The 57,671-nt window shown below is 64.4% G+C and carries 47 protein-coding genes and 1 pseudogene (1 of these 48 running past the window's edge); 36 read left to right on the top strand and 12 right to left on the bottom strand.

Features of this window, described 5'->3' with window-relative positions:
• Positions 1–188 precede the first annotated feature (188 nt).
• Together N7590_RS05415 and N7590_RS05420 are read left to right on the top strand one after the other, a co-directional pair.
• The gene (locus N7590_RS05415; RefSeq protein WP_005411492.1) at positions 189–1,613 is read left to right on the top strand and encodes a TIGR00366 family protein; all 1,425 of its coding nucleotides are present in this window, start codon (positions 189–191) and stop codon (positions 1,611–1,613) included.
• Positions 1,614–1,885: 272 nt separating this feature from the next.
• Entirely contained in the window at positions 1,886–2,044 is a 159-nt protein-coding gene (locus tag N7590_RS05420; RefSeq protein WP_204275110.1) for a hypothetical protein, read from the top strand.
• A gap of 54 nt (positions 2,045–2,098) precedes the next feature.
• On the opposite strand, the gene N7590_RS05425 is transcribed toward N7590_RS05420, so the two are convergent.
• On the bottom strand, positions 2,099–2,725 hold the full coding sequence (locus tag N7590_RS05425) for a YiiX/YebB-like N1pC/P60 family cysteine hydrolase (RefSeq protein WP_164241620.1): 627 nt from the start codon (positions 2,723–2,725) through the stop codon (positions 2,099–2,101).
• An 81-nt stretch (positions 2,726–2,806) separates the two neighbouring features.
• Between N7590_RS05425 and N7590_RS05430 the strand changes: the two genes are divergently transcribed.
• The 3 genes from N7590_RS05430 to N7590_RS05440 all read left to right on the top strand — a co-directional run bounded on the left by N7590_RS05430 (position 2,807) and on the right by N7590_RS05440 (position 6,632).
• Positions 2,807–3,319, top strand: a complete 513-nt coding sequence (locus tag N7590_RS05430) for a hypothetical protein (RefSeq protein WP_164241619.1) — start codon at positions 2,807–2,809, stop codon at positions 3,317–3,319.
• 77 nt (positions 3,320–3,396) lie between these two features.
• Positions 3,397–5,232: a M3 family metallopeptidase gene (locus N7590_RS05435; RefSeq protein WP_164241618.1), complete on the top strand. Its 1,836-nt coding sequence runs from the start codon at positions 3,397–3,399 to the stop codon at positions 5,230–5,232.
• Positions 5,229–6,632 carry a TPM domain-containing protein gene (locus N7590_RS05440; protein ID WP_164241617.1) on the top strand — a complete coding sequence of 468 codons (1,404 nt, stop codon included), beginning with the start codon at positions 5,229–5,231 and terminating at the stop codon, positions 6,630–6,632. Before N7590_RS05435 ends, N7590_RS05440 begins: the two co-directional genes overlap by 4 nt.
• 1 nt (position 6,633) lies before the next feature.
• On the opposite strand, the gene N7590_RS05445 is transcribed toward N7590_RS05440, so the two are convergent.
• The 3 genes from N7590_RS05445 to N7590_RS05455 are packed head-to-tail and all read right to left on the bottom strand — an operon-like array spanning position 6,634 to position 9,317.
• A complete protein-coding gene (locus N7590_RS05445; RefSeq protein ID WP_053451053.1) occupies positions 6,634–7,305 on the bottom strand; it encodes a VOC family protein in 672 nt (223 codons plus the stop codon).
• Between the two features lie 58 nt (positions 7,306–7,363).
• The gene (locus N7590_RS05450; protein WP_164241616.1) at positions 7,364–8,476 is read right to left on the bottom strand and encodes an alpha/beta fold hydrolase; all 1,113 of its coding nucleotides are present in this window, start codon (positions 8,474–8,476) and stop codon (positions 7,364–7,366) included.
• Positions 8,477–8,489: 13 nt separating this feature from the next.
• Positions 8,490–9,317, bottom strand: a complete 828-nt coding sequence (locus N7590_RS05455) for an AraC family transcriptional regulator (RefSeq protein ID WP_164241615.1) — start codon at positions 9,315–9,317, stop codon at positions 8,490–8,492.
• Between the two features lie 187 nt (positions 9,318–9,504).
• Here N7590_RS05455 and N7590_RS05460 point away from each other — a divergent pair, with 187 nt between their 5' ends.
• From N7590_RS05460 to N7590_RS05470, 3 genes are all read left to right on the top strand, one after another.
• Complete coding sequence (locus N7590_RS05460) at positions 9,505–9,912, top strand: hypothetical protein (RefSeq protein ID WP_164241614.1); 408 nt, start codon at positions 9,505–9,507, stop codon at positions 9,910–9,912.
• Positions 9,913–10,100: 188 nt separating this feature from the next.
• Positions 10,101–12,503: a TonB-dependent receptor gene (locus N7590_RS05465; protein WP_164241613.1), complete on the top strand. Its 2,403-nt coding sequence runs from the start codon at positions 10,101–10,103 to the stop codon at positions 12,501–12,503.
• A complete protein-coding gene (locus tag N7590_RS05470; protein WP_164241612.1) occupies positions 12,503–13,804 on the top strand; it encodes an aminotransferase class V-fold PLP-dependent enzyme in 1,302 nt (433 codons plus the stop codon). The genes N7590_RS05465 and N7590_RS05470 overlap by 1 nt, the downstream gene beginning before the upstream one ends.
• A 70-nt stretch (positions 13,805–13,874) precedes the next feature.
• Here the strand turns inward: N7590_RS05470 and N7590_RS05475 are convergent, their stop codons facing one another.
• The 4 genes from N7590_RS05475 to N7590_RS05490 are packed head-to-tail and all read right to left on the bottom strand — an operon-like array spanning position 13,875 to position 17,750.
• Entirely contained in the window at positions 13,875–15,389 is a 1,515-nt protein-coding gene (locus N7590_RS05475) for a PLP-dependent aminotransferase family protein (RefSeq protein ID WP_164241611.1), read from the bottom strand.
• 9 nt (positions 15,390–15,398) lie between these two features.
• Positions 15,399–16,001 carry a DUF6436 domain-containing protein gene (locus N7590_RS05480; protein WP_164241610.1) on the bottom strand — a complete coding sequence of 201 codons (603 nt, stop codon included), beginning with the start codon at positions 15,999–16,001 and terminating at the stop codon, positions 15,399–15,401.
• A complete protein-coding gene (locus tag N7590_RS05485; protein WP_232281358.1) occupies positions 16,001–16,279 on the bottom strand; it encodes a hypothetical protein in 279 nt (92 codons plus the stop codon). The genes N7590_RS05480 and N7590_RS05485 overlap by 1 nt, the downstream gene beginning before the upstream one ends.
• A gap of 55 nt (positions 16,280–16,334) precedes the next feature.
• Entirely contained in the window at positions 16,335–17,750 is a 1,416-nt protein-coding gene (locus N7590_RS05490; protein WP_053510756.1) for a PLP-dependent aminotransferase family protein, read from the bottom strand.
• A gap of 183 nt (positions 17,751–17,933) precedes the next feature.
• On the opposite strand from N7590_RS05490, the gene cyoA reads away from it, so the two are divergent.
• The 5 genes from cyoA to N7590_RS05515 are packed head-to-tail and all read left to right on the top strand — an operon-like array spanning position 17,934 to position 22,479.
• Positions 17,934–18,839 (top strand): ubiquinol oxidase subunit II, encoded by a 906-nt coding sequence (gene cyoA / locus N7590_RS05495; RefSeq protein ID WP_053510757.1) that lies wholly within the window; start codon positions 17,934–17,936, stop codon positions 18,837–18,839.
• A 5-nt stretch (positions 18,840–18,844) separates the two neighbouring features.
• The gene (gene cyoB / locus N7590_RS05500) at positions 18,845–20,821 is read left to right on the top strand and encodes a cytochrome o ubiquinol oxidase subunit I (RefSeq protein ID WP_164241609.1); all 1,977 of its coding nucleotides are present in this window, start codon (positions 18,845–18,847) and stop codon (positions 20,819–20,821) included.
• Positions 20,818–21,453, top strand: a complete 636-nt coding sequence (gene cyoC / locus N7590_RS05505; protein ID WP_164241608.1) for a cytochrome o ubiquinol oxidase subunit III — start codon at positions 20,818–20,820, stop codon at positions 21,451–21,453. The genes cyoB and cyoC overlap by 4 nt, the downstream gene beginning before the upstream one ends.
• Before the next feature lies 1 nt (position 21,454).
• Positions 21,455–21,787, top strand: a complete 333-nt coding sequence (cyoD, locus tag N7590_RS05510) for a cytochrome o ubiquinol oxidase subunit IV (protein WP_164241607.1) — start codon at positions 21,455–21,457, stop codon at positions 21,785–21,787.
• An 11-nt stretch (positions 21,788–21,798) separates the two neighbouring features.
• Complete coding sequence (locus tag N7590_RS05515; RefSeq protein ID WP_164241606.1) at positions 21,799–22,479, top strand: SCO family protein; 681 nt, start codon at positions 21,799–21,801, stop codon at positions 22,477–22,479.
• Positions 22,480–22,567: 88 nt separating this feature from the next.
• Here the strand turns inward: N7590_RS05515 and N7590_RS05520 are convergent, their stop codons facing one another.
• The gene (locus N7590_RS05520) at positions 22,568–23,143 is read right to left on the bottom strand and encodes a hypothetical protein (protein WP_053451042.1); all 576 of its coding nucleotides are present in this window, start codon (positions 23,141–23,143) and stop codon (positions 22,568–22,570) included.
• Complete coding sequence (locus tag N7590_RS05525) at positions 23,143–24,921, bottom strand: S8 family serine peptidase (protein WP_164241605.1); 1,779 nt, start codon at positions 24,919–24,921, stop codon at positions 23,143–23,145. The genes N7590_RS05520 and N7590_RS05525 overlap by 1 nt, the downstream gene beginning before the upstream one ends.
• 309 nt (positions 24,922–25,230) lie before the next feature.
• On the opposite strand from N7590_RS05525, the gene N7590_RS05530 reads away from it, so the two are divergent.
• Both N7590_RS05530 and N7590_RS05535 read left to right on the top strand, forming a co-directional pair.
• The gene (locus N7590_RS05530) at positions 25,231–25,671 is read left to right on the top strand and encodes a DUF2231 domain-containing protein (RefSeq protein ID WP_164241604.1); all 441 of its coding nucleotides are present in this window, start codon (positions 25,231–25,233) and stop codon (positions 25,669–25,671) included.
• Entirely contained in the window at positions 25,664–26,974 is a 1,311-nt protein-coding gene (locus N7590_RS05535; protein WP_053451039.1) for a sorbosone dehydrogenase family protein, read from the top strand. Before N7590_RS05530 ends, N7590_RS05535 begins: the two co-directional genes overlap by 8 nt.
• Before the next feature lie 139 nt (positions 26,975–27,113).
• Here the strand turns inward: N7590_RS05535 and N7590_RS05540 are convergent, their stop codons facing one another.
• Entirely contained in the window at positions 27,114–27,776 is a 663-nt protein-coding gene (locus N7590_RS05540) for an exopolysaccharide biosynthesis protein (RefSeq protein WP_053510773.1), read from the bottom strand.
• 149 nt (positions 27,777–27,925) lie between these two features.
• Here N7590_RS05540 and yidA point away from each other — a divergent pair, with 149 nt between their 5' ends.
• Complete coding sequence (yidA, locus tag N7590_RS05545) at positions 27,926–28,759, top strand: sugar-phosphatase (RefSeq protein WP_053510775.1); 834 nt, start codon at positions 27,926–27,928, stop codon at positions 28,757–28,759.
• A 336-nt stretch (positions 28,760–29,095) separates the two neighbouring features.
• Positions 29,096–31,414 carry a TonB-dependent receptor gene (locus N7590_RS05550; protein WP_164241603.1) on the top strand — a complete coding sequence of 773 codons (2,319 nt, stop codon included), beginning with the start codon at positions 29,096–29,098 and terminating at the stop codon, positions 31,412–31,414.
• Between the two features lie 268 nt (positions 31,415–31,682).
• Here N7590_RS05550 and N7590_RS05555 read toward each other — a convergent pair.
• A pseudogene (locus N7590_RS05555) lies at positions 31,683–32,156 on the bottom strand (ATP-binding protein); the annotation flags it as partial.
• An 84-nt stretch (positions 32,157–32,240) separates the two neighbouring features.
• On the opposite strand from N7590_RS05555, the gene N7590_RS05560 reads away from it, so the two are divergent.
• From N7590_RS05560 to N7590_RS05650, 19 genes are all read left to right on the top strand, one after another.
• Positions 32,241–34,325, top strand: coding sequence for a hypothetical protein (locus N7590_RS05560; protein WP_152906641.1), 2,085 nt, complete (start codon positions 32,241–32,243; stop codon positions 34,323–34,325).
• 881 nt (positions 34,326–35,206) lie between these two features.
• Positions 35,207–36,247 (top strand): tyrosine-type recombinase/integrase, encoded by a 1,041-nt coding sequence (locus N7590_RS05565; RefSeq protein WP_160314167.1) that lies wholly within the window; start codon positions 35,207–35,209, stop codon positions 36,245–36,247.
• Positions 36,247–36,729 carry a hypothetical protein gene (locus N7590_RS05570; protein ID WP_152906995.1) on the top strand — a complete coding sequence of 161 codons (483 nt, stop codon included), beginning with the start codon at positions 36,247–36,249 and terminating at the stop codon, positions 36,727–36,729. Before N7590_RS05565 ends, N7590_RS05570 begins: the two co-directional genes overlap by 1 nt.
• 98 nt (positions 36,730–36,827) lie before the next feature.
• The gene (locus N7590_RS05575; protein ID WP_279935225.1) at positions 36,828–38,081 is read left to right on the top strand and encodes a site-specific integrase; all 1,254 of its coding nucleotides are present in this window, start codon (positions 36,828–36,830) and stop codon (positions 38,079–38,081) included.
• A 1,008-nt stretch (positions 38,082–39,089) separates the two neighbouring features.
• Positions 39,090–41,042, top strand: coding sequence for an ATP-binding protein (locus tag N7590_RS05580; RefSeq protein WP_046984209.1), 1,953 nt, complete (start codon positions 39,090–39,092; stop codon positions 41,040–41,042).
• 178 nt (positions 41,043–41,220) lie between these two features.
• Positions 41,221–41,505, top strand: a complete 285-nt coding sequence (locus N7590_RS05585; RefSeq protein ID WP_046984168.1) for a CnrY/NccY family anti-sigma factor — start codon at positions 41,221–41,223, stop codon at positions 41,503–41,505.
• Positions 41,505–41,951: a periplasmic heavy metal sensor gene (locus tag N7590_RS05590; protein WP_046984169.1), complete on the top strand. Its 447-nt coding sequence runs from the start codon at positions 41,505–41,507 to the stop codon at positions 41,949–41,951. The genes N7590_RS05585 and N7590_RS05590 overlap by 1 nt, the downstream gene beginning before the upstream one ends.
• 15 nt (positions 41,952–41,966) lie before the next feature.
• Positions 41,967–42,524, top strand: coding sequence for a sigma-70 family RNA polymerase sigma factor (locus N7590_RS05595; protein ID WP_049441978.1), 558 nt, complete (start codon positions 41,967–41,969; stop codon positions 42,522–42,524).
• A gap of 92 nt (positions 42,525–42,616) precedes the next feature.
• Positions 42,617–43,840, top strand: coding sequence for a TolC family protein (locus N7590_RS05600; protein ID WP_065428117.1), 1,224 nt, complete (start codon positions 42,617–42,619; stop codon positions 43,838–43,840).
• On the top strand, positions 43,841–45,007 hold the full coding sequence (locus N7590_RS05605; RefSeq protein WP_046984172.1) for an efflux RND transporter periplasmic adaptor subunit: 1,167 nt from the start codon (positions 43,841–43,843) through the stop codon (positions 45,005–45,007). It abuts the gene before it with no gap.
• Positions 45,007–48,252 carry a CusA/CzcA family heavy metal efflux RND transporter gene (locus tag N7590_RS05610; protein ID WP_046984173.1) on the top strand — a complete coding sequence of 1,082 codons (3,246 nt, stop codon included), beginning with the start codon at positions 45,007–45,009 and terminating at the stop codon, positions 48,250–48,252. The genes N7590_RS05605 and N7590_RS05610 overlap by 1 nt, the downstream gene beginning before the upstream one ends.
• A 97-nt stretch (positions 48,253–48,349) precedes the next feature.
• Positions 48,350–49,684 (top strand): MFS transporter, encoded by a 1,335-nt coding sequence (locus N7590_RS05615; RefSeq protein ID WP_046984174.1) that lies wholly within the window; start codon positions 48,350–48,352, stop codon positions 49,682–49,684.
• Positions 49,685–49,807: 123 nt separating this feature from the next.
• Positions 49,808–50,158 (top strand): hypothetical protein, encoded by a 351-nt coding sequence (locus N7590_RS05620; protein ID WP_049444365.1) that lies wholly within the window; start codon positions 49,808–49,810, stop codon positions 50,156–50,158.
• 328 nt (positions 50,159–50,486) lie between these two features.
• On the top strand, positions 50,487–51,143 hold the full coding sequence (locus N7590_RS05625) for a HupE/UreJ family protein (protein WP_229301257.1): 657 nt from the start codon (positions 50,487–50,489) through the stop codon (positions 51,141–51,143).
• A gap of 23 nt (positions 51,144–51,166) precedes the next feature.
• Positions 51,167–51,817: a hypothetical protein gene (locus N7590_RS05630; RefSeq protein ID WP_046984177.1), complete on the top strand. Its 651-nt coding sequence runs from the start codon at positions 51,167–51,169 to the stop codon at positions 51,815–51,817.
• 103 nt (positions 51,818–51,920) lie between these two features.
• Entirely contained in the window at positions 51,921–52,286 is a 366-nt protein-coding gene (locus tag N7590_RS05635; protein WP_046984178.1) for a hypothetical protein, read from the top strand.
• Positions 52,287–52,373: 87 nt separating this feature from the next.
• Complete coding sequence (locus tag N7590_RS05640; protein ID WP_176422360.1) at positions 52,374–53,624, top strand: TolC family protein; 1,251 nt, start codon at positions 52,374–52,376, stop codon at positions 53,622–53,624.
• Positions 53,621–54,853, top strand: a complete 1,233-nt coding sequence (locus N7590_RS05645) for an efflux RND transporter periplasmic adaptor subunit (RefSeq protein WP_279935227.1) — start codon at positions 53,621–53,623, stop codon at positions 54,851–54,853. The genes N7590_RS05640 and N7590_RS05645 overlap by 4 nt, the downstream gene beginning before the upstream one ends.
• A gap of 10 nt (positions 54,854–54,863) precedes the next feature.
• On the top strand, positions 54,864–57,671 hold the 5' portion of the coding sequence (locus N7590_RS05650) for a CusA/CzcA family heavy metal efflux RND transporter (RefSeq protein ID WP_046984180.1). The gene runs 330 nt beyond the window's last position; only the first 2,808 of its 3,138 coding nucleotides appear in the window; it begins with the start codon at positions 54,864–54,866; its stop codon lies off the right edge, out of view.

The raw sequence follows: 57,671 nt of genomic DNA on the forward strand, positions 1-57,671 counted from the left end.
CAGCCTCCGCCACCTACGACAATTCCTGGGTTTGGTAGAGCCGGCCGCTGGCCGGCTGCACACGTGTGCGATCGCGAGGTTGCCGGCCGGCGGCCGGCACGACCATCCTCCCACCTACGACCAATAGGTGGCTGACAGCCCGCACCCCACCGCCCAGAATCGGTCCATCGAACCTGGGAGGGTAGGCGATGGCCTCGACGGCAGCAGTACAGGACGGCTGGATGGCGCGCGCTGCATTGCGCTCGGCCGCCTGGGCGGAAAAGTGGTTCCCCGATGCGTATGTGTTCGCGGTGCTGGGCGTGGTCATCGTTGCGCTGGCCGCGATGGGCTTCGGCTCGACCCCGCAGGCTACCGCCAGCGCCTTCGGTGACGGCTTCTGGAGCCTGATTCCCTTCACCATGCAGATGGCCTTCGTGGTCATCGGTGGCTATGCCGTGGCCACTGCGCCGGTGGTCGCGCGCTTCATCGACTTCCTCGCCCGGGTGCCACGCACCGGCCGTGGCGCGGTGGTGTACGTGGGCCTGGTCAGCATGCTGGCCTCGCTGCTCAGCTGGGGCTTCTCGCTGGTGTTCGGCGGCCTGCTGGTGCGGGCGCTGGCGCGCCGTACCGAGCTGCGCATGGACTACCGCGCGGCCGGTGCGTCGGCCTATCTCGGCCTGGGGGCGGTGTGGGCGATGGGGTTGAGTTCGTCGGCCGCGCAGCTGCAGGCCAACCCGGCCAGCATGCCGCCGGGGCTGGTGGAGATCACCGGCGTATTGCCGTTCACCGAAACCATCTTCCTGTGGCAGTCGATTGCGCTGACCGCGGTACTGATCCTGGTCTCGCTGCTGATCGCCTGGTTGACCGCGCCGGCCGCCGGCAGCGCCCGCACCGCCGAGGATTTCCCCGGTGCCGCGCAGGCCGAGCCGGAACCGCTGCAGCGACGCACGCGTCCTGGCGAATGGCTGGAGTACAGCCCGCTGCTGACCGTGCTGCTCTCGCTGCTGGCGTTCGGCTGGCTGTTCAACGAGTTCGCCAACAAGCCGGTGGTCACCGCCATCGCCAACCTCAACACCTACAACTTCCTGTTCATCTCGTTGGGCCTGCTGCTGCACTGGCGGCCGCGCAGTTTCCTCAACGCGGTGGCCAAGGCGGTACCGAGCACCACCGGCGTGCTGATCCAGTTCCCGCTGTACGGCGGCATCGCCATGATCCTGACCCACGCTGCCGGCGGTGACGGGCAGACGCTGGCGCACCGGTTGTCGAGCCTCTTCGTGCACGTGGCCAGCACCGATACCTTCGCGCTGGTGATGGGCGTCTATTCGGCGGTGCTGGGCTTCTTCGTGCCGTCCGGCGGTGGCAAGTGGATCATCGAGGCGCCGTACGTGATGCAGGCCGCCAACGAACTGAAGGCGCACCTGGGCTGGGCGGTACAGGTCTACAACGCGGCCGAAGCGCTGCCGAACCTGATCAATCCGTTCTGGATGCTGCCGCTGCTGGGCGTGCTCGGCCTGAAAGCACGCGACATCGTCGGCTTCACCTTCATCCAGCTGCTGGTGCACATCCCGCTGGTGCTGGGCCTGCTGTGGCTGCTGGGCATGACCCTGGCGTATGTGCCGCCGGTGATGCCTTGAATCCGGCGCGGGTGTCCCTGCAGCAGGGCACACCCGCCACGTTCAGCGCGCGTTCCGGGCCGCGGCAGCCATGAATGCGCGCTGCCCCGACGCTGGCATGAGCACATGCCGAACCCGCATGAATCCTTCATGGGCTTGTGCTGCAAGGGCCTTGGCGTGTTCATTCACGCGCGTACACACAGGTGTAGCCGCCCACGCACGCGTGATTAACCAATCGCTGCAGACGATGGCCCTGTCCACCGCATTTCGCGCGTGGCTTTCGGAGAACGGACATGGCACAGCAGAACCAGAACCCGAACCAGAAGCAGCCGGGCCAGCAGAACCAGCAGGATCGGCAGCAGGGTCGTCGTGACCAGCAGCAACAGCAGCAACAGGATCAGCAGCGCAAAGAACGCAACCAGCAGCAGGGCGGCCACGACGAAGAAGAATGACCACGCGCGGTACGCGGCGTGACCGGTGAAGCCCCGCCTCGTGCGGGGCTTCGCTTATTCCAGCACGCCGATACGCTGCAGCACCGGCGCGGCCGACATGTCGTTGGGGTTGGTGCCGGGCTGGTCCTGCGGAACCTGCATGCCCATGCCGTGGTACAGGTCCACCCAGTGCTGGGCGATCTTCCCGGTCTGCGGATTGCGGAAGTTCATCGGCTGCAGCGCGAACACGTGATGCGCGCGGAAGGCGCGTTCGATGAAGTCCGAGCAGTAGTAGCTGTCCTCATTCAACACGTATGACGTGTTGTACGGCTTGCCGAGCATGGTGCGTGCGGTGGCGACCGCATCCTTGATGGCCGCCTGCTGCGGCGCACGCAGTCGATAGACCACGATCTGCCGATGCTTGGCCCGAGCGTCCTGGCGGAACGCGGACAGCGACTGCCGGCGCGATCCCTTCTCGTCGGCGTGCAGTACCTCCCACCCCTTCGGCGCGGAAGCGACCAGCGCGACGTGATCGAAGCTGGGCGCGCCCTGCTTGCCGGTGGCATCGTCGATGGCCGCGCTGAGGCCGCTGCGGCCGGCGGTCACGAACAGCAGGTCGCCTTCGCGGACATCGACGGCCATTGCCACGGCCGGCCATAGGGCGGGCAGCAGCAGGCCGATCAGGAACAGGAAGCGATGCATGGAATTCCCGGACAGGCAGAATGCAGCGATTGTAGGGGGCGCGGTAGCATGGGGCGACCCAACCGGATTCAGGATGAGCCCATGCGTCGATACCGTTCTGCCGCAGTGCTGACGCTGGCCTGTGGCGTGGCGCTGGTTGCCTGCACGCCCGAGCCGCCGCCAACGCCCACGGAAACCGCACCGGCCGCGCCCGCGCCGACATCCACGGCCGCAGCGGTTCAACCTGCGCCGGCGCCGGCCAGTGCTGAATGCCCTTATCCGCAGTTCGATGCGTTCCTGAAGCACTTCGGCCACGAGATCGCGCTGCAGGAAAAGGCCACCGCCGACCCATTGCTGGACAGCTACATCGATGCCGAGGCCGAGCCGGAACCGCGCAAGGTCGAAAGCCGCCTGGCACTGGCCGACGTCGAGTGGCCGGTGATGCCTGATCCCGCCGCGCTGGCCGGGCAGGGGCGCGAGATGCAGGTCAGTGCGCTGGCCGATGGCCAGCGCCAGGTGCAGATCCGCACGCCGGACAGCAGCGACCAGCAGACCTACACCTTCGCGCAGGCGCCGTGCTGGACGCTGGTCAAGCGCGAGGACGAGTCGATCTGAAGGACGCCTGATCCGGCACAGGCGCGGGGCGGCAGCGGCTGCTAGGCTCAAGGCCTGGTCCAGGCAGGGAGACGCCGATGCAGGCTCGCAGGATGCGCACTACCGCAGTCGTTGCCGTGATTCTGGCGATGGCCCCTCTTGCCGGTATCCGGGCGGAATCGCTGCAGGCCGATGATCGTGCCTGCTTCGCCGATGCGGCGGCCGAGCAGCGCGCGCGTGATGCGCTGGAGAAGCAGCTGGAGGCCCTGCAGCATGCGGCCGGCATTGCGCCCGCGCAACGTTTCCAGCAGGCCGAGGCCATGCAGGCACAGTGCCTGCGCCATCATGCCTACCTGCACCTGCAGGCCGCCCGCAACGCGCGCGACCGCCGACCGGCACAGGCGCTGGACCAGGTGATGGGGCTGTGCAGCCGCATCGCCCGAACTGCTCGCGCTGCACTGCGTGAGGTGCCCGTTGACGCCGAGTGGACAGCACCGTATGCGTTCCTGCGCGCGCGTGCACTGAAGGAAGCCGCCGTCCCGGCCGATGCCGCGCTGGATGAGGCGGTGGACGCCCTGGCTGATCCGGCGCTGGACAGCTTCGCGCGCCTGCGTGGGCAGATCCTGCGCAGCGCCGAGTACCCGCAGATCGAGCGCGATGGACGGCACTGGGATACCGGGCACGACAAGCAGGCGCTGGCCCGGCATCCGGACCGCGCGCTGCGCGAGGCCGGTTGGAAGGGCTACTGGCAAGGTCTTCAATCACGCCGGGAGCCGATGGCCTCGGTACTGCTGGGGCTGGTGCAGGTGAACGATGCCGCCGCACGCCTGCAGGGCGATGGCTCGGCCCCGGCGCGTGGTTACCAGCGCATGGGCCTGGATACATCGGCGGTGGATGCGACGTTGCTGGCAATCGAACATCATGCTGGCGATCGGCGTGGCTACCAGAACATGCTGCTGCGCCACGCCGCGCGCTCGGGCATCGATGCGCCGCAGCTCTGGGATACCACGGTGCCCGATGCCGGATACACCCCGCCGGTGCTGGCGCTGCCGCAGCTGCGCGACACCGCCGCCAATGCCATGCAGCACCTGGGCCCGGCGTATGTTGGCGAGCTGCGCGCGCTGCTCGATCCGGCCAACCGGCGCATGGACCTGGCCACCGAGCGCGGTGACCGCAGCCTGGATGCCTTCCCGGTGAGCGCACCTGGCGTACCGGCAATGCTGTTCGTCGGCGTGCGCAGCGGCGAGCTGGAGAGCGATGTCGAGATCGCGCACGAAGCCGGTCACGCGCTGCATGGCGAGTGGATGCAGCGTGGCCATGCGTCGCCGCTGCAGCGCAATGGCAGCCAATGGCTGACCGAGGCGTTCGCCATCTACAACGAACTGCGCTTCCGCGACCAGCTGTACCAGCAGGCGCAGGACCCGCGGGCCAAGGCCTACTACCTGAAGTCGCTGCTGGACGACATGGTGCTGCAGCTGTTCACCTCGTCCGAGGAGGCGCAGCTGGAGCAGTCGATCTACCGCGGCGTGGCCGACAACACGCTGGGTACCGCCGATGACCTAGATGCGCTGACCGGCCAGGTGCTGGCGCGCTTCGGCCAGGATCCGGAGCACTATCCGCAGCTGCGCAACAGCTGGATCGGCAAGCGCCTGATGTATGACGACCCGAACTATCTGGTGAACTACCTGTATGCAGGGCTGTTGGCCGTGCAGCTCTACGTGCAGGACCAGCGCGACCCTGAGCGGTTCGGCCAGCGCTATCTGGCCGTGCTGGGCGAAGGCTTTGATCGCGCGCCGAACGAGCAGGTGGCACAGCTGCTGGGGCAGGCGCCGGATTGGCCGGCCCTGGTGGATGCCGATCTGCAGGTGTTCAACCAGTTGGCCGCACAGCTGCGGGCATTGCATGCGCGGATCGAGCAGGGGCAGGGCGCATGAGCGGGCTGCGCGCGGTCAGGCGGACCTGGGCCACGGTAGGGCTGTTGCTGCTGTGCCTGTTGCCGATGATGGCGATGGCCGCCGTGGCGGTGCCGGCGCTGGATGATCCGGTGGTGGACACCGCCCATGCGCTGTCGGCAGACACCCGCAACGCGCTGCGCACGCAGGCGCTACAGCTGCAGGCGCGTACCGGCGCGCAGTTGCAGGTGCTGGTGGTCGACCAGGTTGGCGACGAGGGCATCGAAGCCTATGCACAGCGGGTGTTCGAGCAATGGCAGCTGGGCCGCGCCGGTGTCGATGATGGCGTGCTGCTGCTGGTGGCCGTGCAGGACCGCCGCGTGCGCCTCCAGACCGGCTATGGCCTGGAAGGTGCGATTCCCGATGCCTATGCCGCACGCATCATCGACAAGGCGATCGTGCCGCGCTTCCGCGAGGGCGACCTCGACCAGGGGCTGCTGGATGGAACGAAGGTCGTGGTCGCGCTGATTGATGGCGAGGCGTTGCCGGGCTGGGAAGACCCGTCGGCACGCAACGTGCTGCCGCCGGACTGGCGCAGCGCGGATTCGGTGGTTGCCCTGTCGCTGCTGGCCGGCTTCCTCGCCGGGCTGTGGCGGTCGCCGCCCTCGCGGCCCGAGGCAAGGACGCCGGACGACTTCGCGCGCAGGCATCGCCAGCGCCGGCGCGGAACATCGCGTGCGGCCGCCACGCCGCAGACACGACCGAAGCGGTTACCGGCCTGGGGCCGCCCGGTGCTGGTGACTGCGGTGATCGCCGCCGGTGTGCTGGCGGCGGCGCTGTGGGCACCCCGCCAGGCAATGGCGGCGCTCTGCTTCGTGCTGGCGCTGTGCGTACCCGTGGCGAGCCTGCTCGGCTGGTGCTGGCGCCGCAGCCGGGGCCTGCGCGTTGTATTGCTGGGCCTGCTCGGGGCCAATGGGGTGTTCTTCGGGGTGATGCTGCTGCGGGGCCAGTTGCCGCCCAGCCTGGCCCTGCACGTGTTGCTGGACCTGGCCGTGGGTATTGCCGCGATGCTGGTGCTTTTCATCGTACAGGCCGGCCGCGCGCGCTGGCACAAGGATCGCGGCAGCTTCGCGGTACGGTTCACGGTGTTGTTGCTGCTGAGCGCCGGCTACGCACTCTTCGCACTGCTGGCCATCGATCGGGCCGAGCCGGCGGCGCGCCTTGCGGCGACGATCGGGTGGAGTGCGGGCACGCTGGTGCTGTACTTCGTGTGGATCTTCACCCTGCTGCCGGCTGACAGGGCACGCGGCGGCCTGCGCTCATCCGGTGGCTCTCGCAGCGCGTCCAGCAGTGCGTCGTCACGTTCATCCTCGAGCAGTTCCAGCGATTGGTCCGGTGGCGGCGGGCGCAGCGGCGGCGGTGGCGCGTCGGGCAGCTGGTAGTTCAGGCAGCCTGCACCCGCCACCCCAGCGAAGCGTCTTCCACAACACCCGCGCCGCCTACATCGCCGACCTGCAGCTGCAGGCCCTGCGCGTTGGGCAGATCCTTCTGCTCGGGGAACCAGCGGCGATCGGCCGCCACCACGATCAGCAGGCCCTCGTCGTCGCCCATCGGCGCGAACTGCGGCGACGGCGGGCTGATCGGCTGCAGGCCGAAGCGCTGGCTGGCCTGCTCGCGCACGCTGTCGACATCGTGGCTGGGCAGGCCGACTTCGCTGAGGCAGGTCAGCTCGCCGCCGTGGAAAGCGCCTTGGCGCGTGCTGCCCGGCAGGCGGCGGCGTCCGATCAGTTCCAGGATCAGGCCATCGGGACCGGTGAAGTACACCGACTGCGATTGCCAGCTGCTTTCCAGCGCGAAGTAGTCCAGTCCGGCTGGATTGCGCTGCAAGGGGGTGCGCTCGCGCAGCCACGCCATCGCCTCGCCGAAGCGGTTGTCGGGCACGTTGAAGGCCAGGTGCACGCCGCCGACCGGGTGATCAGCGGCGGGCTGCAGTTCGATCGTGCTCCAGCCAACGTGCACGTGGTTGCCGACCACGCGCTGCTGCAGCACGTCGTGGAAGTACGCGGCGACGGTGGCCACGTCGGACACCGGCAGGGTCAGGTGGAGCAGGCGCATGATCGATCCTCCGTGGAGCGCATGCGCCGAGTTTAATCCTGCGGGGATTGCGCACGCGTCACCGTAGACGCAACGGTTCGTTATCCTGCGGCTCACGCAGCGCAGCATCGAAAAACTCCGTCGCTGCATCCACCGTGCGCTGGTGGGTTCCCGCCCTTGACGTCGCAGCGGTGCACAGGTCCGGTAGCCGCTGCACGCCGGCAGCCGTACATGTGGACAGGAAATCGTAGTGGCCGACATCCGCCAGGCGCAGCAACGTCGCACCCGGAATCAATGCCTGTGCAGCTTCGCCATTGCTCGCCGGCGGGGCAACCTTGTCAGCATCGCCCAGCACGATCGACACCGGCAGCTGCAACGAGGACAGCTGCCCGGGCGCGAACGCCTGTACGATCGCGGGCGCCAGCAGGAACACCGCGCGCACGCCGGGAAGGGCGCGCGCGTCGTCAGAGTGGGAGATCCAGGGGGCCAGTGCAGGTGAGGCCGCGGCGGCCAGGCGCGCTTCCATCGTGTGCGTGGCGGCCTCCTGCTGCGGCCGGCAGACGCCATCATCCGGATGAGCACGGCAGAACGCCAGCAACCGCTGCAGGTCGGGGCGTGCACCCGCAGCCAGCAGCGCTGTATAGCCACCGGCCGAGAATCCGGCCACGCCCAAGCGGCTGTGATCGACGTGTGCGCCGAGAACCGGGTCGGCCTGTACCGCCGCCAGCGCGGCGCGCAGATCATCCGCGCGCAGCCAGCTGAGCACGCTGCCAGGCAGGGTCATCGCGTCTGCGCCGTTGTTGCCGGGATGATCGACCGCGATTACCAGATACCCGGCGCGCGCCAGCGCCGTGCCCAGCCAGCCCATCATGCGCGCGCTGCCGCCATTTCCATGCGAGAGCAGCAGGGTGGGCAGACGCTTGCCTGCGACCGGTGCATCCAGCGCTGCACGTCCGACGTCGAACAGGGGCGCATCGGGCGGGCCGATGGTCAACGCGGTTTCGCGGCTGCCGGCCTGTGCCGGATACCAGACCGTGTAGCGCAGCGCGTCGCGGTGCTGCACATCGCGCACCGCGGCGCTGTCCACCGTCGTGGTGCCGTGGCGCTCGCCGGCCAACCCGGTTTCGTCGGCGGCGGTGACGCTCGCCAGGCCGATCAGGATCATTCCCAGCACAGTGGCCTTCATGCGCATCTTCAACTCCATGTCAGCGAGGGCGTTGGTCCACCGGCAACCAGATTTCCACACCGCCATTGCCGGTGTGCTCATCGAAGCGGGTGTCGTAGCGCTCCAGGTCCGGCGCATCGGCCAGGCTCAGGCCCGAGCGGGGAAGGTAGTGGTCCAGCAGCCAGAACCAGGTGGAGCGGATGCTGGAGATGTGCCCGCCGTGCCAGGCCACCAGATAGCGACGCGCCGGTACCGCCACGCGTTGCCAATGTGCGGGCACAGTCGAAAGCGCGCTGGCCGGCAGTGCCGCGATGTAGTCGAATCCGCCGTCGTCATCGCTGTTGCAGCATACGCCGAAACTGATCGGCGCCGGCGCCGGCCATTCGCGGTTGAGCTGCGCCCATTGCCCGGGAATCGCACCGCCACTGTCACGGGTGTGACGCATGCCGATGCCGGCAACCTGGAAGGCGGGAGTGTCGAGCAGGTGCGGGGCTTCCGTGCAGGCAGCCGGCGCATCGTCCACGCGGATCGCCTGCACCAGTGCCACGCCATCGATGCCGTGTTCGCGCACCTGCTCCGGCGTCTGCCCGAACTGTTCGCAGAAGGCACGGGTGAACGCGGCATGGGTGGTGTAGCCCGCCGACAGTGCCACCGGCAGGATGTCACCCGCACCCTCGGCCAGTCGCTGCGCGGCGGCGCTCAGGCGCCGTCCTCGCAGGTAGCGCACCACCGAGGTGCCGGTGCGGGCCTGGAACAGGCGTGACAGGTGGAACGGCGAAAGCCCGGCCGCCGCTGCGATATCGGCCAGAGCCAGTGGTGAATCCGCGTGGGTTTCGATGTACCACAATGCCTTGCCTGCCGCGCTCATCCCGCCGTTCCCAGAAGCCGATGCCAGGCACAGTAGCTGATCGGGCGGCACGGCGTTTAGCAGTTCTTGCGCTGCCGGGGCTTTGCCGCTTCCTGCGTACCGGCCACAATGCGCGCTTCATGGACGAGATCAGGAGCGGGATGATGCGAACGACGGCGTGGGATGCCCGGCCAGTGGAGCCCGGCCGATGATCGAGATGATCGAAATGCTGCTCATGCTCTGGGTACTGCCCAGTCTGCTGACCCTGGCGCTGCTGCTGCTGATGTTGTTCGGCGCACCACGGTGGCGCGGCAATCCCTGGGTGTACCGCGCCGGCTTCGCGTTGCTGGGCGCGTGCCTGACACCGACATTGTTTGCGGCTGGTCACGGTGGGTTGCCGTGCGCGACCATCGGCGGGCTGGTGATGATACTGACGCAGCTGCAGTGGATCGGCGATCTGCAGGCCGACGTCATGGGCATCGGGATTCGCAACAGGGGCATCTGGATCATGTCCACCCCCGCCCTGGTGGTGTTCGCCGCCCTGATGTTCGTTCCGCTGCGAACGGCGCGGCCGGCCCGCTTCGGCTTTGGCGACGACGGCAACGGCAACGGCTAGCCCCGTATACGCGGGGATTGGACGTCGGGCGGTGATGGGGTGTGGTAGGGGCCAACCTGGGTTGTCGCATCAAGCTGTCGTACTCACGTCATGGCTCCTTCACACATCGCGCCGAGACTGCGCGCCTTGTCCAGCCCTGTTGTGCCTGCGCAGGTGCTGGCCCTGTCGTGCCTTTCCGGAGCCCTGCCGTGCATCGTTCGAAGCTTTCGCGTTCCATCCTCCTTGCCCTTTCCATGGCCAGCGCAGGAGGCGCGATCGCAGCGGAGGCCGATGCGGTCGATGCCTCGGCAGGCAGCCGCGCGGCGCCCACCCAGCTCGATGCGATGCTGGTCACCGGCACCCGCGCCTCCAACCGCACCCAGTTCGAAACGCTGGCGCCGGTGGATGTATTCACCAAGGAAGACATCAAGTCGGTTGAATCCACCGACCTGAAGGACGTGCTGGCCCAGCTGGTGCCGTCGTTCGTGGTGCAGCGACTGCCGATGGCCGACGGCCAGGTGTTCGTGCGCCCGGCCACCCTGCGTGGCCTGTCGCCGGACCAGACGCTGGTACTGGTCAACGGCCGCCGTTTCCACCGCAGCGCGTTGCTGGGCAACCGTGGTGCGCAGGCGGCCGACCTGGCGCAGATTCCGACCAGTGCGATCAAGCGCATCGAAGTGCTGCGCGATGGTGCCTCGGCGCAGTACGGCTCGGACGCCATCGCCGGCGTCATCAACATCATTCTCGAGGATGGTCCCGGTACCGAGATCACCGCCGGCTATTCGCAGTATGCGCAGGGCGACGGTGCCTCGCGCGACTTCAGTGCGCGCACCGGCTGGTCGCTGGGTGACTACGGCAGCCTGGTGCTGTTCGCCGAATCGTCCAATTCCGACGCCACCTCGCGTACCCGCCAGCGTCCCGATGCCATCGCCTTCCAGGCCGCGCATCCGGACCTGGACGTGCCCAACCCGGTACAGCGCTGGGGCCAGCCGGACCTTGAAAGCCGCCGCATCGGCTTCAACGTGAAGGCCAACGCCAGCGACACGCTGGAGTTCTATGCCTTCGGCCTGTACAGCCACAGCGACGGCGTCAGCGATTTCAACTGGCGCAACCCCGATACCACCACCGGCGCCTACCGTACGACCACGATCTTCCCCGGCTGGAACCTGCGCTCGATCTATCCGGTGGGCTTCAGCCCGCAGTACGGCAACACGCAGAACGACCTGCAGCTGGTGGGTGGCCTGCGCGGCGAGATCACGCCCAAGCTGCGTTGGGATGTCAGCACGTCGTATGGCCGCAACGCCATCGACTACAGCCTGAAGAACTCGATCAATGCCTCGCTCGGCCCGGCCAGCCCGACCGCGTTCGATCTCGGCCGCCTGACCCAGACCGAGAAGAACGCCAACGCCGACTTCAACTACGAGTGGGACGTGGCCGCGCTGGCCAAGCCGATCAACGTCGCCTTCGGTGGCGAGTTCCGCCAGGAGACCTACCAGGTGCGCGCCGGTGATCCAGCGTCGTACGCGGTCGGCCCGGGTGCAGCTGCTGGCCTGGAGGCCAATTCCAACGGCGCACCGGGCTTCTCGGCCAGCCAGGCCGGGCAGTGGAGCCAGCGCAGCAAGGCCGCCTATGTGGATATGGAGGTGCCGCTGGGCGAGCGCTGGAGCATCGGCGCGGCCAGTCGCTATGAAGACTTCTCCAGCTTCGGCAGCACGCTGGACGGCAAGCTCTCGGCGCGCCTTGCGATCACCCCGGACGTGGCCCTGCGCGGTACCGTGTCCACCGGCTTCCGTGCACCGACCCCGGCGCAGCTCAACACCACCAGCACCACGCAGGGCCTGGACACGCGCACGCTGCAGATCTTCACCAGCGGCCGCCTGTCGCCGAACGATCCGCTGGCCCAGCTGCTCGGTGCCAGGCCGCTCAAGCCGGAGGAATCGCGTACCGCGTCGCTGGGCCTGACCTGGCGCACCGACCTGGGCCTGTCCGGCTCGGTGGATGTGTACCAGATCAAGCTCACCGACCGCTTCAGCCAGTCGGCCAGCTTCGCCATTCCGGCCGGCACGCCCAATCCGCTGGGTTATACCTCGGTGAACTATTTCACCAACGACTTCGACACCACCACCACCGGCGTGGACGTGGTCGGCAACTACCTGCGCGACCTCGGCGCGGGCCGCATGACGCTGACCCTGGCCTACAACTACAACCGCACCCGCGTGGACAACGGCAGCACTTCGGTGGCCACCAACGAGACCCAGCGCGTGCTGTTCGAAGACCGCCTGCCCGAACACAAGGGCAGCCTGACCGGCAGCTGGGACATCGGCGCCTGGTCGCTGATGGCGCGCATGCGCTACTACGGCGCCTGGACCGACTCCAGCGGAAATGCAGTGGGCGACATCTACCAGCGTTTCGGCGCGATGAGCTTCCTCGACCTGGCCGTGGGCTATCGCATCAACGAACACCACAGCCTGCGCGTGGGCGCCGACAACGTGTTCGACCGCTATCCGGATGAGGCCACCTTCCAGGCCAGCCGTGGCCTGGTCTACTCGCGCAACGCGCCGTACGACACCGATGGTGCCAACCTGTACGCGCAGTATCGGTTGAGCTTCTGATGGACCGTACCCGTCGTTCCCTGCTATGCGCCGGCACGTTGCTGCCGGCCGCCGCTGTGCTGCCTTCACTGCCTGCCCGGGCGGCCGCGCGCTACGCTGGCCCGATGCAGATACTCGCGAAGACCGTGGCAGCGGAGACGCTGGCCCACGATGAAACCTACTGGTCCGCGGTGGCCAGCCACTTCGACATCACCGACGAAGTGAACCACCTGGAGAACGGCTACTGGGGTGCGATGGGGCGCGAGACGCTGGCCAGCTACCAGCGCCACACCGCCGAGGTGAACCGTGGCAACGCCTGGTACGGTCGCCGCGAATTCCCGGCGCAGTACATGGCGGTGCATCGGCAGGTGGCCGAACTGCTGGGCGTGGGGGCCGACGAGATCGCGCTGACCCGCGGCGCCACCGAGGCGATGCTGGCCCTGATCGGCGGCTACAACCGCCTGCAGCCCGGTGACCAGGTGCTGTACTCCGACATCGACTACGACAGCATGATCGGCGCGATGCGCTGGCTGCAGCAGCGTCGCGGCGTGCAGGTGGAGCGCATCGCACTGCCGGCAGTGCCGGACCACGCGCAGATCCTGCAGGCCTACGAGGCCGCGTTCGCGCGCCTGCCGCGGCTGAAGCTGGTGCTGCTGACCCAGGTCAGCCATCGCCACGGGCTGGTGCTGCCGGTGGCGGAGATCGCCGAGCGTGCGCGGGCGCGCGGCATCGATGTGATCGTCGATGCGGCGCACGGCTTCGGCCAGATCGACTATGTGGTGCCGCAGCTGAAGGCCGACTTCGTCGGCATCAACCTGCACAAATGGATCGGTGCACCGGTCGGCGTTGGCGCGATGTACGTGCGCAAGGGCCGCGTGGCGGATCTGGACCCGTACATGGGCGAGACCGACGATGGCCGCGTGGGCAGCCGGGTGCACACCGGCACGGTCAACTTCGCCGCCTACCTGGCACTGCCGGAAGCGATCGCATTGCACCAGCGCATCGGTGCGGCCAACAAGCAGGCGCGCCTGTGCTACCTGCGCGAGCGCTGGACCGTGCCGGCACGGCAGATGGCACATATCGAAGTGCTGTCCTCGCCGGACCCGGCGCTGGCCAGTGCGCTGGCCAGCTTCCGTCTGCGCGGGCGCACCAGCACGGCCGACAACATCGCGCTGCAGAAGCGCCTGCTGGATGAGCATCGGGTGTTCACCACGCACCGCGACGGGCTTGATTCCGGCGCCTGCGTACGGGTGACGCCGTCAGTGTTCACCCGGCCGGAGCAGATGGATGCATTGGTGAAGGCTTTGGCGGCATTGGGGTAGTGCCGGCCGCTGGCCGGCAACCTCATGATCCGTGCACGCCGTTGCTGGCCAGCGGCCGGCACTACCAGGCCTACCGCTCGATTGCCGGCAACGCATCGGACAAAAACAAACGGTCAATCCGCCGCAGCGCACTTTCCAGTTGCCGGCGGTCCGCCGCCAGCCCCAGTGACAGCCGCACGCCGTTCTGATGCAGCACCCCGGGCGGGCAGAATGCCGATGACGGTGCAATGGCCAGCCCCTGCAGCTGCGCGGTGCGTACCAAGGTGGCATCGGTCCACGGCGCCGGCACCCGGCACCAGGCATGCAGGCCCTCGGCGCGCTGCAGCAGCGACGGTGCCAGCAGATAGCGCGCCATGCGCATGCGCTCGCGCGCCTCGCTGCGTACCTGCGCCAGCAACGATTGCGCCGAGCCATCCAGCAGCAACTGGCTGGCCAGCGCCGACACCAGCGGATGACCCATCAAGCGGGTCGCCCGCAGCGCGGCCGTCATCGACTCGGCATGCTCCGCATCCGGGCATTGCACGAACGCGGTTCGCAGGCCGGGGCTGATCACCTTCGACAGCGTGGCCACGTAGAACACCTGGCGCGGGGCCAGGGTTGCCAGTGGTGTCGGCGCGTCCTCGGCGAGGTGCCAGTACGGATCGTCTTCGATCGCCAGCAGGCCTTCGCTTTCCAGTACGCGCGCCAGCGCTTCGCGCCGCTGCAGTGGCAGGGTCAGCGCCGTCGGGTTCTGGCAGGTCGGATTGAGATAGACCAGCCGCGCGCCGCTTTCGCGAGCCTGCCGGGCCAGTGCCTCGGGGCACATGCCGTGTTCGTCGCTGTCCACTGGCAGCAGGCGCCGGCCCAGTGCGGCCGCTGCCTGCAGCAACCCCGGGTAGACCAGCGTGTCGCACAGGATCGCATCGCCATCGCGGCTCTGGCTGAGCAGGATCGCCGCCAGCGCGACCTGGGCGCCTTCGGTCAGCAGCAGGCAGGCGTCGTCCACGGTGCCCAGCATCGGCCGCAGCCAGCGCGCCGCCGCATGGCGATCGGTCGGGTTGCCGCCGCCCAGGTGGTAGGTCATCAGGTTGGGCGCGTTGCTGCGCGCAAGTACGGCGGCGGCGCCACGGCGCAGCGTCTCGGCCAGTGCATCGGCATCGGGCACCGGCGGCACGTTCATGCTCAGGTCCACCACCTGCTCGAAGCCGGCCTTGGGCGGTGCGATGAAACTGCCCTGCGGACCGCGCGCCTCGATCAGGCCACGCTTGCGTGCTTCATCGAAGGCACGGGTGACCGTGGTCAGGTCGACGCCGAGCTGCAGCGCCAGTGCGCGCTGCGAAGGCAGGCGTTGTCCTGGTGCAAGGCCGCCGCGACGCACCGTGCGTTCCAGCGAATTGACGATGCGCAGGTAGATCGGCCCAGTGTGCGCGAGCACGTCCTGCACCCATTCGCGGGCTGCGACATCCGGTCGCGGCATGTAGGGAGCATGTCGGGGCGTATCGTTGCTTCCAACGGCGGGAGCCTGTCCATAACCATCGGTCGGTTCGGGCAGGTGACCGCCGTTGTTGTTTACGGCGGTCGCGCCGGCCAGTCTCGGTGAAGTCATTGCGCGTCCTCAGCGCGGGGCGTGCCAGGGGCAGTAACAGCCCACGGCAAGCAGTCCTTTCGGGCGCACGGTTTCGCCGCGCACCAGTTTGTCCAGCAGCGGTTCGACGAAGCTGTTGGCCGAGTTGCAGACCATGCCGATGCTGTACGGGCCGGCATACGCGAGGTGGCCCTGCCGGTCCCAGATCGCTACCGCAGGGCTGGCCGGAATGTGTTCGATGCCGTCGATGGTCGGCAGCTGGATCACCTTGCTGCGCAGCGGCTCGGGCAGTTCGCCCTCGGTACCGGGGCGGCGGATCGCATAGAAGTCGATGCCGGCGCGGCGATACATGCTGATCAGGTAACTCAGGTGCGCGCCGGTTTCGCGGTTGCAGACCGCGCAGGCCGGGTCCCAGAAATGCACCACGTGGATGCGGCCGGTATCGCCGGCCAGATTGGCCGGCAGGCGCAGCTGCGAGTCGTCGAAGACGATGGCCTGTTCGGTGAAGGTGGATTGCGCGCCGTAGCCGAAGTACTGCCACAACGCCGCCGCCACGCCGGCCATGAACAGGCAGGCGAGGGCGATCATCGTCGGCAGCAGCCAGCGGCGCGCGCGCGGCGCGGCTGCGCCCATCAGGACGCGTCTCCGCCGAACTTGTGCACGTACTGCTTGCGCATCTCGCGGCAGGAGTCGGCCTGCGCGCGGCGCTGGATCTCGCTACGCGCCGGATCCTCGCTGCGCTGCACGCACTGCTCGATGGCGTGGCGCTCGGCGGCCTGCACATCCACGGTCTGCGGCTGCAGGCAGACCCAGGCCAGCGCGGCCAGCATCAGCACCACAAAGCCACCGCACCCGGCCATCACCAGGTGGAACTTCAGTTTCTCGGCGCGCATCGATGCACGTCCCTTCATCCATACATTGCATACAAAATATCATTTTGTATGGATGACGCGCCATGCGCACGCTTCAGACGATGGCGTTGTGCCGGGCCTCGGGGGCTTCGGACAGGATCTCATTCAGCTTGGCCAGCGCCCCGGCCAGCGCGCCCTGGTCGACCGCACCGCCCAGCGACAGGCGGATCGCGTTGCCCGGTGGCGGTTCCTCCACGCTGAAGGCATCGGAGCTGGCGATGCCCAGGCCTTGTTCCTGCGCGGCCTGGATCAGCCGGTACTGGTCCAGCCGTGGCGGCAGCGGCAACCAGACATGCAGGCCGGCCGGATGGGCGCGGGCACGCGACGGCAGGTACTGCGCGGCAATCGCCTGGCGTTCGCGCAGTTCCTGCTGGAAGCGCTGCACCATGTCCTGGGCCTGGCCGCTGCGGATCCATTGCGAGGCCACGGCCACCATCGACTGGGTCGGCATCAGCGCGATCGCGCGCAGCGCATCCAGCACCGGTTCCATCGGCTCGCCGGCCGGCACCACCAGATAGGCGGTGCGCAGGCCCGGCGCCAGGCACTTGGACAGGGTGGAGATGTAATAGACCGGGCAGCCGGCGTCGCGGTGGGCGGCCAGCGGCGGGGCGGCGTCCCCGGCCAGCAACCAGTAGGGATCGTCTTCGATCACGGTCAGATCGTGGCGCTTTGCCACCGCCAGCAGCGCCTGCCGGCGCTGTGCCGACATCGTCGCCGTGGTCGGGTTCTGGATGGTCGGCACCAGGTACAGCAGGCGCGGGCGGCGCAGCTGGCAGGCTTCTTCCAGCGCGTCCGGCAGCATGCCTTCGGCGTCCATCGCCACCGGAACCACGCCCCGCTGCAGCACGCGCGCGGCGGCCAGCAGCCCGGGGTAGGTCAGCTGTTCGGCGGCGATCAGCTCGCCCGGCTGGGTACGGGCCAGGATCAGTGCACATAGCGCGGTCTGCGCACCGGGGCAGATCACCACCTGGTCGGCCCCCACGGTTCCCAGCATCGGTGCCAGCCACTGCACGGCGGCGGCGCGGTCTTCACGGGTGCCGGCGCCGACGTGGTAACTCATCAGCTCGCCCTGGCCCAGCTGCTGGCCCACGTGCTGGAAGCCGGCCTCCATGCCCTGTGCGAACGGCGCGCTGCCCAGCAGCGGCGGGATGTTCATGCTCAGGTCGACCGAGGTGCTGCGGTTGCCGGCCGACAGTGCAATGAAGGTGCCGCCAGCGCCCTGCGCATCGAGCAGGCCGGCCTGGCGAAGTTCGGCAAAGGCGCGGGTGACGGTGGTCAGGTCCACGCCCACCTGTTGGGCCAGGTCGCGCTGCGGCGGCAGGCGGTCGCCGGGGCGCAGCACGCCGTCGTCCACCGCCTCGCGCACCTGCTGGGCAATCTGCAGGTACAGCGGGCCGGCGCCCTCGCGGAAGGGGCGAACCCAGGTGCGGTTGGGATGTTTCAGGCGGCGGCCGGCGGCAGGAGGCGTCATCGGTCAGATTTTTCCATACGTGCAGATGCACAAGTCCATACAATCATGTATCTTGTATGGGCTTGATTGGAGTGGATCGCCTCCTTGTAGGCGACCTCGTACCCACAGTGTAGCCGCTCCACGCCCGGGCGCTGCGCGCAGGCGAGCCGGTCAAGCGCGCTTCTTCAACAGGGTTGACCTCCAATGAATATCTGCTGGAACCGCATCCGCCTGGCGCTGGTCGCCCTGGCCTGCGTCGGCCTGTCGGGCTGTGACTGGGTGTTGCTGGATTCGAAGGGCATGGTCGGGCTCGCCCAGCGCGACCTGATCCTGATCTGCATCGGCCTGATGCTGATCGTGGTGATACCGGCCATCGTGCTGACCTTCGTATTCGCGTGGCGCTTCCGCGCCGGCAACACCAAGGCGAAATACACACCGGACTGGTCGCACTCCACCAAGGTGGAGATCGTGGTCTGGGGCGTGCCGCTGGTCATCATCGCGGTGTTGGCGGTGATCGTCTGGCAGTCCACCCACGAACTGGACCCGTACAAGCCGCTGGACGTGGCCGGTGAACCGCTGCACGTGGACGTGATCGCCACCGACTGGAAGTGGGTGTTCGTATACCCGGACCTGGGCATCGCCACGGTCAACCAGCTCAACTTCCCGGCCAACCGTCCGCTGGCGTTCAACATCACCTCCAACTCGACGATGAACACCTTCTTCATCCCGCAGCTGGGTGGGCAGATCTATGCGATGGCTGGCATGCGCACGCAGCTGCACCTGATCGCCAACGAGCCGGGCCAGTTCCGCGGCATGTCCGGCAACTACAGCGGGCATGGCTTCTCGAACATGAAGTTCATCGCCACCGCCAGCAGCAACGAAGACTTCGAGCGCTGGGTGGCCGAGGTGCGCAGCGCGCCGCAGGCACTGGATTTCAACCAGTTCAAGGCGCTGGCCGCGCCGTCGAAGAATGCACCGGTACAGCACTTCTCCAGTGTCGAGCCGCTGCTGTTCAAGAAGGTCATCGACCAGTTCATCGGCGTGGGTGAGAACACCGCTGCCGCCACCCCGGCGGGCGCTGCCGGTGGTGCCCAGGTTTCCCAGGAGTAACGAACATGTTGGGTAAATTGACGTGGGAGGCCGTGCCGCTGCACGAGCCGATCGTGGTGGTCACATTGGCGGCCATGGTGCTGGGTGGCCTCGCGCTGCTCGGCGCGGTGACGTACTTCAAGCTGTGGGGCTCGCTGTGGCGTGACTGGTTCACCACCGTGGACCACAAGAAGATCGGCATCATGTACGTGGTGGTGGCGCTGGTCATGCTGGTGCGTGGCTTCGCCGATGCGCTGATGATGCGCGCGCAGCTGGCCGCGGCCGGCCCGGGCAGTGACGGCTTCCTGCCACCGGAACACTACGACCAGATCTTCACCGCGCACGGCGTGATCATGATCTTCTTCGTGGCCACCCCGTTCGTGGTCGGCCTGATGAACATCATCGTGCCGCTGCAGATCGGCGCACGCGACATGGCGTTCCCGTTCCTCAACGCCTTCAGCTTCTGGATCTTCGTGGTCGGCGCCGCGCTGATGATGATCTCGCTGGGTGTTGGCGAATTCGCCATGACCGGCTGGGTCGCCTATCCGCCGCTGTCGGGTATCGAGTTCAGTCCAGGGGTGGGTGTCGACTACTACATCTGGGCGTTGCAGGCCTCCGGTATCGGAACATTGCTGACCGGCGTCAACCTGTTCATCACCATCCTGCGCATGCGTGCGCCGGGCATGACCCTGATGAAGATGCCGGTGTTTACCTGGACCGTGCTGGTCACCAGCGTGATCATCATCGCCGCGTTCCCGATCCTGACCGTGGCGCTGGGCGCGCTCACCCTGGACCGCTACCTGGACTTCAACTTCTACACCAACACGTTGGGCGGCAACCCGATGATGTACGTGAACCTGGTGTGGGCCTGGGGCCATCCGGAGGTGTACATCCTGGTGCTGCCGGCGTTCGGCATCTTCTCCGAAGTGACCGCCACGTTCGCGCGCAAGAAGCTGTTCGGCTACAAGTCGATGGTGGGCGCCACGCTGGCGATCGGCATCCTGTCGTTCATCGTCTGGCTGCATCACTTCTTCACCATGGGCTCTGGTGCCAGCGTCAATGCCTTCTTCGGCATCATGACGATGATCATCGCCATCCCTACCGGCGTGAAGATCTTCACCTGGCTGTTCACCATGTATGGCGGCCGCGTCGAGTTCAGCGTGCCGATGCTGTGGACCATCGCCTTCCTGGTCACCTTCACCATCGGTGGCATGACCGGCGTGCTGCTGGCCATTCCGGGTGCGGACTTCCTGCTGCACAACAGCCTGTTCCTGGTCGCCCACTTCCACAACACCATCATCGGCGGCGCGCTGTTCGGCTACCTGGCCGGCTTCGCCTACTGGTTCCCGAAGGTGTTCGGCTTCACCCTCAACGAGCGCTTGGGCAAGTGGTCGTTCGCCTGCTGGGTGATCGGCTTCTACCTGGCCTTCATGCCGCTGTACATGCTCGGCTTCATGGGCATGACCCGTCGCATGAACCAGTACGACAACCCGGCGTGGACGCCGTACCTGATTGCTGCCTTCATCGGTGCGCTGTTCGTGTTTGCCGGCATCATCCTGATGCTGGTGCAGATCTACGTGAGCGTGCGCGACCGCAAGCGCAACCTGGACCTGACCGGCGACCCGTGGAATGCACGCACGCTGGAATGGGCCACGCCGTCGCCGCCGCCGTTCTACAACTTCGCCGTGGTGCCCAAGGCCGATGAGCTGGACGCCTTCCACGAAGCGAAGAAGCGCGGCCTGCCGCCACCGCCGAAGAAGTACGCGCCGATCCACATGCCGAAGAACACCGGCGTGCCGCTGATCCTCAACATCTGGATCCTGGTGCTGTGCTTCGCGCTGGTCTGGCACATCTGGTGGATGGCCGCCGCCAGCTTCATCGCCATGATCGTGACCCTGATCGTGCGGTCCTACGACGAGGACGTGGACTACTACGTCAGTTCCGAAGAGGTGGCGCGCACCGAAGCGGCCAACCTGGCCAAGCTGAAGGAGGTACGCGCATGAACCTGTTGACCCGCCCGGAGCTGGCCAGCGATACGCAGGCGCACCAGGAACACCACGCACACGACCATGGCCACGAGCAGGGCGGCATGAAAGTGTTCGGCATGTGGGTCTACCTCATGTCCGACCTGGTGCTGTTCGGTTCGCTGTTCGCCTCGTACGCGGTGCTCAGCACCGCCTACGCAGGCGGCCCCACCGGCAAGGACCTGTTCTCGCTGCCGTTCGTGATGGCCGAAACCTTCCTGCTGCTGGTCTCCAGCATCACCTACGGCCAGGCCGTGCTGGCGATGCACCGCCACGACACCCCGGCAGTGCTGCGCTGGCTGGGCGTGACCTTCGTGCTCGGCGCCTCGTTCATCGGCATGGAGATCTACGAGTTCTCGCACCTGATCCACGAAGGCGCGGGCCCCAGCACCAGTGCCTACCTGTCAGCGTTCTTCGCGCTGGTGGCCACCCACGGCCTGCACGTGGCCAGTGGCCTGATCTGGATGGCGGTGGTCATGCACCAGGTCTACCGCCGTGGCCTGACCCCGACCAACATCACCCGCGTCTCGTGCCTGAGCCTGTTCTGGCACTTCCTGGACCTGGTGTGGATCTGCGTCTTCACCTTCGTCTACCTGATCGGAGCCTTCTGACATGGCCCACGTCGAAACCTCGCGCGCCGGCAATGCGCATGGCTCCACCAAGTCCTACCTGATCGGCTTCGTGCTGTGCGCGCTGCTGACCGTGGTGCCGTTCGCACTGGTAATGAACCCGGTGCTGTCGCGGCCGCTCACGCTGTTCCTGCTGGTCGGCTTCGCGGTGGCGCAGATCCTGGTGCAGCTGGTCTTCTTCCTGCACATGGACCGCAAGTCCGAAGGTGGCTGGAACCTGGCCAGCTTCGTGTTCACCCTGGTGATCCTGTTCGTCGTCGTCGCACTGTCGGTCTGGATCATCTGGAGCATGCACTACCACATGATGATCAACTGAGCCTGCGAACCGTGAAAGGCATTGCGTTCCCCCATCGTGGCCTGCGCCTGGCGGCAGGCCTGCTGCTCGGCCTGCTGGCCGGCTGCAGCGCGCAGTCGCGCATGGACTTCTACTCCAGGGACATCGCCTGCGAAGAACTCGGCCAGCACTGGTCGATGCCCGACAGCCGCGGCACTGTGCGTGGCCCGGGGGATCTGCAGGGGCAGGTGACCTATCTGTTCTTCGGCTTCACCAGCTGCCCGGACGTGTGCCCGACCACGATGGTCGAGCTGAGCCAGGTCAAGCACCTGATGGGCAAGGATGCCGACCAGCTGCAGGTGGTGTTCGTCAGCGTCGACCCGGCACGCGACACGCCCGAGGTCGCCCGCACCTACGTGGAAGCATTCGACACCAAGGCAATCGCGCTGGTCGGCAACGAAGCGCAGTTGGCCGCAATGGCCAGCGACTTCAAGGCGTTCTATGAAAAGGAACCCGGCCCGATCCCGCAGACCTACACGATGAGCCACATCGCCGGCGGCTACGTGTTTGATCGCCAAGGCCGGCTGCGGCTGTTCGCCCCGTATGGCATGCCGGTGGACAAGCTGTTCTCCGACGTGCAGCGCCTGCTGCTCGAGCCGGCCCACCCGGCGGCCGGCAGCGACCCGCTGGCCAGCTGCAGCCTGTCCCGCAACGGCACACTCGCCGCTCGCTGACGCTGGTGGGTGCCAACCTTGACTGGCACACCCCTGAATCCCCCGGCCGGCCAGGAGAGCCAACCGGCCGGGGGCACCACTCAACGCCTTACTTGGTTTCTTCCCACTGCACCACGTCCGGCTCGGTGGCGCGGATGCCGGCGGTGGACAGCAGCTTGGTGGTCGCATCCAGCGCCGCGTTCACCGACGGGTACTCCACGATGGCCTGGCCCGACGCCTTCGACACCTTCACCACGCTGCCGCCGGTGGCGCTTGCTGCGCGCTGGGCAGCGGCTGCATCGGTGAAGAACACCTTGACCCGCGACGTCGCCACCACCGGCGCTCCGTCGTGGGATACCGCCGCGGCGAACTTGCCGGCGCCGGCATCAGCAGGCGCGGCCGCTGCGCCGTCCAGCGAACGCTTGGTACGCGTGCTGGTGGCCGCCGCCTGCGAGGTGATCGTGAACCGACCGCCGCTGACCTGCTTCACCGTGGTCGTGGGAGACAGCTGGAAACGCGTGCCACCCACATCGAACGAGCGGCCGGTAGCGGACGCCTTCAGTTCCTGCGCATCCACGGTTGACGGGGTCCTGGCCGGAGGTGTCTGCCCCGAGCTCTGTGCCCAGGCAGGGGAGGTCATCGCCGCGAAGGCGAGCGTGCTCAACAGAATGGTCTTTTTCATCATCAGTGCCCCAGAACGCGGATCTTGAAGGATTCGAGGTTGCCACGCGATGCAGCAGTCGCGGCCTGCCCCATGTCGGTCACTTCCAGCGTCCAGGTGCCGGTGGCATTCTCATCCAGGAAGGCATTGCTGGACAGCAGGTCCCAGCTGGTGAAATTGCTCTGCGCGTTCCCCGTGCCCGAACCGATCGCGGTGAACGCCGGTTGCACCACGCTGCGGGTGCCGCTGGGCGAAACCAGCACGAACTGCAGCTGGCGCGTATTGCGGTGGTTGACCCGGAAGCCGAGCTGCACGCTTTCGATGTTGCGCGCGCCGTTGGCCAGCTGGAAGGTCAGGCGTGCCGCGGCAGCCGAGGTGTTGCCGATGGCCACGGTGCGCGTGGTGGTGCGCCAGCCGCTGTCGACCAGCGGTCCCAGCGACTGGAAGTTCTCGGCGACCTCTACTGCACGCGCAGCATTGACCACGCCGAAGCCATACCAGTTGCTGTAGGCACGGTTGGCAGCGTTCACCGTCCAGCCCGGCACCAGCGTGCGCCCGTCGGCCAGTGTCACCGCCGGCTGGTTCGGGTGGTTGCGGGTGGCGGTGGTGGCCAGGATGTACTTCACATCGCGATAGGACAGGTTCGGATTGGCTTCCAGCACCAGCGCAGCCACGCCCGATACCATCGGTGCCGACGCTGACGTGCCGTTCATCTTGGCGGTGTAGTTGCAGGTGCTGTCGATGGCCGACTGGTTGCTGTCCAGCGTGTTCTCGCGGTTGGTGTTCTTGTTGCTGCCCTGCGCGCACCCGGTCACGTCGGTGGTGACGATGGCCGGGTCGTACGCGCGTGCCACCAGGCCCGGTGCGTACTGGGCCTGCAGGCCGTACTCACCGCCAAAGGCCGAGACCCACAGGGCCGAGCCGGTGGAGGAGTACGACGAGCGCACGCCATCGGCGCGCACGGCGGCAACGGTGATCACGTTGAACAGGTTGTTGCGCGGATCGCGGCCAGCCGGCACGCAGCCGGTGTTGCGGTTCTTGGTGTCATTGGTGCAGACATCGAAGGTGTTGCCGAGGTTGTCCTGCCAGTACCCGTTGTTGAAGTTGTTGCCGGCCGACTTCACGTAGATGCCGCCGCGGCCACCGCGCGTACCCGACAGCGCCTGCTCATACGAACGTATCGTGTTCTCGCTGTACGCCAACGGCAGGTTCGGATTGCCCGGGCCGGCGCCCCAGCTGTTGTTGAACACCTGCACGTCGGCCGATTCCGCGCCATCCCACCAGGCGTACTCGATGTTGCTCTGCTGGTTGCCCTGGGCGGAGCGCGAAATGGGGTTGAAGCCCTTCAGCGTTGCCGCCGGAGCCACACCACGCACGCCCAGGTTGTTGGCGCCCACCGCGCCGGCGATGCCGCCGACCATGGTGCCGTGGTTGTCGGCGTCCGGATTGGACGGGCTGGGATTGTTCGAACCATTGGCGAAGTTCTTGCCGGCCACGGCCGCCACGTTGGCGGCCAGGTCCGGATGCGCGATCTGCAGGCCGTCATCGACGATGGCGATGGTGACGCCCTGGCCGCGGATGCCGTTGCGGTATAGGCCATCCACGTTCAGATCGTTGCCGGCTACCGGCAGCGTGTCGGCCGGTACCGTCTGCCCGGTATTGCGCAGGTGCCACTGGATGCCCGCCAGCGGATCGGCCTGCTGGGCCTGTGCGGTGGCCACCAGGCTGCCCAGCACCAGGGCAGTGGCAAGGGCCAGCCGCGCGGAGCGCGGTGGCGCGGAGCGTTGCGTGTGTCGCTTCATACACGAATCCTTCTGTTGTGAATCGGCATGGCAGACGGCGGGGCGGAACTGCCCCATCGCAACGAGCCAAACGCGAGACAACGAAGAACCCCCTACCTCTTCACAGCAGCAATCTGCGGATGTGCCAATTCCGTCACAAACACTTATGCCCGCCGGTAATGACGACGGCGTTGGCTCGCATCTGGGGGATGCCAACCTTGGCCGGCACCCGCGCCCACGCATGGCGAGGATCTACCCGACGTCATCGCGCGCCCTCACATCCGCCTGTGCTACTACGGCCCTCGCACACATCCGTACCGGAGCACCCAGATGGTCAACCCCCTCGCCCAGGCCCATCGCGGCCCAGGCACTACGCTGTTCAGCCTGTTGAACCCGATACCGTTCGGCTTCTTCGTCGGCGCCCTGATCTTCGACGCGATCTATCTCAACAGCGCCGAGGTGATGTGGGGCAAGGCCGCCGCCTGGCTGATCACCTTCGGCCTGCTGATCGCCATCCTTCCGCGGCTGATCAACCTGTTCGCAGTCTGGCGCCGCAACGGCACGGCCACCCGCATCGACCGCATCGACTTCTTCCTCAACCTGGTGGCCGTGCTGCTGGCGATCTGGAACGCCTTCGTGCACAGCCGTGATGCCTATGCCGTCGCGGTGCCGGGCACGATCCTGTCGGCGCTGACCGTGGCCCTGATCGCACTGGGCCTGATCCTGCTGTCATTGCAGCCGCCGGTGCTGCAGGGAGGCCGTCATGGCTAAGCACATCCTGCCCACCGTGGCCGCCCTGGCACTGGCCGTCACCCTGTCGGCCTGTGCAGGCAAGGCCGAGTACCACCCCGCCGACCAGTCCGGCACGAAGCCGCCGCTGCCGGCGCCGAAGAACTTCCTGATGCCGCCGATGCAGGTGCCCAAGGGCGTCGGCTGGGCCGAAGGCCAGTCACCGACGGTGGCCGACGGCCTGAAGATCGAGCGCATCGCCGCCAACCTGATGCACCCGCGGCGCCTGCTGACCCTGCCCAATGGCGACGTGCTGGTGGTGGAAGGCAACGGCCCCGGCGAAGAGCCGGTCACCACGCCCAAGCAGTGGATCGCCGGCAAGGTGAAGGCCCGTTCGGGCAAGGCCGGCAAGGGCGGCAACCGGGTCACCCTGCTGCGGCGCACGCCCGGCACCACCACCTGGACCCAGCACGTCTACATCGAGGGCCTGCATTCGCCGTTCGGCATCCAGCTGATCGGTGACACGCTGTACGTGGCCAACACCGGCAACATCATGCAGTACCACTATGTGCCGGGCGAAACCCGCATGTCCGACAAGGGCCGCGAGTTCACCGACCTGCCCAGCACCATCAACCACCACTGGACCAAGGAACTGCTGGCCAGCCGCGATGGCAGCAAGCTGTACGTGGGCGTGGGCTCCAACAGCAACATCACCGAGAACGGCCTGGCGGTGGAGTACCGCCGCGCGGTGGTGCTGGAAGTGGACGTGGCCACCCGTGGCAGCCGCATCTTTGCATCGGGCATCCGCAACCCGACCGGGCTGGACTGGGAGCCGAGTACCGGCAAGCTGTGGGCGGTGGCCAACGAGCGCGACGAGATCGGCGCCGACCTGGTGCCGGATTACCTCACTTCGGTGAAGGAAGACGGCTTCTACGGCTGGCCCTACAGCTACTACGGCCAGCACGTGGATGAGCGCGTGCAACCGCAGCGGCCGGACCTGGTGGCCAAGGCGATCGTGCCCGACTACGCCATCGGCTCGCACGTGGCACCGCTAGGGTTGCTGTTCTACACCGGCCAGGCGCTGCCGGCGCAGTACCACGGTGGCGCCTTCATCGGCGAGCACGGCAGCTGGGATCGTTCACCGCTGAGCGGCTATGAAGTGGTGTACGTGCCGTTCAAGGACGGCAAGCCGACCGGGCGGCCGCAGACCGTGGTCGGTGGCTTCACCTCCAAGGACGAGAAGACGCTGATGGGCGCACCGGTGGGCATGGCGATGGATGCCGAGGGCGCACTGCTGGTGGCCGACGACGTGGGCGATGTGGTGTGGCGCGTGTCAGCCAAGTAGCCTTGTAGAGTCGAGCTTGCTCGACTGCTTTGGATCTGGCCTTTGTAGAGTCGAGCCATGCTCGACTGCTTTTGCAAGGAGCAGTCGAGCATGGCTCGACTCTACAAAAAGCCGGAATCAGCCGAGCATGGGCTCGGCTCTACAGTTCCGACGGCCCGCTGCGCAGCCCGCTGAACACCGATTCGGCAGCAAACCCCACGCCGCCCAGCAGCACACCGAAATACACCACCGTGGCCACGACAAAGCCGTAACCGGCCGCCACCGCCGCACCATCGCGCTGGATGAAGCCGATCGCAAAGGACATCAGCGCCAGCGCCGGCAGCGTGTTGCTGAAGGGAATCGGCCCGGCCGGCGCCATCAGCAGCAGGGTCGCGAACACCAGCATCAGGTTGTTCAGGCGCATCATCTTCTTCGAGCGCACCATCACCGCCAGCCGCATCGGCCGTGACAACCGCTCCATGCGGTGCACCCACTTCAGCGCACGGCCCAGGTTGGCCTTCAGCTTGTCGGTGGCGATCTCGCGGCGCGCCAGCTTCTGCGGCACCCACAACGGGCGGTTGCGCACCCGGCTCAGGCCGATCAGCAGGATCGAGGCGCCAAACACCGTACTCAGCCCGGGAATCGACACTGGAATGATGAAGATGGCCGAGAGCAGGATCACGATCAGCAGCAGGCCCTCATCGCCCAGCGCGCTGAGCAGGGTGCCGACGCTGACCTGTTCGCCGGGCAGCTCGTCGATCATCTGCTCGATCTGCTGGGCCAGCGGCGCGCTGTCGTTGGTTTCGGGGGCACGGTAGGTCATGCGTCGCAAGGTTCTCCAGGGAAGGGCGGTCAGCGGGCCGTCCTGCGGTGGGGGACGCACAGGGTCCTGCAGTATCCCGGCCAACGTGGGCAAAGAGGTGAACCGGGCATGAGGGGGTAAACTGGCGTGCCCCGCACGAGTTGAACGCAATGGACATGGGCCGCCGGCAATCGACCATCGAACTGGTCGCCATCGACATGGATGGCACCCTGCTGGATCCAGCCCACCAGCTCACCGCCCGGGCCAGGCAGGCCATCGCGCAGGCGCGCGCGCTGGGCGTGCACATCGTGCTGACCAGCGGCCGCCCGGTTCCCGGCCTGGCGCCGTTCCTGCAGGAGCTGGGCATCGACGGCGACGATGACTACTGCATCGCCTGCAATGGTGGGCTGGTGCAGCGCATCGGCACGCGCGAAACCGTGGTCGAGTATCCGCTCAGCTTCGACGACTTCCTGTTCTGCGAGCAGGTGGCCCGCGAACTCGGCGTGCACTTCCAGGCGCTGGACAGCCAGCGCATGTACACGCCCAACCAGGACATCAGCTACTACACCGTGGCCGACTCGCATCTTTCGCGGATGCCGCTGTCGTACCGCCGCGTGGCCGACATGGACCCGTCCATGTCCTTCATCAAGCTGATGATGATCGACGCGCCCGACGTGCTGGATGCCGCCATCGCGCGCCTGCCCACCGAACTGACCGAGCGCTTCGCGGTGCTGAAGAGCGCGCCGTTCTTCCTGGAAGTGTTCGACCATCGCGCCGGCAAGGGGCCAAGCCTGCAGAAGCTGGCCGAGCACCTGGGCATCGACCGCGCCAACGTGATGGCCATAGGTGACCAGGAGAACGACCTGACCATGCTGCAGTACGCCGGCACCAGCGTGGCGATGGGCAACGCCATCGATGCGGTGAAGGCCGTGGCGCGGTTTGAAACCACCAGCAACGCCGACGAAGGCGTCGCGCGCGCGATCGAGCATTTCGTACTGCAGTAACCGCGCGGCCATCCGCCCTGGTAGGTGCCAACCTTGGTTGGCACACATGAAGGGCACGCACCGACCTATACCCACGTATAACCCACCCATCCCCACCGCCATTGCCGCTGTACCACGGCGCAATGGCGGATGCGGCAGTGCGATGCAAGAATTTCGCACGTCGAAATCACCCCACCGAATCCCACGGCAGATGATCGCCTTCGTCTGCTGACCGGCGCGCACCGCGCGGTCATCCCCTCAACGCAATCGCATCGCCAGCCAGGGCACCGACACACCGGTGCTGCAACGCGCTGGGCGTGCGCCTGCGCCGCTCTCTCCCTGCACCTGGATCTGCCCATGAACACCCCACCCACGACGCGCCTCGCCCTGGCCATCATCGCGGCCATCACCGCACCTGCGTATGCCGCCGAATCGGCCGACACCGCGCACGACACGCCCACCACCTTGAACGCCCTGCAGGTCATCGCCACGCCGCGCGGTGCGGCCGTTGCGCCCACCCAGGTGGTCGGCCCCAACCGCTACATCATCAAGGCCGAAGACCTCGACGCCATGGTCACCGGCAACAACGGCCTGGCCATGCTGAAGCAGGTACCTGGCGCCGGCTACACCGCCACCGACGGCCTGGGCCTGGACATCTCGGCCACCAGCCTGTTCGTGCGCGGCTTCCGCATGAATGAAATGGGCATCACCTTCGAAGGCGTGCCGCTGAACGACAACGGCTTCCTCTCGCTCACCGGCACCAGCGTGGTGAATGTGGGCGTGCCCGATGGCATCGGCGCGATCACGGTCAGCCCCGGTGGCGCACCGGTCAGTGTGTTCTCCAGCAGCGTCAATGGCGGCAGCCTGGAATACCGCCTGCGCGAGCTGCAGGAAACACCCAGCCTGCGTGTGAAGCAGGGCGTGGGCAGCAACAGCACGCTGGTCACCACTGTGTCCGGGCAGAGCGGCCAGCTCGGCGAGCACGGCCCGAAGGTGCTGGTCGACCTGCAGCGGGTGTCGGCCGACAAGTACCAAGGCGAGGGCACCCAGAACTTCCTGCGCGGCGATCTGAAGCTGCGGCAGGACGTAGCCTGGGGTGACTTCACCGTGTTCCTGTCCGACAGCAAGGCCAAGGTCTGGGGTTACAACAACATCTCCTTCGACATGATCCGCAAGCTGGGCTGGAAGGCCGACATCTTCTATCCGGACTACGCGTGGGCCTGGTACGTGGCCTCGCCGGAAAACGCGGACAAATCCTGTGGCGCCTACACCTGCGGTGAGCTGTCCGAACTGATTCCGTACGACACCGGCCAGACCACCCGCGACCGCGTGTCCTCGATCAACCATCGCTTCCAGATCACCCCGGCGCTGAGCGGTAACGTGCAGCTGTACAACGCCAACAGCCACACCCAGGCCACGCTCACCGACCCGACCGTACCGTCGCCGAACGGCGCGCCGTTCTCCGAACAGGTGCAGACGCCGCGCGTGAACCGGCTGGGCGGCATGCTCAACCTGCAGTTCGAGACCGGCGCGCATACCTTCACCGCAGGCTTCTGGCAGGAGAAGAGCAAGGCCGCGGCCAAGACCGAGTGGTACCAGCAGCCGCTGCTGGGCGAGGGCCCGCCGCTGAAGGCCACCGGTCCGTTCGATGTGTACGGCCCCGCGTTCAAGACCGACAACGCATCGAGCTGGGTGACCCGCTCGCGCCAGTTCTACCTGCAGGATGACATCGTGCTGAACGACACGCTGAAGCTGGGTGTCGGCTTCAAGGCCGTGGACTTCCGCACCAGCGGTGGCGGCCTGGGTGATGCCAAGGACCGGCCGGTGAACGGCACGCTGCGCGCGAAGAGCAACTTCCTGCCGCATGTCTCGCTGTTCTGGAGCCCGACCGAATCCACCGATGCCTTCATCGATCTGGCCAACACCATGAACGGCTACCGCGTGGCCCAGCGCGGCAACATCGGCTACACCGCCTCGGCGTGGACGATCACCGACCAGGAAGAATTCGACCGCGTGGCCGGCACGCTGCGCCCGGAAAAGAACTGGAACCTGACCGTCGGCGCGTCGCATCGTTTCGACCGGCTGACGATTACCGGCGATGTGTTCTACAACGACATCCGCAACCGCCTGCTGTCGGCCGCCATCGGTACCCAGTTCGCGCAGATCAACACCGTGCGGCTGATGCCGAAGATGCACGTGATCGGCGCCGACCTCGGCATCACCGCCGACCTGACCGACCACCTGCAGTTCTACCAGGGCGTGGCCGTGGCCCGTTCGTACTACGAAAGTGATTTCGTGGTGGGCGACACGGTGTACCCGATCAAGGGCAATGCGCAGCCGGGCTATCCGCAGATTTCGCTGGTGAGCGATCTTTCCGCACACTTCGGCGACTGGCGTTTCGGGGCCACCAGCACCTCGTACCTGCGCCAGCCTTTCACCTACGAGAACGACATCCGCGTGCCGACCTTCTGGCAGGTCAACACCTATGCCGCCTACCGCTTCGGTGCGGACAGCGCCGTGCCGGGGCTGGAGCTGCGGCTGGACGTGAGCAACCTGTTCAACCGCCACAACATCGGCACCGCCACCATCGCCGGCTCGTCGTTCTCGGGGGATTACCAGACCCTGCAGCGCAGCGCGCCCCGGCAGCTGATGTTCAGTACCTCGATGGCGTTCTGAGGCAACAAGGAGTTTCGGGGTCAGATCCCATTGCACCGCAAAGGGCTCTGACCCCCAAAATCCGCCGGACTACCATGAACCTCTTGGCGCCCTCGCACCCTTCGCTGCCATGACCTGCTCTGGCATTGATCTATCCGCTGCCATGACCCGCTCTTGGTAGAGTCGACTGTTAGTCGACTGCTCTTCGCATCTGCCTCGCAGGAGACCGCGCTTCGCGCGCGAGTCGACTAACAGTCGACTCTACCAACGACCACTCCGAACGGTGCTTCTAGGGCTTTCCCCGGTCCAACTGCCGGTACCCGATTGCTTCAGAAAGATGCGCCGTCTGGATCGTTTCACAACCCGCCAGATCCGCAATCGTGCGCGCCACCCGCAGAATCCGGTGCATCGCCCGCGCAGAAAGCTGCAGGCGCTCGATGGCCTGCTCCAGCACATCCTGATCGGCTTCGCTCAGTCTCGTGCACGCCCGCAGTGCCGCCGGTGGCAGATGGGCATTCAGCCCGCCACGCGCCTGTTGCCGGGCATGCGCGGCTTCCACCCGCTCACGCACCGATGCACTGGGTTCCCCCAGCGGCGTGCTCTCCCGCAGCTCTACAGCGTCCATCCTGGCCACACTGATATGCAGGTCGATGCGGTCCAGCAGCGGCCCTGAGACCCGCGCGCGATAGCGGGTGATGCGCTCATCCGTGCACAGGCAGCGGTTGCTGCGGTCACCGGCCCAGCCACACGGGCAGGGGTTCATCCAGATGTTTTGTGAGGAATAGTGCTTGGGAAAAAAGATAAGGTGCGGCAAATTAGCTCTGCTCACCACGGTAGCTCACATTGCATGGCAACTAGAAAGAAGAAGGGTGTCGGCGAGGTCCAAACGGGCCCGGACGGACTTTGGATCACGGTAAGGGCGATCGGTCGGGCGCATGGAGTAGCGTCGATTGACTTCACATTTCTTCGGAGTTGGATCGGACCTCGCGGTCAAGCCGCATTTGTCGATGCAATTGTCAAGCTATCAAGGCGCTACGTCGCGGCCCAGAACACGTACTCGGTTCGCTGCGTCCTTCAGTTCTGGCAGGCCCTCGGTGCAAGAAGGGGGTGGCCGGCTCCAAGTCGTCGAATCAGTTCCGCTGCCTTGGTCGCGCAACTGTCTGATCTTCGGGGTGAGTTCTACGCGGCCAGAGCGGCGGTTGGAGTCGCGCTAACTACGATCACGAATCAGTGGACCAGCTTTGTTCGATTCATCCCCTGTCTTGTTCAGACCGGTGCAATCAACTTCGTCGAATCGAAATTGGCTGCCATCTCCGCTCCGCCTCGCGCGCTCATCATTGCGGATAGGGAGCATGCTGCAAACTCACCAGTGTGCCTGAACAACGCCCCAAAGACTTTGAACTCGGCACAGAACTCATACAACGACAATCTCTTCGAGTCGATCTCAATCGTTGATGGAAGTGCAGAGTACCTAGATCGCTATCAGGAAAAACTTGGGAAGGCAGTAAACACGATTCTCCACTGCGCAGTGAAGGACTTCGAGGAGTTCGTGGCTCAACGAGAGAGAGGCTTGGCTGAAATTAGCCGTTTCGACGTAGGTTCACTACATGAGCTTAAGGCGCATCGCCGAGGCGGATTCTCCCGAGAGAACTGGGGGCACCTGCTGAATCAAGAGCGATATGAGAAGGGTCTCAGGATTGCCTTGGGGATATGCGTCTTTGATATGGGCGGGATTCCTAGGCAGCGACGCAAATTCGATGTGAAGTCGAGCAAGGCATCCATCTTAGATGGGTCTAGCAGAATCTGGGACTTCGTTTCTTCGTTCGGAAAGAACGAGCTCCTGCCATACCTTGGCATCATGAGTAGCAAGCAGGCGGCAGTCTGCATACTGATCCTACTCATTGAACACCCGATTCTTAACCCAGTGGCGTTGTACAGGGCCAGGATAGAAAGGGATCGTCATGGTGGAACCTACATCTCCTCCGATGGTCTTGTCGGAAAAGGGGGTATCCGCTTTAGCGTGGAGAAGCTGCGTGCGGGCGAGGAGAAGAGTGTGGAGCTTTCGCCTCTTGCCCAGCGAGTTCTTGTGAAGGTCTTCGAGTGGACCGAGCCCGTACGTACTCGGATGATCCAGGAAGGGAGAAGGAAGGATGCAAACCATCTTTGGATTGGCATCAGTAGCCTCGACTACCGTTTGAAAGCCTTCTCGGAGAAAGCGTTCCTGAATGCACTTGGTGCATCTGAAGCTTGGCGCAGTGTCAGGGGAGCCGGCATGGTCACCCGGGCAACGAACTTCGGGGAGCGCCATGCCGAGCTCGCTCCATGGAGAGAGAAGCTCACCTACAAGAATCTACGAATGAACTCCGGAGTGCTAAAGTTCCTTGAGGCAGATGGTGATCTTGTCGTAGCGGCGAGGATATTTGGCCACCGATCGGTCAAGACGACCTTGGGGCACTACGTCCCAAATGCCCTTCGCATCGCCTTGTTTGAGAGGCAGGTTAGGCGGCACCAGAACAGACTGATCGTTCAAGCATTTTCTGATCACGAGCGGCTTCTTGAAGTGTCGGATTTCTCGACGGTTGAGGACCTCCACCTGTTCCTCTCGGGTAGCGCGGACGAGGCTGCTGAAGCTCAGGTTCCCCGCCGTGTGTACAAGGCCGCTTCTCCTGGCGCGGGACTGATCCTCTGTAAGGATCCTGATGCGCTGGCGGTTGCAATGCTCTACCGGGATCGCTTGGAAAGCGCCAGTGCGACCTTCCTGGATCGACCTGATCTCCGGACCGGAGTTGCCCCGCGATTCTGGAGAGACTTTGTGGATGCGCTGACCGCGCCATTGCCCCCGGCATTGATTGAGATCACTGATCTTGTCGAGTGTGCATTGGCTAGAAAGACTGTCATCATTTCTCGCATTCGGCTGCCGGAGATCCGGTGATGGCTCAACTTCCCTCGGAGGTCCTGTCCTTCTTCAGTCGGACCCAAACCGGTTTGAGCCCATTAGTGCGTCCGTGGTGGCTGAAATCCGCGGTCCACGAATCTGTATGGAGAGTTGAGACGGGAAAGAGAGATCTGCGCCAAGTCGGTGAGAAGAGTCGCGGTGGGCAGGTTCTGAGATGGGATCTACTGCTACCAACGGGACGATTGAGCACATCATCTCACGCAGTTATCTGTGAACAATGTAAGGCGTTGATCATCGCCGTAGCGAAGGTACGTGGATCAACCCGGTCGCTCAGATCAGTTCATGGCGCACTGTTTCTCTTCGCAGAGTTCTTGGCCCTTAAGTACGAAGAGAAGTTCCTGCGTGACGGACTCCTAGTCGCTCATCTGGACGACGTAGAGGCATTCATGGAGTCCTATGCTGAGGCGGGGTCTTGCGGGACGGGGCGGTTCATTGAGCGCCTTAGCTCTTACCTTTCGGCTGAGATTCCGTTGGAACGGTTAGACGCGGATGAGGTTAGGAACCACTTTGGCTTGACGGAAACAAACCAGTTGAGTTTGGTCGCCATTGGCGCGGCTATATCGGTGGACTGGCAGAGGCTGCGCAGTAGTCCCGCATTTCGGAGCCATCTGACCCAGTACGGGTACCGAGGAGAACGCGACTTAAGCCGCGGCGCTCGTACCACCAGCGGCTATGCGGATATCTTTCCGCTACTGGCTCAGGCCTCGCACTCCGTCCAGACCCTAAGCGCGTGGGCTTTGAGCAATGTTCGCGAGGTTCGCGATGCTTGCCGACCTTTTCGCAGAGAACAGTCGGGCCGCACGGCGACATTGCCACCGACCGTCTGTAGGCAGTTTGTTAGGTCAGCGTGTGCGTGGATGCTTGAGGAGGCGCCTGCATTGGAGGCTCACCTTGCAGGGTTGATTGATGAAATCGCCCAAAGTGGTGACCTTGGCCACCGGTCGCCAACTGCATTGTTGAAGGATGCGGAAGCGCTGATTGAAACCGGTCCACTAGTACGCTGTTCGAGGTTCGTTTCCCAGCGTTTCAGGGAGAGAGGGGATGACAGGTACTGTGATTTGGAACCCTATCGGTTGTTCCCTTTGGTTCTCGGACTGATCCGAATCCATCTAGGTGTTTGCTTTGGACTTGTGGCCTTGTTTGCTTGTGCAAGGAGATCCGAGATCATTGACATGGGGTTGCATGCGCTCCTGACATCTGATGGTCGCTACCACTTGACGATTCACCAGGCAAAGCGGGGGGAAGGGAACGAGAGGCCGAGGTTTGACAAGCCTGTGCCACGTATCGTTGCCATGGCGATATCGATCATGAACAATCTCAGGACGCAACTACTTCGGGTGATGCCCAGGGAGGATTCGTTGCTGGATGATCGCGTGATGTTCTTCGTCGGAATGCAGGGCATCAGGCCATTCAGTGAGAATCATCCGCGCGTCGTTCTCCAGCTCATAAGTGACTACTTTGATCTCCGTGGCCCCGACGGAAAGCGATGGGTGCTTGAGCCTCATCAACTGCGAAGGAGCTTTGCTATGACATTCTTTCATTCGGAGGGGGAAGAGTCATCTCTACCTGCGCTCGCGTGGCTCATGGGTCATCATGATGTCGAGGAGACTTGGAGATACGTGAAGGAGTCTATGACGGGCAAGGAGATCAGTCATGCAGAAGCCTGTTTGGCGATGGCGGCTGTGAACTCAGGTGATGGCTCGGAATCTGCCCAAAAATTGAAGGCGCTTCTTCTCGAGCACTTCGGAAGCGACGATCTCGCTGTTCTCGATCATGATGATGTCTTGGAGTATCTGGAGATGCTCTCTGAGGAGCGAAAGATCAGTGTCAAGCCGATTCAGATTACAACCGGCGATCGTAGTACGTTCACAATCCTCATTTCGCACAGAGGGGAATGATGCCAAGGCTCAGTAAAGGACAGGTAGCTGCGGGTGTGCGGGACAAGCAGCTTCGTGCTGAACGGAGTGTTCGGGGCATCATCGCCATCCTGGACGAGGCGGTGGCAGTTGGGTCCCTTCTTGAAGAGCATAGTGATCTCTTTAGACGCATGAGTGATCTTGCCGGGATGAATGATGAGGCTCGAGGCATCTTTCCGATGTCGGTTCGAACACTCAGGAACAATGTGGAATCGCTGTACCCAGGCGGGATGGAAGCGTTTAGGCGTGCCATCGGAGAGCTTCTGGGGGCCGCGAGGAAGCCTGTTGCACAGCAGGAAGATGAGGCTTGGCTGGAGGATGCTGTTCTGGACATGACCGCTAGGTACAGTGATCTCGTGCAACGCTTCAAGAGGCTGGCTCTTGGATCGGAGGTCGCAGCCGATGAGCTAAAGCGACACTTCGATCGGTACCGCGGCTCTAGCTCCCTACGGGTAGTGAAGTGAAGATTGATGGTGGTTTGTGTAGGAGGGCCAGCAATCAATTCCGGTTACCGGGGGTTGGACGCGTCACCTCGTTCCTCGATAGGGGCGCGGCAGGAGGCATGAAGGTGGTGTTCTTCCCAAACGGCCGTTCTTGCTGGGAAGTGAATGCGTACCTAGTTCATTGCCGACGCCTTGGGCTGACGGTAGGTACGATATCCACCTATGCGAGTGAGCTAAGCCTGCTGGTACGATTTCTGTACTTGCGTCGCCTGGAGCTGAGAGAGATCGATGATGATCATCTGATCGAGTTTGCTGATTGGCTGGTGGTTCGGGATGAGTCCAGCGCAAGGCACATCAATCGTATCCTCTCACGTGTTCTCGCTTTCATTGGCTGGGCCGAATGTATCAGTCTCGGCCCTTTCCAGATCGGCCGGCTTGGTGAGCAGGCGATTATCACGGTTGAAAGGCGCGTGGTGAGGACGAAACGGCTGGACCGGGTGTCCTCGGACAGGCATGCAGCGATGCTTCCAAGTGGTGCAAAGCGAGTCGTACGACCAATGCCTCTTGAGGTATTTCGCCGACTCCTGGCGCAGTGCGAGCGAAGCGCGAAGCGCACCTTCGTAAAGAGTCGCAATCGCGCGATGCTCCTGATACTCGCGGATACCGGGATCAGGCGCGAAGAGCTTGTTTGGATCAGGGTCACCGATGTACTTGATGCATCGAAGGGTGATGGCATGCTGAAGGTGCGGACCTCGAAGAGGAGGGGGAACCCTATACGTCTGGTTCCTGTTCCCGCACTAACTTTGCAGGATGTCATGAAGTACATCAGGGTGCAACGGGAAATGCATATGCGCCGCCATACCAAGTCCGGACGGGGGAGTCGCGACAAGGGTTGGGTCTTCTGCTCTCAGAGCGGTTCAAGGCTAGCTGCTGCAACGGTGAGCCAGACTTTCTCGGATCTGCGGGCGCTTGCCGGAGTTTCAGAGCGCGCTACGGCTCATATGCTTCGACACAGGTACATAACTCTTCAGGTCATCGATCGGATCAAGAGGCTTCGAAACATTGGGATTCTTGGCGTTGAGGCAGCAGCAACGGTACTCGCACAGGTGGCTTCTTTAAGCGGCCACTCCAATCCTACTAGCATGTGGGACTACATTGACTGGGCCTATCAGGAAATGGCCTCGGATGCCGAGAACCGCGGGACCTTGGAGATTGGCGAGCTCATCCGGGAACTGGAGGTTTTTGGTGAAGCGGCGATAGAAAGCTCCGAAGGGAGAGCCCTGCTTAGCCGAGTTCGTAGCGCACTTGCTTCGCAGCTTGAGAAGGCTCCGAAACTGGGTGTACTCGCCCACCAAGGGATGGGGCTGGGATGAACTGCTTGTGCAGGGGCGCCGGTGGTATGGGTGAGAGCCCTTTGCTGTTGGTGTGGTGCGGGCGATCCAGCACCTCTAGTAGCCGGAAGCGACGTCCATCGAACAGGGCGTCACTGGGGACAGTGAATGTCCTACAGAGTATTGGGTGTCGTGACCACCTTGATCGGTTGCCGGCGACGCCGTAAAAAGCGCCTTCTTCCTTGCGGATGCGATGCACACGCTTGTGGTCGTCCCACCAGGCGTCCCAGCGAAGCATCACCAACACGGGCTCACAGCCATAATGGATGCGCGCGTGAGTGCCCGAAAGCACATGGTTCGCGTTCCGAGTCGCCCTTGCACTGACCGGAATTCAATCGTTGGCGGTCGTGCTGTTCGCTGGCGTCGTACTTCGAGCGTGTAGCTCGTTTCCCTCGGTGCCCTCTCCGCTGGATGCTCAGGCATTCTGGGCAACGGTAGCGTGCTTGATCGTCGGCCGCACCGTCTTCGCTATAGGTTCCCAGAGCCTTGGGCCAGGCATTGCTCGGTCACGCGTGTTGCGCTGCTGGTCGGAACCGAACCGCTCTCGGAGCGCTATTTGACTCTATTTGGATGGGTGAGGTCATTGGAAAAGCGGCTTGGGCGGGGGCGAGGCCGGACAGTCCGGAGGAGCGCTTGGGCTGGCGCCGATACCGATTGTGCTCAACGTCCCGCGGGAACCAGTCCAAAGCGCATCAGCTGAGCGGGTGCAGCTGGGCTGCTGACGTGAAACTCTGATATCCGCTTCTGGCCGAAAGCGGACGCTTAGCTCAGTGGCTGTCTATACGGCACATTCCTGGTCGGCGTGCTGACGGAGATTACCAAGTGGGTCAAGCGGAGCGGGCGAGGGATTGAACGGCGCTCCGGCAATAGCACACGCGTCGGCTGGCGTCGCGGCAGGTGAGATGGGCTGGGCTTAGCTTTTTGCCAAACTCGGCGGAAGGCGGCATAGTCTTGCACATATTACCGATCAAGTACTTTGCGGATATTCCCATGGACAAGAAGGGCAAGGCAGCCAACCAAGCTCTCTTTGAGGAAGACTACGTGCTGCGGTCACTCGGGCGGATTGGCTATGACCCAGATATGGCGCTCACTGAGCTGGTGGCCAACACGTGGGATGCAGGGGCTGCCAGGGTTGCCGTGATCATCCCGGAGGAAACAAGTGGCATGCTGTCGGTCGAAGACGATGGCCACGGGATGACCGAGGACCAGTTTCGCAAGCGCTGGATGACCTTGGGATACAACAGGCATCGAAGCCAAGGGGCGAACGTCCAGTTTCCTTCCGAACGCGACGATTGGGTACGCATGGCCTTCGGACGCAACGGTATTGGTCGCCATGGCTTGTTGTGCTTTTCTGATCATTACACGGTCGAAACTTGGACAAATGGCGTTCTTTCTACCTTCGTGATTGGGACCCGAAATCAGCCGTCGCCGTTCTACATCCAAAGCCATGAGACAGCCACCCGTTCGGGCCATGGCACCCGGTTGTTGGTGGAGGTTGAACGCCACCGCCCAGATCCAGATCGGATCAGGACGGTCCTGTCAGGACGCTTCCTGCACGATCCGCAGTTCGTCGTTTCGGTGAACGGCCAGTCCGTCCCGCTGTCTGAGCATGAGGGCCTTCTGGAGGAACGCAAGATTCAGGTCGAACCTGGCTTTGATGTCACGGCGTATGTGGTGGACACAACACGCACAGCGAAATCCACCCGCTACCAAGGCGTAGCGTTTTGGGTGAGCAATCGGTTGGTCGGGCTGCCGAGTTGGACCGTTGGGCCGATGGTCGTTCTGGATGGGCGGGTGCGCTTTGCCAAGCGCTATGCCCTCGTGATTGAGTGCGGATCGGAGTGGCTTTCCGAAATCGAACCAGACTGGTCGAAGTTCAAGACTACGGAGCGAACTGATCACCTTTTCGAAGCGGCCAACGGGTATGCCCAGGAAATGGTCGAGAAGTTGTCGGCCCACCTGATCGAGGAGAACTCAGAAGACGCGCTCTACAAGAATCGAGAGGATCTGCGGACGCTACCTAGGCGATCCATGCTTGAAGTAGCCCAGTTCACAAAGACCGTGGTGCATGACCAGCCAGGGATACCGCCGGAGACCCTCAACAAGGTCGTCAAAGCGGTTATCAAGATTCAGAAGGCACGAAGCGGTTCAAGTTTCCTTGACAAGCTGATGCAGCTGGATGAGCACGACATCGACGGGCTGGATCGATTGCTAGGACAGTGGACTGTGGAGGATGCGCTCACGGTTCTGGATGAGATCGACAGTCGTTTGTCCATCATTGCCGCCATGGAGAAGCTCAGCGGCGACCCGGAAGCTGACGAGTTGCATACCCTTCATCCGCTCGTGACGCAGGCGCGTTGGCTATTTGGGCCGGAGTTCGACAGTTCGGAGTATGCATCGAACAACACCCTGCGAACAGTCGCCACCAGTCTATTCAAAGCGAGAAAGCAGAATCAGACCTTTGCTAATGCTGCGAAGCGCCCCGACATCGTCGTCCTCTCCGATGCCACTCTCTCAATCGTCGGGACGGAAAGTTTTGATACCGGCAAGGATCAGCTCGTGATGATGCGCGATGTCCTGCTCATCGAGTTGAAAAAAGGGCGTTCTGAAATCGGTCGCAAAGAAATGAATCAGGCGGCAGAGTATGTCGATGAACTTGTCTCCAGCGGAGGCATACAGGGTGGGCCTTTCTTCCATGCCTTCGTGGTCGGCCATTCGGTCGCATCCAATATCCCAACTGTCAATAACCGGGAATACAACGGAGCCCAGCGCGGACGGGTAACAGCGACCACTTACAACCAGCTCGCATTGACAGCAAACCGGCGCCTCCATGGGCTAAAGGCAAGAATACCCTCACGGTACGAGGAGGTTTCTGGTTACGAGCTTGTCCAGAAAGTCATGGGGACGCCAAGCCAAGCATCGTTCGCTCCGCTGGCAGAGTAGGGCGGTGTCTAGCCCGGGTTAGACGATCGCTTATGGCCGAAAGCAGACATCGTTGACGAATCCCGCTGGGGCAGAGCTCCCGGAAGGCCTATTCAGAAACCACGTTCATCAACTGCTAGTGTTCGAGGGGAAGCCGCCCTGGCAGCCGTATGAAGTATGTGGACGAGGAGATCTGCAGATGAACAACCTTGATGACTGGCTTGCAAAAGCCGCAAACGCAACGCGCGCAGATGCCAGCGCGGGAACCGATGCGCTGCTGGCCCGCCTGGCCCAGGAGCCGCCACCTGCCAAGTGGGCGGGACGCCGCGAGCTCCGCCGCGCTGTGACCTGTGCTGCGTTGTCTGCGGTGCTGACCTGTGGCGGGGTGGGCTCTGCATTCCTCGTCACCCAGTCCAACCCGCGGCCCACTTGGGTCGCGGCGCCGTCTGCCATGTCCCCCTACGCCCTGCTGGTGGAACGCTGATGGCTATCGGAACCGCCATGCGCCTGCCTTTGGCGACCTTGGCCGGCGCGGTCATCGGCGTGGTTTGCGCCCTGGGGATCGGCTGGGGCTGGCACTACCTCAACCCTGGCCACAGCGACCTGCATGAACGGCTGCACGCCGTGGTGCCCCTGGACAATTCGGAGAAGGACATCCTGCAGGCCAAAGAGCAGCTCTTTGCGACGCGCAGGGGCGAGATCGAGGCGCGCTTGCGAATCGCCAACCGTCAACTTGCCGATGCCATTGCGGCCGATCCTCGCTGGAGTCCGCAGGTAGAGGCGGCAAGCAGGGAGGTCGAGCGTGCGGCGGGTGATCTGCAGCGTATCACGCTGGAGCACGTCTTCGAGATGCGTGCAGGGCTGAAGCCCGATCACCGCGCTGCCTACGACAAGGCGCTGCTGGACGCACTGCGCAACGATTCCCCTTGAAAGCATGGCCTGAGCGTGACGATCGAGGAAGACAACAACTGGGCCGTCGAAGCTGCTGCGGGTGACCCAGCGGCATTCGCGCGCCTGGTGCGCAGGCACTCGCCGGCCATCACACAGATGGTGCGAGGCATGGGCGTTCCGGAAACCGACGTGGACGACGTCGTTCAGGAAACTTTCGTGTCGGCGTGGCGCGCGTTGGCTGAGTATGACCCCGCTCGCCCAGTGCTTCCGTGGTTGATGCGTATCGGAATCAACAAGGTTCGCGATACCCAGCGTTTCCGCCGCGTGCGTTACTTCCTATTCAAGGCCCGGCCCATCGACGATGAAGAGGGCCGGACGCTGGTATCGGATCAGGCCGGCCCGGAACAGAGCGCCAGTTCCAGCCTTGAACTCGCCAGCGTGATGCGCGTGCTCGACAGCATCGATCCCGCCTTACGCGAGGCACTGGTGCTGACGGCATTCGTCGGTCTGTCCCAGGTTGAAGCGGCCGCTGCGCTGGGAATCAGCCTGAAAACGATCGAAGGCCGCGTACTTCGCGCCCGGGCAAAACTGGCCTCGGCGTTGGGTCGTTAGAAAAAAATCTCCCAGATGTGAGGGGAGCGGCACACAGGCCGCGTAGTGCATGAGACGACCGCTGATGCGGCATCACTGCACTGGACCCCTGGATGAAGTACTCATTGCTTGCCTTGTCGACACTGCTGGCGCTGTTCGGCACATCGGTGGCGTGGGCCGCCGACGCGCCCACCTACGAAGATCTACTGGAACAGAGCAGGGCGCAATCGCCTTACCTGCAGGAAAAGCGCTTCGACACCGCAGCGGCCGCCGGCGATGCCCGGCAGGCCAGAGCATTGCGCAACCCCACTATCGACGGCCTTGTCGAGAATCTCAACGCACCCTTAAGCAATGGCAGCAGCCAGCGCCAGACGACCTACACCCTGACCCAGCCGCTGGAGATCTTCGGCCAGCGGAGCGCGCGTATCCAGGCGGGCGAGAAGGGCCTGCAGGCGGCCGAAGCTCGGCAACACCAAGCGCAGGTTGAGTTCTCGGCAGCGCTGGCGGTGGCCTACGCCGCTGCCGAGGCCAGCCTGATTCGCCGGGCAATCGCGCAGGAGGATGTGGAGCGCGCCGAGGGCGACCTGCGTGCGGCCAAGGCTCTGGTGGAAGCTGGCAAAGAGGCCAGCCTTCGTTCCGCCCAAGCCCAGGCCGGCCTGAGCGCGGCGCAATCGGCTGCTGCCAGTCGCGATGCCGAGACGACGGCTGCTCTTGAGCAGTTGTCGGTGCTGGCCGGCCAGACCGAGACGTACTCAGGTGTGGGCCAGTCCCTTCTAGAGCGCGACTGGCCAACGGTGGGCGCAACCGCAGGCGATGCCACGGCGGTGCTGACAGCCAAGGCGGACGTGGACGCTACCGAAGCCCAACTGCGTATCGAAAGGCTCAAGCGTGCGCCGGACCTGAGCGTGTCTGCAGGGCGTCGCAGCTTTGCAGCAGGTGGGGACGCGCTGGTCGTGGGCCTTTCGCTGTCCGTACCGCTGTTCGACCGCAACAGTGGCGGCATCAGCGCCGCCCGTGCCCGTACCGACGCGGCCAGGGCGCGATTGGACGCTGCGCGCCTGCAGAGCCAGGCAGATCGCGCTACCGCGTTGTCCCAGGTGGCTGCGGCGCGACGCGGCCTCGAGGCAGCTGCCGAGGGTGAAAAAGCCGCGGCCGAGGCCTACCGCATGGGCCGTCTGGGGTATGAGGCCGGCCGCACGCCCCTGGTGGAACTGCTGCTCAGCCGCCGCACGTTGACAGAAGCGCGGCTGACCGTGGTCGATGCGCGCCTTGCCCGGGTCCGTGCCTACGCATCACTTGCAATGGCCAATGGCCAGATCGTCTTCGGAGACCGTTGAATGAAGCGAAACACCCCTTCCGTGAATACTCTGGGCATGCTCGGCGTCGCCGCGCTGGCGCTTGGCGCAGGCTTCGGCATCGCCCGCCTTTCGCAGTCCTCCAGCGCGCCTGCCCCGGCAGACGCTGCGCCCACTGCCGCTGAAGATAACGGCGGCGTGCAGGTCGTTGCCATTCCCGATGCATATCTTGGAGCAGCCGGTATTGCCGTTGAGGCTGTCACCTCTGCCGACGTGGCAGCCAACATTGGCGCAGCAGGCTCCGTCGTTGCCATTCCGGGTGGTGAAGCCGTGGTGGTATCCAGGGCCGCAGGCAACGTGACCGAGGTGCTTCGCCAGGTGGGCGACAAGGTCGCCAAGGGCGATGTCCTTGCACGGGTCGCCAGCCCTGATGGCGCACGCATTGCAGCAGATCTGCGCGTGGCCAATGCCGGTCTTTCCCTGGCGCAGAAGAACGCCAGCCGGGACCAGTCGCTGTTGGCGCAGGGGGTGCTTGCCCGGCAGGAGGCCGAAGCCAGCCAAGCTGCCTACCTGTCGGCACAGGCCGAAGCGCAACGGGCTGCGCTGGTGGCTCGCACCGCCAACGTCGATGGCGGCGGCAGCGTTTCGGTGGTCAGCCCCATCGCCGGGACCATCAGCAGTTCCCAGGCCACACTGGGTGTATTCGTTGAACCACAGGCCACCCTCTATCGCGTCACCGGCTCGAACGGCGTGGAGGTGCAGGCATCGGTGCGCGCGGGTGATACCAGCCGGATCCGCTCCGGTGATCCTGCCACCATCGTGCGCTCTGACGGCACCGTGGTATCAGGCAAGGTCCGTTCTGTAGCGACGGCGGTGGGAGGATTGACTCGAGCTGCAACCGTGGTGATTACGCCGGAAAACGCTGGCGCCGGACTTGTCGTCGGTGACGGCGTGCAGGTGCGCCTTGTGGCGTCAGCCGGGCAGTCCGGTGGCATGTCCGTTCCCGAAGAAGCCGTGCAGAACATCGATGGCAAAGACGTGCTGTTCGTGCGCACGGAGAAGGGGTTCAACGCCCAGCCCGTGTTCGTAGGCGTGCGTAGTGGTGGAATGGCGCAGATCCTCTCCGGTGTTTCCGCAGGAACCCGCGTAGCAACCCGCAACGCCTTCCTGGTGAAGGCGGAAATGAACAAGTCCGGCGGAGACGAGTGATGATCGAACAGGTGCTTACAGGTGCCGTGCGGCACCGCTGGCTGGTGTTGTTCATCACGCTGGTGATCTCGGTCATCGGTGCCTGGCAGTTGAACATGCTGCCGATCGATGTCACCCCGGACATCACCAACAAGCAGGTGCAGATCAACACCGTCATCCCCACGCTCAGCCCGGTGGAAGTGGAAAAGCGGGTGACCTATCCCATCGAGACCGCGATGGCGGGCCTGCGCGGCGTTGCCAACACGCGTTCGTTCTCGCGCAACGGTTTCAGCCAGGTGACGGTCATCTTCGATGAAAGTGCCGATCTGTACTTCATGCGCCAGCAGGTCACCGAGCGCTTGACCCAGGCCCGGCCGCAGCTTCCCGAAGGCGCCGAGCCGCTGATGGGGCCGGTTTCCACTGGCCTGGGCGAGGTATTCCACTACAGCGTCGAGTTCACACACCCCGATGGCAAGGACGCGCCACGCAACGATGGCAAGCCCGGATGGCAGAGCGATGGCTCGTTCCTGACCGATCAGGGCGATCGCCTGGCCGATGACATGGCGCGCCTAGCGTACCTGCGCACGGTACAGGACTGGATCGTGCGCCCGCAGCTGCGCACGACGCCGGGCGTGGCTGACGTCGACAGCCTGGGCGGCTATGTGAAGGAGTATGTGGTCGAGCCCAATGCAGCCAAGCTTGCTGAGTATGGGTTCTCCTACACCGACCTGGCGAACGCGCTGCAGGATGCAAATCTTTCGGTGGGTGCGGACTACATCCAGCGCTCTGGCGAATCCTATCTGGTGCGAGCTGATGCCCGTATCCGTTCGGTGGATGAGATCGCGCGGGCCGTGGTGGGTAACCGCAACGGTGTTCCGGTCACGGTGGGTGATGTTGCGCGGGTGGTGATCGACGGCGAGCTGCGGCGAGGTGCCGCCAGTCGCAACGGCTACGAGACGGTAGTGGGCAGCGCGCTGATGCTGGTGGGCGCCAACAGCCGCACCGTGGCCGCCGCCGTCGGCGACAAGCTCAAGGAGATCAGCAAGACCATGCCGCCGGGCGTGAGCATCGTCCCGACGCTGGATCGCTCGCAGTTGGTGGTGGCGACCATCAAGACCGTCGCCAAGAACCTGACGGAGGGCGCGCTGCTGGTGGTGGTCATCCTGTTCGCGTTGCTGGGTAACTGGCGTGCGGCAGTGATTGCTGCACTGGTAATTCCGTTGTCCCTGCTCATCACCGCCATCGGCATGAACAAGCTGGGCATCTCCGGCAACCTGATGAGCCTGGGAGCGCTGGATTTTGGACTGATCATCGACGGTGCTGTGATCATTGTCGAAAACTCACTGCGACGATTGGCCGAGCGTCAGCATGCCGAAGGTAGAATCCTCACTCTGAGCGAGCGCCTGCACGAGACCATCGCGTCCTCCAAGGAGATGGTCCGCCCGACGATCTACGGACAGGCGGTCATCTTCCTCGTCTTTGTTCCGTGCCTGACGTTCCAGGGCGTGGAAGGCAAGATGTTCTCGCCGATGGTGATCACCCTGATGCTGGCGCTTGCATCGGCCTTTGTCCTCTCGCTGACATTCGTTCCGGCGATGGTCGCGGTCATGTTGAAGGGCCACATCTCCGAGAAGGAAGTGCGTGTAGTGGCGGCCACGAAGAGCCGTTACCAGCCGTTGCTGCGCAATGCGATCCGGCAACCGATGCCATATCTTGCCGGCGGATTGGGCGTATTGCTGGCCGGCGCGGTGGCGTTCTCCTTCGTCGGACGTGAGTTCATGCCGACACTGGACGAGCAGAACCTGAACCTGTCCTCCGTTCGTATTCCCTCCACCTCCATCGAACAGTCGGTAGCCATCGATCTTCCCCTGGAGAAGGCTGTGCTGACGCTTCCCGAGGTGCAGACCGTCTACTCCAAGGCGGGTACGGCGAGCCTTGCCGCAGACCCCATGCCGCCAAACGCATCGGACAACTACGTCATCCTGAAACCGAAGGACCAGTGGCCTGATGGTGTGAAGACCAAAGAGCAGGTCATCGAGCGCATCCGCGAGAAGACCGCGTTCCTGGTGGGCAACAACTACGACGCCACGCAGCCGATCGAGATGCGCTTCAACGAGCTGATCGGTGGTGTGCGCAGCGACGTGGCGGTGAAGATCTACGGCGAAGACCTGACGGCCTTGGCCACCAGCGCAGACAAAATTGCTGCTGTGCTGAAGAAGATTCCCGGGGCATCGGATGTGCGTGTGGCCCAGACCGGTGGCTTCCCGACCTTCGACATGGCGTTTGATCGCGCAGCGATCGCCCGCTATGGCCTGACCGTTAAGGATGTGGCTGATACGGTGTCGGCCGCGTTGGCCGGACGCCAGGCGGGCCAGATCTTTGAGGGCGATCGCCGCTTCGATGTGGTGGTTCGACTGCCCCGCGTCGACCGAAGTGATCTGGACGTCCTGGGTGCGGTGCCGGTCATGCTGCCGCCGGGGAATCAGGAAGGCAGCCCTTCGGTGCCGCTGCGTGAGCTGGTCAGCTTCCGCTTCACGCAGGGTCTGAACGAGGTGAGTCGTGACAACGGCAAGCGCCGGATCTATGTAGAGGCCAACGTAGTGGGGCGTGATCTGGGCAGCTTCGTGGACGATGCCAAGGTAGCGATCGCACAGCAGGTGCAACTGCCGACCGGCTCGTGGATCGAGTGGGGCGGGCAGTTCCAGAACCTGCAGGCAGCTACCCAGCGTTTGGCCATCATCGTGCCGCTGTGCTTCATCCTGATTGCCGCGGTGCTGTATATGGCCATCGGCAACGGGCTGTTGACCGGCACTGTGCTGACGGCCGTACCGCTGGCGCTGGCCGGTGGCTTCTTCGCGCTGGCCTTGCGTGGCATTCCGTTCTCGATCTCGGCAGCAGTGGGGTTCATTGCTGTTTCGGGTGTGGCGGTGCTGAACGGACTGGTGTTGATCTCCGCCATCAAGAAGCGTCTGCATGACGGCATGGAGCCGAACGAGGCGGTGGAGCAGGGTGCAATGGAGCGCGTCCGGCCCGTGTTGATGACGGCCTTGGTTGCTTCACTGGGGTTTGTACCCATGGCGATCGCAACCGGCACGGGTGCTGAAGTCCAGAAGCCGTTGGCGACCGTGGTCATCGGCGGCCTCATCACGGCAACCGTACTGACCCTGTTCGTCCTGCCGGCACTGTGTGGGCTGGTGCTGCGCAGGACTGCGCGCAGGAAGGCAGCGGGCATCGAGGACCCACTGCCGGCGCCGGAAACCGATTGAGTACGTTCCCTTCCACAGTTTCACGCCCGGCCCTGCGGATCGTTCTACGATCCGCAGGGTATTGGCATTTCTGCACTCCATTCCTCCGAGGACAGCCATGATCGAGGTTCTCCGTTTTCCGACCTTCAGGAATCTGTTCGCTGCCCAGGTGATTGCGTTGGTCGGTACTGGCTTGGCGACCGTGGCGCTTTCGCTGCTCGCCTATGACCTGGCCGGCGCGCAGGCCGGCCAGGTGCTCGGCACGGCACTGGCCATCAAGATGGTGGTCTACGTCCTGCTCGCGCCTATGTCCGGCGCGGTCGTGCCAGCCAATCTGCGTAAGCCGGTCCTGATCGGGCTTGATCTGGTGCGCGCGGCCGCGGCACTGTGCCTGCCTTTCGTGAATCAGATCTGGCAGGTGTACCTGCTCATCGCTCTTCTGCAGTCGGCATCAGCCTGCTTCACGCCGCTGTTCCAATCGACCATTCCGGAAATCCTCAAGGAAGAGCGCGACTACACCCGTGCATTGTCCTTGTCGCGGCTGGCGTATGACCTGGAAAGCCTGCTCAGCCCTGCGCTGGCGGCGGCCCTGCTGACACTGATCAGCTTCCATGGCCTTTTCGCCGGTACGTCGGTGGGCTTCGTCTGCTCAGCGCTGCTGGTCGTGGTCACGGCATTCCCCTTCGTTGCAGCCTCGCCGCGCAAGGAAGGCCCCTATGCACGGGCCATCCGTGGCATGCGTATCTATCTGAAGACGCCTCGACTGAAAGGCCTGCTGGCGCTGAACCTGTGCGCTGCCGCGGGTGGTGCGATGGTATTCGTCAATACGGTGGTGGTCGTGCGCAACGTGCTGGGCGGTGCTGAAGCCCAGGTCGCCTGGGCCCTGGCTGCGTTCGGCGGCGGCTCGATGCTGATGGCGTTGGTTCTTCCCAAGGTACTGGACCGCGTACCGGACCGTCGCGTGATGCTCTCTGCAGCCAGCATGATGCTTGCGGTGCTTACCGCCTTGGGGGTTACGTGGTGGCTGACGCCCTCCGCGATCGGCTGGCCCCTGGTGCTGTCCGGCTGGGCATTGCTGGGCATGAGCTACGCCGGCTTGGTGACACCAGGCGGCCGGCTGCTACGGCGCTCGGCAGAGTCCACTGACCTTCCTTTCCTGTTCGCCGCGCAGTTCTCGCTTTCCCACGTCTGCTGGCTGATTGCCTACCCACTGGCCGGTACCGTGGGGGCACGCCTGGGCATGCCGGTGGCGGTTCTGGCGCTCGCGGTGGTGGCCTGCGCGGGGCTTCTATTCGCCTGGCGTACCTGGCCTGCGAATGATCCTGACGCAATCACCCACCGACATGATGATCTCCCTGCGGACCACCCGCACATGCAGGAACACGCGCATACGGAACAAGGCCACTCGCACCGTTTTGTCATCGATGACAACCATACCCGTTGGCCCGGATGAACGACGAGTCACCAGAGATGCCCAGTAGCGCGCGCACGCTGAACACCCCCCCTTTTTCGTGTCGACTTTGATCCAGCAACACACTAGTCTTTGAGCATGACATCACTGCGCCGGATATCGAATGTGCGACTGCTCACCAGCATCTTTCTGATGCTGGTGGCGAGCATGTTCCTGCGCCCGGTGCTGAATCATCTTGGCGAGCTGCATGGTCTGCAGCACATGGTGCAGACCGCAGCCGAACATGGACATCCGCACGCGGGCGATCGTGATGCTGCAGATCGGGATCCTCTGCACGCGTCGGGCGGCCATGGCGTGCTGCACCAGTCCGATCTGGGCGGGTCACTTGGCATCCTGCTGGACGTAGCACTCCACGATCCAGCCATCGGCCGTGGTGCGCACCCCTGGCATCGCCAGGCAGCGTTCATTGCCCATCACTGCTCATCGTTGTTCAGGCCTCCCATCGTCGCGGCCTGATGCCGGGCGCATGTCTGCCGCGCTGCCTGCTTTCTGCGGGCGTGCGGCTGGCTTGCGGCTAGACGCATCGCAGTTCCCCTCTGTATTCCGGCCACGATCCGGCTGACTCCTGCGCCACCGCGCGGTAACGACGTGCATGCGTGCCCTGGCACACATCTGCATGGCGTTGCCGTGCGCCTGTGGCGGGGCGCGGCGCGGAGGTCCGTGGCATGTCATGTCACTCAAGAACTCCATCATGATCCCCAGACCACATTCCGGGTTATCCACCCGTACCCATCCCATGGCCATGCCGTCGCACTGGCCGCGCACGCTGCTCGCAGCGATAACCATGTTGCTACTTGTTTTCACTGCCGATGGTGCTCTGGCGCATGCCATCGCCGAGGGCGACAAGGGTTACATCCAAGAGATATCAGGGGTAAATCTGATCGCCTTCGCTTACCTGGGCGCCAAGCACATGGCCACCGGGTATGACCACATTCTGTTCCTGCTGGGCGTGATCTTCTTCCTTTACCGGATGAAGCATGTCGCGCTGTACGTCACCCTGTTTGCCATCGGTCATTCCACGACGATGCTGCTGGGTGTGCTCTTCAATGTGGGCATCAACAGCTATCTCATCGATGCGATCATCGGCTTGTCAGTGGTCTACAAGGCGCTGGACAACCTCGGTGCCTACCAGCGTTGGTTCGGCTTCCAGCCCAATACCAAGGTCGCGACACTGGTGTTCGGACTGTTCCATGGCTTTGGCCTGTCCACCAAGATCATCGAGTACGACATCTCCCCCGATGGTCTTCTTCCGAACCTGCTCGCCTTCAACGTCGGGGTGGAAATGGGGCAGATGCTTGCCCTGGGCGCCATCCTGATTGTGATGGGCTACTGGCGCCGCACCGCCAGCTTCTTCAAGCACGCCTACTTCGCCAACGCGGCAATGCTCTGCGCAGGTTTCGTCCTGATCGGCATGCAGCTGACCGGCTACGCCATTTCCTGAATCCTTGAGAGATCCCTACCATCATGTACAACAGCAAGCCCCTCGAAAGTGACCTCCCCAGCAGCCGCCAGCTGGCGCGCACTACCCTCATCGCCGCCGGCATCGCCGTCGTGCTTCTCATCGGTGTCGTGCTGCCTGCGGAACACGCCGTGGATCCGTTGGGTATAGGCCGAATGCTGGGTCTGACCGAGATGGGACAGATCAAGCAGCAACTGTCCGAAGAAGCCGCAGCGGATGCGGCCATGGATGCCCGGGCCGAGGAGGGCCTCGCCGTGCTCACCCAGGTCTCCACGCGGGATCGCCAGACAGTCGAAGTCACTCCCAAGCCGGCCGCTGCTTCGGCCTCAGCGCCCGCAGCCACGGAATGGCGTGACGAAGCCGAAGTCGTGCTGGCGCCCGGTCAGGGTACCGAAATCAAGCTTTCCATGAAGGAAGGCGAGCGTGCGACCTACACTTGGTCGGTCCAGGGCGGGGTGGTGAACTTCGACACCCATGGTGACGGCGGTGGTCGTGCGATCAGCTATGAGAAGGGGCGAGGTGAGGCGTCCGACCAGGGCGTACTTCTGGCCGCCTTTACGGGCAACCACGGCTGGTTCTGGCGCAATCGCGGCGAGGAACCGGTCACCCTGCTGCTGCGTACGGGCGGGCAGTATGAACAGCTGAAGAAAATGTAAGACCAGGCCAGGAGGGCGTGCCCGGGGCAGCCGGGTACGCTCCTCTGCAAACATTCGTCCTACCATCTCGACAAGGCCACGTGCCACATTTACCCTAGATCCCATGCGTCTTTCCGCCCGCCACCGTGTGCTCGCCCGCATCAGCCTTTTCGCGCTGATGCTGCTGAGTGTTGTGGCGCGGCCGATGGTGATCCAGCTGAGCGAACTGCATGGTCTGGAGCACGACATCGCCGCTGCGTTCGACCATGGGCATTCCCATCCGGCCGGAGCCAGTGACAACCTCGACGACGACCACGCCTCTGGTGCGCACAGCGTGCTGCACCAGGCAGACGCAAGCTTCGCAGGGAGCCTGTTCAATGGCCACCACCAGGTAGTCGCTCTCGCACTGAGCGCCGACGTGCCCGCATTGCGGCTGCTGCGCGTGCCTTTGGGTTATCCCGCCTCGCCCTTCCGGCCTCCGATCGTCTGACAACGCCTGCCGCGTCCGCGCGGCCTGTTCTGCTGCCTGCCTTAGCGGGCGGCAGCGCGTTGTTCTAACATCTTTCCGGAGGCTTCCGTGAAATTCCGTAGTGTGTGGGCGCTGGCCATTGCCGGCGCCTGCGGTATGGCCGTGCCTGGCCATGCCGCCGAAGTTCTGCGCCTGGAGGAAGCGGTCGCCCGCGCCCTGGGCAGTCATCCGAGCGCCGCAGCTGATGCCGCCCAGCTGGAGGCAACCCGCAGCCGTGCAGCCCGGGAGGGCCTGCCGGCGCCCATCATTCTGGGCGGGGAACTGGAGAACGTTGCTGGCAGCGGCAGCGTTTCAGGGATGGATGCCGCTGAGGCAACGTTCCGCGTATCCCGCCTGCTGGAACTCGGCGGCAAGCGCGCTGCGCGACAGGCATTGGGCGGCGCGGAGATCGACGCGGCCCAACGGGCAGGGGACGTGACTCGCGTAACCATCGCCACCCGAGCCGCAGGACGGTTCATCGATGTGCTGGCCGCGCAGGAGCATGTGGAACACGCGCAGGAGCGCATCGCGATGGCGCGCGCCCTGCAGCGAGAGGTCGGGCGTTGGGTCTCGGCGGCGCGCAATCCTGATTCCGACCTGCGAGCGGCAGAAATCGCAGTTGCCGACGCCGAACTCAAGCGCGATCAGGCGCTGGAGCGTCTGGAGTCGACACGCCATGCGCTCGCAGCTTCATGGGGTGCGTTGACGGTCGACTTTGGCGCCGTCGCTGGTGATACCTCGGTGCTGCCCCCCCTTGAGCAGTTCCAGGCGATGGCCGCGAAGCTGCCTTCGACACCTCAGCAACAGCTTCTTGAGTCCCAGGCAGGCGTGCTGACCGCGCGCCGTAACGTGGCGCTTGCCGCCGCCCGGCCAGATGTCAGCGTGGGCCTGGGCATTCGCCGGCTGGAAGCCACCAAAGACAGCGGATTGGTGATGTCGGTTTCTGTCCCATTGGGCAGCCGCAAGCGATCAGCGTATTCCGTTTCTGAAGTCGACCACGAGCTGTCTGCCCTCAGTGCCCGGCGCCAAGCGCAGGCCGTTGAACTGCAACAGGAACTTTTCGATATCTACCAGCAATTGCGGCAAGCGCAGCTGGAGGTCGAGTCGGTACGCGAACGCCAGCTGCCCAAGGCCGAGGCAGCACTGAAGCAGAGCCGGCGCGGCTTCGAGGAGGGCCGATTCTCCTATCTGGCGCTGGGCCAGGCGCAGAAGACCCTGTTCGACCTTCGCGAGCGCGAAGTTGAAGCCGCCGCCCGCTATCTCCGACTGCTGGTCGAGGCAGATCGCCTCACCGCCTCCGCTCTGGACATCCGCCCATGAACCGCTACGCATTCCTGATCATGTTCCCCTTGGTCCTTTCCGCCTGCGGCGGTGACAAAGCCGCGACCGAAGCCTCTACCGAGACAGCTGCCGCATCCGCCGACTACGAACGAGGGCCGAATCGAGGGCGCATGCTGCGTGACGGCGATTTTGCCCTCGAGATCACCGTTTACGAAACCAACACGCCGCCACACTTCCGTCTTTACGCGTATCGCAACGACAAACCGATTCCGCCTTCCGAAGTGCAGGCGAGCATGCAGCTCAAGCGTCTGGACGGCGAGGTCAATACCTTCAGCTTCAAGCCGGAGAACGGCTACCTCGTCGGCAGTGGGGAGGTCACTGAGCCGCACTCGTTCGATGTGGTGGCCGAAGCCACCGCAGCAGGCAAGTCCCATCGCTGGAACTACCCCTCCTATGAAGGCCGTACGCGAATCGAACCACAAGCAGCTAAGGACGCGGGCATCGTGGTGGAAGCAGCAGGCAGTGCCAGCATCCGCGACACAGTGACCTTGATGGGCAACGTGACGGTCAACACGGCGCGGCAAGCCGCAGTGAAAGCACGCTTTCCCGGCGTGGTGCGCAGCGTTGCAGTCGAGATGGGCCAGCGAGTCAGTGCGGGCCAGACTCTGGCCACGGTGGAAGGCAACGACAGCATGCGCAGCTATGCCGTCATCGCGCCGTTTGGCGGAATTGTGTTGGCGCGTAATACCAGCGTTGGGGACGTGGCGGCAGACAACACGTTGTTCGAGATCGCCGACCTCTCCGAGGTATGGGTAGACCTGCGGGCACTGGGCACCGACGCCGAGCGGCTTGCTGCAGGCCAGGTGGTGACGCTTCGCTCAGCCACTGGCGCCCATGAAACCCAAGGACGGGTGCAGAGCCTGCTCCCCTTGGCCAGTGCCGGCCAAAGCGTAGTCGCACGGGTCAGCATCCCCAATGAAGACGGCCGGTGGCGCCCGGGTATGGCCGTGTCGGCCGAGGTCGTGTTGTCCGAAACCCAGGTCCCGTTGGCAGTCAAGGAATCCGGGCTGCAGCGCTTCCGTGACTTCACCGTGGTCTTCGCACAGGTGGGCGACACGTATGAGGTGCGCATGCTTGAGCTCGGCAAGCGCGATGGGCAGCTGGTCGAGGTACTCGGTGGCCTCAAGCCCGGTACCCGTTATGTCAGCGAGCAAAGCTACCTGATTCGCGCGCACATCGAAAAGTCTGGCGCGAGCCACGATCACTGAGGGGCATCCCATGCTAGAGCGAATCATTCGCGCGTCCATCGCGCATCGATGGCTTGTGCTGCTGCTCGTGCTGGCGCTGTCCGGCCTGGGCATCTGGAACTACAGCAAGCTTCCCATCGACGCCGTGCCTGACATTACCAATGTACAGGTACAGATCAACACCGAAGCCCCTGGCTATTCGCCACTGGAAGCCGAGCAGCGCGTGACTTTCCCGGTTGAAACCGCACTGGCCGGGTTGGCACGTCTGGAGTACACACGCTCAATCTCGCGCTACGGCCTTTCGCAGGTGACCGTGGTATTCGAGGATGGGACAGATATCTACTTCGCCCGCCAGCAGGTTGCTGAGCGTCTGCAGCAGGCGGCCTCCCAGTTGCCCAATGGCCTGAAGCCAACACTGGGACCGGTTGCCACGGGCCTGGGCGAAATCTTCATGTACACCGTGGAGGCCGAACCAGGAGCTGAGAAAACCTGGACGCCAATGGCACTGCGTACCCTGCAGGACTGGGTGGTACGCCCGCAGATGCGGCACCTGAAGGGCGTGACCGAGGTCAACACCGTGGGCGGTTACGTCCGCCAGTTCCATATCACGCCAGACCCCCGCAAGCTGCAGGCCTATGGCCTGACCCTGCAGGACGTCATGGAGGCCGTTGCCCGCAGCAATGCGAACGTCGGTGCGGGCTACATCGAGAAGAGCGGCGAGCAATACCTGGTACGCGTGCCTGGGCAGGTTGCCGACATGGACGGCCTGCGCAAGATCGTGGTGGCCAATCGTGAGGGGCTGCCGCTGCGAGTAGGCGATCTTGCTGATGTCCACGAAGGCACCGAGCTGCGGACCGGCGCCGCCACCAAGGATGGCAAGGAAGTTGTGCTTGGCACGGCCTTCATGCTGATCGGCGAGAACAGCCGGGCCGTTGCCCAGCGCACCGCTGCCAAGCTGAAGGAGATCGACGGCACGCTGCCCGAGGGCGTTCGTGCACACCCGGTGTATGACCGAACCGAGCTGGTGGATCGCACCATTGAAACGGTGAAGAAGAACCTCCTGGAGGGCGCGCTGCTGGTCATCGCGGTGCTGTTCCTGCTGCTGGGCAATCTGCGCGCCGCGCTCATCACCGCTGCGGTCATCCCGTTGACCATGCTGCTAACGATCTCCGGAATGGTGCAGAACCGGGTATCGGCCAACCTGATGAGCCTCGGTGCGCTCGACTTTGGCCTGATCGTGGACGGCGCGGTCATCATCGTGGAGAACTGCCTGCGCCGCTTCGGTGAACGCCAGCATGCGCTGGGACGCCTGTTAACGCGCGAGGAGCGATTCTCCCTGGCCGCTTCGGCAAGCGCCGAGGTCATCAAGCCCAGCCTGTTCGGTCTGTTCATCATCGCGGCGGTGTACATCCCGATCTTCGCGTTGTCGGGTGTGGAAGGAAAGATGTTCCATCCCATGGCCTTGACCGTGGTAATCGCCCTCACCGGTGCCATGGCGTTGTCGCTGACGTTCGTGCCGGCTGCCGTGGCGCAGTTCGTCACCGGCAAGGTGTCCGAGAAGGAAACCAAGGTCATGCGTGGCGTAACCCGCCTGTATGGCCCTCTGCTGGAGCGGGCGGTCAGTGCCCGTAGGTGGGTGGTCGGCGCAGCGGTTGCACTTACCGTGGTGGCCGGCATCGGTGCCAGTCGCATGGGTACAGAGTTCATCCCCAACCTGGATGAAGGCGATATCGCCCTGCACGCGCTGCGCATCCCCGGAACCAGCCTTACCCAAGCCATCGGCATGCAACGCCAGCTGGAAGCTGCCATCAAGCAGTTCCCTGAAGTCGACGAGGTGGTGGCCAAGATCGGTACTGCCGAGGTGGCGACCGACCCGATGCCTCCGTCGGTCGCCGACACCTTCATCATGCTCAAGGATCGGGACCAGTGGCCGGACCCGCGCAAACCAAAGGCCCAGCTGATTGCCGAGCTGGAGAAGACCGTCAGAGCCATCCCCGGCAACAACTACGAGTTCACTCAGCCGGTGCAGATGCGCATGAATGAGCTGATCGCCGGCGTGCGCGCGGAAGTGGCGATCAAGCTCTATGGCGACGATCTGGATCAACTCGCACAGATCGGCAGCCAGATCGAGGACGTTGCCAACCGGATCACCGGCGCAGCGGACGTGAAGCTGGAGCAGGTCTCGGGCCTTCCGTTGATGACCATTACGCCTGACCTGGACGCGTTGGCGCGCTATGGCGTGGCAATCGACGATGTGCAGAAGACCGTATCGGTCGCATTGGGTGGGGAGTCCGTTGGCCAAGTATTCGAAGGTGATCGTCGTTTCGACATCGTCGTGCGGCTGCCCGAGAACCTGCGTCAGGACACGCGCACGCTGGAATCACTGCCTGTACCGGTGTCAGGTTCGACAGAGGCCGATGCTGATCGCGGTTTCGTTCCGCTGGGGCAGCTGGCCAAGGTTGAGGTGGCTCCAGGCCCGAATCAGATCAGCCGCGAGAACGGCAAGCGGCGTGTGGTTATCACCAGCAACGTCCGCGGACGCGATCTCGGCTCGTTCGTCGAGGAGCTGCGCGCCGCCGTCGGAGATGAAGTCCAGCTGCCTGAAGGTTACTGGGTGGAGTATGGCGGCACGTTCCAGCAGCTCATCTCGGCCAGCGAGCGGCTGATGGTGGTGGTGCCCGTAGTGCTGGTGATGATCTTCGGCCTGCTGTTCATGGCGTTTGGTTCGGGACGTGATGCCGCCATCGTTTTCAGCGGCGTGCCGCTCGCCCTTACCGGCGGTGTGGCGGCTCTGTGGCTGCGTGACATTCCGCTGTCCATCTCGGCCGGTGTCGGGTTC

The organism is Stenotrophomonas sp. GD04024 (assembly GCF_029837545.1).
Lineage (GTDB): Bacteria > Pseudomonadota > Gammaproteobacteria > Xanthomonadales > Xanthomonadaceae > Stenotrophomonas > Stenotrophomonas forensis.

Coding starts and splice junctions, on each gene's coding strand:
- N7590_RS05415 (WP_005411492.1), top strand. CDS start 189: ATGGCCTCGACGGCAGCAGTACAGGACGGCTGGATGGCGCGCGCTGCA.
- N7590_RS05420 (WP_204275110.1), top strand. CDS start 1,886: ATGGCACAGCAGAACCAGAACCCGAACCAGAAGCAGCCGGGCCAGCAG.
- N7590_RS05425 (WP_164241620.1), bottom strand. CDS start 2,725: ATGCATCGCTTCCTGTTCCTGATCGGCCTGCTGCTGCCCGCCCTATGG.
- N7590_RS05430 (WP_164241619.1), top strand. CDS start 2,807: ATGCGTCGATACCGTTCTGCCGCAGTGCTGACGCTGGCCTGTGGCGTG.
- N7590_RS05435 (WP_164241618.1), top strand. CDS start 3,397: ATGCAGGCTCGCAGGATGCGCACTACCGCAGTCGTTGCCGTGATTCTG.
- N7590_RS05440 (WP_164241617.1), top strand. CDS start 5,229: ATGAGCGGGCTGCGCGCGGTCAGGCGGACCTGGGCCACGGTAGGGCTG.
- N7590_RS05445 (WP_053451053.1), bottom strand. CDS start 7,305: ATGCGCCTGCTCCACCTGACCCTGCCGGTGTCCGACGTGGCCACCGTC.
- N7590_RS05450 (WP_164241616.1), bottom strand. CDS start 8,476: ATGCGCATGAAGGCCACTGTGCTGGGAATGATCCTGATCGGCCTGGCG.
- N7590_RS05455 (WP_164241615.1), bottom strand. CDS start 9,317: ATGAGCGCGGCAGGCAAGGCATTGTGGTACATCGAAACCCACGCGGAT.
- N7590_RS05460 (WP_164241614.1), top strand. CDS start 9,505: ATGATCGAGATGATCGAAATGCTGCTCATGCTCTGGGTACTGCCCAGT.
- N7590_RS05470 (WP_164241612.1), top strand. CDS start 12,503: ATGGACCGTACCCGTCGTTCCCTGCTATGCGCCGGCACGTTGCTGCCG.
- N7590_RS05475 (WP_164241611.1), bottom strand. CDS start 15,389: ATGACTTCACCGAGACTGGCCGGCGCGACCGCCGTAAACAACAACGGC.
- N7590_RS05480 (WP_164241610.1), bottom strand. CDS start 16,001: ATGGGCGCAGCCGCGCCGCGCGCGCGCCGCTGGCTGCTGCCGACGATG.
- N7590_RS05485 (WP_232281358.1), bottom strand. CDS start 16,279: ATGAAGGGACGTGCATCGATGCGCGCCGAGAAACTGAAGTTCCACCTG.
- N7590_RS05490 (WP_053510756.1), bottom strand. CDS start 17,750: ATGACGCCTCCTGCCGCCGGCCGCCGCCTGAAACATCCCAACCGCACC.
- cyoA (WP_053510757.1), top strand. CDS start 17,934: ATGAATATCTGCTGGAACCGCATCCGCCTGGCGCTGGTCGCCCTGGCC.
- cyoB (WP_164241609.1), top strand. CDS start 18,845: ATGTTGGGTAAATTGACGTGGGAGGCCGTGCCGCTGCACGAGCCGATC.
- cyoC (WP_164241608.1), top strand. CDS start 20,818: ATGAACCTGTTGACCCGCCCGGAGCTGGCCAGCGATACGCAGGCGCAC.
- cyoD (WP_164241607.1), top strand. CDS start 21,455: ATGGCCCACGTCGAAACCTCGCGCGCCGGCAATGCGCATGGCTCCACC.
- N7590_RS05520 (WP_053451042.1), bottom strand. CDS start 23,143: ATGATGAAAAAGACCATTCTGTTGAGCACGCTCGCCTTCGCGGCGATG.
- N7590_RS05525 (WP_164241605.1), bottom strand. CDS start 24,921: ATGAAGCGACACACGCAACGCTCCGCGCCACCGCGCTCCGCGCGGCTG.
- N7590_RS05530 (WP_164241604.1), top strand. CDS start 25,231: ATGGTCAACCCCCTCGCCCAGGCCCATCGCGGCCCAGGCACTACGCTG.
- N7590_RS05535 (WP_053451039.1), top strand. CDS start 25,664: ATGGCTAAGCACATCCTGCCCACCGTGGCCGCCCTGGCACTGGCCGTC.
- N7590_RS05540 (WP_053510773.1), bottom strand. CDS start 27,776: ATGACCTACCGTGCCCCCGAAACCAACGACAGCGCGCCGCTGGCCCAG.
- yidA (WP_053510775.1), top strand. CDS start 27,926: ATGGACATGGGCCGCCGGCAATCGACCATCGAACTGGTCGCCATCGAC.
- N7590_RS05550 (WP_164241603.1), top strand. CDS start 29,096: ATGAACACCCCACCCACGACGCGCCTCGCCCTGGCCATCATCGCGGCC.
- N7590_RS05560 (WP_152906641.1), top strand. CDS start 32,241: ATGGCAACTAGAAAGAAGAAGGGTGTCGGCGAGGTCCAAACGGGCCCG.
- N7590_RS05565 (WP_160314167.1), top strand. CDS start 35,207: ATGCTTGAGGAGGCGCCTGCATTGGAGGCTCACCTTGCAGGGTTGATT.
- N7590_RS05570 (WP_152906995.1), top strand. CDS start 36,247: ATGCCAAGGCTCAGTAAAGGACAGGTAGCTGCGGGTGTGCGGGACAAG.
- N7590_RS05575 (WP_279935225.1), top strand. CDS start 36,828: ATGAAGGTGGTGTTCTTCCCAAACGGCCGTTCTTGCTGGGAAGTGAAT.
- N7590_RS05580 (WP_046984209.1), top strand. CDS start 39,090: ATGGACAAGAAGGGCAAGGCAGCCAACCAAGCTCTCTTTGAGGAAGAC.
- N7590_RS05585 (WP_046984168.1), top strand. CDS start 41,221: ATGAACAACCTTGATGACTGGCTTGCAAAAGCCGCAAACGCAACGCGC.
- N7590_RS05590 (WP_046984169.1), top strand. CDS start 41,505: ATGGCTATCGGAACCGCCATGCGCCTGCCTTTGGCGACCTTGGCCGGC.
- N7590_RS05600 (WP_065428117.1), top strand. CDS start 42,617: ATGAAGTACTCATTGCTTGCCTTGTCGACACTGCTGGCGCTGTTCGGC.
- N7590_RS05605 (WP_046984172.1), top strand. CDS start 43,841: ATGAAGCGAAACACCCCTTCCGTGAATACTCTGGGCATGCTCGGCGTC.
- N7590_RS05610 (WP_046984173.1), top strand. CDS start 45,007: ATGATCGAACAGGTGCTTACAGGTGCCGTGCGGCACCGCTGGCTGGTG.
- N7590_RS05615 (WP_046984174.1), top strand. CDS start 48,350: ATGATCGAGGTTCTCCGTTTTCCGACCTTCAGGAATCTGTTCGCTGCC.
- N7590_RS05625 (WP_229301257.1), top strand. CDS start 50,487: ATGTTGCTACTTGTTTTCACTGCCGATGGTGCTCTGGCGCATGCCATC.
- N7590_RS05630 (WP_046984177.1), top strand. CDS start 51,167: ATGTACAACAGCAAGCCCCTCGAAAGTGACCTCCCCAGCAGCCGCCAG.
- N7590_RS05635 (WP_046984178.1), top strand. CDS start 51,921: ATGCGTCTTTCCGCCCGCCACCGTGTGCTCGCCCGCATCAGCCTTTTC.
- N7590_RS05645 (WP_279935227.1), top strand. CDS start 53,621: ATGAACCGCTACGCATTCCTGATCATGTTCCCCTTGGTCCTTTCCGCC.